Source organism: Spiribacter pallidus, assembly GCF_040838495.1.
Taxonomy (GTDB): Bacteria; Pseudomonadota; Gammaproteobacteria; order Nitrococcales; family Nitrococcaceae; genus Spiribacter; species Spiribacter pallidus.
This window is the reverse complement of record NZ_JBAKFM010000004.1, coordinates 109,805-166,121: the sequence shown is the minus strand read 5'-3', so window position 1 is coordinate 166,121 and position 56,317 is coordinate 109,805. Positions and strand designations below refer to the sequence as shown.

The window sequence follows — 56,317 nt, the reverse complement described above, 5'->3', positions numbered from 1 at the left end:
CATCACCGACAACCAAGCCCCAAGCGACCGGAGACCAAACCATGAATACCCGAGCTTTACTGACAACGGCCTTTTCGGCCGGTCTGCTGGCGCTGACCAGTGCCGCCCATGCCGGGCCCGCTGTCACGCCCCTGGTGGATACGGACTGGCTGGCGTCCAACCTGGATGATCCGGATCTGGCCGTGATTGATGTCCGCTCGGCCATCGATGGCAGCAATGCCGAGACCTTTGCCGCCGGCCATATTCCGGGTGCGGTGTATGCCTCTTATACCGGTGCCGGCTGGCGTCAGGCCCAGGACGGCGTCCCCGGCAAGCTGCCCCCGGTCGAGCGGGTCAGCAATCTGATCGGATCACTGGGTGTGGACAACGACGACTCGGTGGTGATCGTGCCGGCGGGTGTGAACTCGACCGATTTTGGCAGCGCGGCCCGGGTTTACTGGACGTTCAAGTACCTCGGCCATGAGGATGTGGCCATCCTCAATGGGGGTTATCAGGCCTGGGTGGACGCCGGTGGTGATGTGGCGACCGGCGCCAGTCAGCCACAGGCGGCCGACTTTGAGGTTGACCTGCAGCCGGAGCTGTTGGCGGACACCGCCGCGGTCGAGGCGGCCCTCGAGGGCGGCGACCAGCTGGTGGATGCGCGGCCGGCGGCGCAGTACAGCGGTGAGGCCAAGCATCCGGCCGCCCGCGCCGCGGGGACCATACCGGGCGCCGCCAGCCTGGAGCAGCAGCTGCTGGTCGAAGCCGGCAGTGCCCGCTTTCTGGACCGGGGCCGGGTCGAGTCCCTGATTGAGACCGCCGGCATCGACGGCGATGGCCCGGTGGTGTCGTTCTGCAACACGGGTCACTGGGCGGCGACGGCCTGGTTTGCGCTCTCCGAGGTGGCCGGGCTCGAGTCGGTCGCTCTTTATGATGGGTCGATGACCGAGTGGACCCAGGACCCGTCCCTGCCGCTGGCTCAGGGCCAACAGGCGCTCACTGAACTGCTCAACTAGTCGATGAGCAACCTCGCCGAGGCCATCGAGCCGACCCACGACGACACCCGCGAAGCGGGTGTCGACCGTTATGTCGTCGCGACAACCCTGGCCGCCACGGCGGTTCTGGGCGTCATGGTCTGGCAGGCGGCGACTCCGCGGATGCTCTTGCTCTACGCGGTGGGCATCGGCCTTGGGGTGTCGCTCTATCATGCCGCGTTCGGCTTCACCGCCGGGTGGCGCAACTTTATTGTCCGGCGCCGCAGTCGCGGTCTGCGGGGGCAGTTGATTCTGCTGGCCCTGGCCTCAGTGCTCTACATGCCGGTCACCGCCCTGGGGCTTGCCAATGGCGCCATCGCCCCGGTGGGCGGCTATATCGTGCTGGGCAGCTTTTTGTTTGGCCTGGGCATGCAGCTAGGTGGTGGTTGCGGGTCGGGGACGTTATTTACCGTCGGGGCAGGCAATCGCAAGATGCTGATCACCCTGGCGGCCTTCGTCGCGGGGTCGGTTCTCGGCACCCTTCACCTGCCCTGGTGGCTTGCCAGTCCCGGCCTGGGGCCGGTGGATCTGGGCCGGGCCCTGGGGCCGGGCGGTGGTATCCTGCTGCAGGTCGCGGTCCTGGTGGCATTGATCTGGACCGTCCGGGCCGTCGAGCAGGAGCGACACGGCAGCGCCGAGCCCCTCGCCTGGCGTCCGGAGGGGGGCTGGCTGTCGACGCTGTTCACCGGTGGCTGGCCACTGGCCTGGGGCGTGGTGGCGCTCGCCGGATTGGGGCTGGTGACATTGCTGGTCTCCGGCGCGCCGTGGGGGATCACCTTTGCCTTTGCGGCCTGGGGAGCCAAGGCCCTGCAGGCCCTGGGCGTCGACATGGCACAGTTCGAGTACTGGACCTGGGCCTATCCGGCGCGGGTGCTGTCTGAAAGTCTCCTGCTCAATGTCACCTCGGTGATGGCCCTGGGGCTTTTGTTCGGGGCGATGCTGGCCGCCGGGCTGGCCGGCCGGTTCAATGCCGGCAGCCAGAACCGCCTGGGCATGGGGAATGTCTCGGCGGCGGTGATCGGCGGTCTGTGCATGGGGTACGGCGCCCGCCTGGCCTTTGGCTGCAACATCGGCGCGTTTTTCAGTGGCATCGCCACCGGCAGCCTCCATGGCTGGGTCTGGTTTGTATTCGGCTTTCTGGGGTCGATCGTGGGTGTGGCGTTACGCCCGCGATTCGGCATGGCCAACTGATGAGCGCCGGTCGACCGCCCTACAGCCGGATCACCCTGGCGCTGACGCTGGTGACCATCCTGGCGCTTGTAGCGCTTGATTACTGGGCGACGTTGGCGTGACCGCCACGGCGGCCGCTGGAGATGGCCAGCCAGGCACCGACCAGGCTGCTCAGCGCCACGGCGGCAAAGGTGGTGGTGTAGTCGCCGATCACGCCATGGATGGCGGTGAACGCCGCCGGGCCAAACAGCACACCCCCAAAGGTGATCACCAGTGACCCGCCGGAGGCCCGGGCGATCTGATCGCGCGGGGCTAGGTGGGTGATTTCGGCCAGGTAGACGCCATTCCAGCCCAGGGCGACGGCGGCGAACCCGCAAAGCACCGTGGTGATCAGCCAGATGGGCCAGTCGCCGCGCATCAGGGTCACCGCGCCGGCGAATGCCGCGGCCAGTCCCCCCACCACGCCCAGCGTCGCGCGGCTGTTGCCGGTGCGATCGGCGATCCATCCCCAGCCGATGCGACCGGCGACACCGCTGATCTGCACCAGCGCCATGATGCCGCCCGCGGTGATCAGCCCGATGCTCAGATCCTCCACCAGCAGGGTCACGGTAAAGACGGTCAGACACAGCTGCGTGGTGGAAAAGCAGAACGAGGCCATCGCCGCCTTTCGCATCGGCGGGATCGACCAGACCAGTCGAATATCCTCGAGCGGTGCGGCCAACCAGCGGGCCCGCGGTTGCCGGTCTTCATCCCAACGCGCCCGGGGCCATTGCAGCAGCGCGATGGCGGCGATAGCGGGCACGCTGAGGGCCGCCATGGCGGCCTGCCAGCCATAGTTGACGGCAAGTAGCGGCGCCAGTGCCCCGGCGATCACGCCGCCCAGGGGGACCCCGGTCTGTTTGAGCCCGAACACCAGACCGCGTCGTCGCGGGTCGGTAAACCGCACGAGCAAATGCGAAGCCGCCGGGTTGGTGAGTCCGTACCCGAAGCCGATCAATAGCGAGGCGGCCAGGAATACCCACAGATTGGCGGCCGCCGCCAGTAACCCACCCATGCCGAAGATGGCCACCGCCCACTGCGTGGTCCGGCAGGCGCCCAGACGCCGGGCGATGCCGCCGCCCACCAGCGAGGTGATCATCGCGCCCAGATAGAGCAGGCTGATTTGTACGCCGATCAGCGACGGCGAGACGCCCATGGCGTCGGCGATGGCCGGGGCGATCGCTGCCGGGAAAAGCGCCGTGGTGGCCGAGAATGTCAGCGCCCCGGTGGTCGCCGTCAGAACCGTGGCCGCCTCACGGATGCCCGTCGGCGGCGGATTGTCACCGGCCGGTGGCTCAGTGGTTGCCACCGAGGCCCTGGATAAGTGCGGCCGTGTTCCGGCTGAGGCTCTCGTAGTGATAGCCCCCTTCCTGAATGACGACCGTCGGCAGTTGCAGGCTGGCAATCCGGGCGCCCAGCGTCTGGATGTCATTCGAGTCGACGGCGATCTTCGCCTGCGGATCCTCGCGGTAGATATCGAAACCGTTCGAGAACACCAGCGCATCGGGCGCGAACAACCGGATGGCCGCCAGGGCCTCTTCCAGCCGGCCGAAGAGGGCATCGGCGTCTGAGCCGTGGGGCAGTGGCAGGTTGATGTTATAGCCGTGTCCACGGCCTTCACCGCGCTCGTTCTCAAAGCCCGTGACGACGGGATAGAAGTTGGTGGGATCGCCATGGATCGAGATATAGAGCACATCATCGCGCTCGTAGAAGATCTCCTGGATGCCCTGGCCATGGTGGACATCGGTATCCAGCACAACAACCCGGCCATAGCGCTGCCGAAGGTGCTGTGCCGCGATGGCGGCATTGTTGAGATAGCAGAAACCACCGGCGGCATCGACGCGGGCATGATGGCCGGGCGGACGGCACAGCGCGAAGCTCATGGATGCACCGCCAATGACATCGGCGGCGGCACAGACCGCCCCCTGGGCGGACCAGTAGGCAGCCTCCCAGGTATGCTCGCCCACCGGGCAGCTGCCATCGGCAAGATAACGCGCCGCCTCGGCAAGGATGCCCTTGAGTGGGTTGGGCGAGCGCACGAAGATGTTCGACAGCACCTCATCGCCCCAGTCCTCGGGCATCGCCTTCCAGCGGCGGTGGCAGGATTCGAGAAAGCGCAGATAGCCCAAGTCATGGACGGCGTTGATGGGGGCCATGCCGTGGTCGGTGACCGGTGATATCGCGACCCCGTTGTCGGTCAGACCGCTTCGGATATGCCCGGTGCGCTCGGGGATTTCCTGCGGCGCGCGCATCTGCCCCCGGGTGAAATAGGTGCGCGGGCGATGGAGGTCCTGACGGTCATCGAAATAGGCTTTCACGGCGTCCTCGTGATAGGCATTACCGGAGGGAGACTGGCGCGCCCGGCAGGAGTCGAACCTGCGACCTTCGGCTTCGGAGGCCGACGCTCTATCCAGCTGAGCTACGGGCGCAACGGCGGTGGATTGTACAACCATCCCTCGCCGGCTGATAGCCCCCGTTTGCCGTGATGGGCAATATCGCTATACTTCGCGATCAGACGAATGAACTCGAGGGTTGTGCAGTGAGCACGGAACAGGACGGCGTTTTTCTTCGCAATTTTGCCCTGGTGATTGCCGCACTGGTGGGCGTGACCATCTTTTTGATCGTGGTGGCCAATTCGCTGTTCGGTGACGAGAATCCCGAGCGGGATGCGCTTGTCCAGGAACGGGCCGAGCAAAACCTGGCGCCGTCCTACGCCGTGCGGCTGAGCGGCGAGCCGGCCCCGGCCCTGGCGTCGGCCGATGAGGCGCCGGCGGATGACGCCGGGGGTGTTGTCGAGGTGCGTAGTGGCGAGCAGGTCACCCAGGCGGTGTGTATCGCCTGTCACCAGGGCAACTTTCTCAACGCACCCGGCATCGGTGATGTCGATGGCTGGAACGAGCGCATCGGCAAAGGCTGGGACACCCTGGTCAGTAACGTGGCCAACGGCTACGGCAACATGCCCGCCCAGGGCGGTGCTGCCAGCGAGGAAGAGATCCGCGCGGCCATCGAGTGGATGATCGAGACAGAAACCGGCCTGGCAATCCCCGAGGGCTGAACGCCCCCTGCCTTTTCGGACCCGCCGGCGCCGGCGTGGGCGCTGCTAACGTGCCCGTCCCAGCAGTATGTGCTCGGCATGCTCAAGCGCCTCGGGGGTGCCGTAGCACACCAGCACATCGCCATCGTGTAGCAGGGTCTCCGGCTCCGGCTGGGGGCCGCGGATACCGCCGCGGCGCACCGCGGTCACTGTAACGCCATGTCGTTCCAGATCCAGATCGGCCAGTCGGGCCCCAATGGCTCGGGCTTTGCCCGACAGCGTGATGGCATGGAGCTGCTCACGAAAGCGGTCCGCCTTTTCCATGTCGATGCGCTCGGCGCCGTGGAAATAGCCGCGTAGCAGCCGGTAGCGATCGCCACGGACCGATCGGACATGGCGGAAAACCCGGGCCATGGGGATACCCAGCAGGGCGAGCACGTGAGAGGAAAGCATCAGGCTGGCTTCGAGCACCTCGGGGACCACCGCCGTGGCACCGGCTGCCTCGAACCGTTCGATCCAGCGGTCATCCCGGGTGCGGGCCAGTACAGGGATCTCCGGGCGTTCGGCGCGGGTGTGTTCGAGCACCTTGAGGCTGGTGGCCGGGCTGTCGAAGGTCAGCACCACCATGCGCGCCCGGTCGAGCCCCGAGGCGGCGAGGATCTCGCGGCGCTCGCAGTCGCCGTAGCTGACCGGTTCGCCGGCGCTGCGCGCTTCCTGGACCCGCTGCGGGTCCAGGTCGAGCGCCAGGTAATCGATCCCTTCCTGATCCAGAAAACGGGCGATGTTCTGCCCGGTGCGCCCGTAACCGCAGAGGATGACATGGTCTGACAGCGGCCGAGCGATGCGGCTGACATCGGTCTCGCTGCGCTCGGCATCGATGGGGCTTGGCGGCTGGCCGGCAAAGCGTTCGGCCAGTGCCGCGTTATGCCGGATGAGCAGCGGGGCCGCGACCATGCTCAGCACCACCGCCGCGAGGACCAGCTGGCTGTTGTCGGGGGTCAGCAGCCCGGCGCTGATGGCCAGTGCAATCAAAGCAAACCCGAACTCGCCGCCGTTGGCCAGGGTGATCGCGGTCCTCGAGGCATCCTGCGGGGTATCGACACTGCGTGCGATGGCGTAGACCAGCACCAGTTTGGTGGCCATCATCGCCGCGCTGATCAGCACCACCCAGTGGAGGTTGGCAAGCAACACCGGCAGGTCGATCACCATACCCACGGTGATGAAGAAAAACCCCAGCAGGACATCGCGGAATGGCCGGATATCGGCATCGATCTGGTGCCGGTACTCGGTCTCACCCAGCATGATGCCGGCAAGAAAGGCCCCGAGGGCCAGCGACAGCCCGGCCAGGTGGGTCGACCAGGCCGCGGCAATGGCGATCAAAAGCACGGTCAGGGTGAAGAGCTCATTGGACCGTGCCTGGGCCACTTCATGGAATATCGGCCTCAGGGCCTTGCGCCCGATCCAGACCATTGCGGCAAAAACCACCACCCCTTTGACCAGGGCGATCCCCATCTCGACACCGAGCGAGCGCTCGCTGTTGCCGGCGAGGATGGGGATTGCGATCAGCAGCGGGACCACCGCCAGATCCTGGAAAAGCAGCACACCAATGGCGCGTCGGCCGTGTCGGGTGTGGATCTCGAGCTGCTCGGTGAGCTGCTTGGTGACAATGGCCGTGGACGACAGCGCCAGCGCGCCGCCCAGGACAACCGCCGCCTCGGCCGAGCCAGTCAACCACCAGGCGCCGGCGCCGAAGAGCATCAGACAGACCACCACCTGACTGGCCCCGAGCACACCGACGGCCCAGCGCATGGCATTGAGCTGCGGAAACGAGAACTCCAGGCCGATGGTAAAAAGCAAGAAAACCACGCCGAATTCGGCGATGAGGTGCATATCCTTGGTGTCGTCCACCAGCCCCAGTGCCGATGGGCCAATGGCCATGCCCACCACCAGATAACCGATGATGGGCGGCAGGGCCAGCCGCCGAAAAAGCGCCACCACCGCCACCGAGGCAGCGAGCAGCATGAGAATGGTATTCAGCCCATTCATGTCGGCGGGTCCATTGGCAGGTTCGATTGCTGCATGGCGCGATGATATCAGCAAGCCCCCGACGCCAGCGGCAATCCGGGCTGCACGCAGTTGGGGCATCGAATCGTCAAAAGCCCCAATCTGGTGCGCAGCTCGCCGCCCGACGCACCGACATTGTGCTGAGGATGCCGCGCCGATGCGGTTTTAAGCCCGATCTGCCCGACATGGCACGGGCCTTGCTCTCCATCCGGCATCAGCAATCCTTCCAGACTAACGGAGAGACAACCATGCAACGATTTCGCCTCTGGCCAGCCCTTTTCGTCATGCTCCCGGGCGGCGCTCTGGCTCATGCCGTCGGCGGGCATGATCATCCGCTGATGCTGGTCCACTGGCATCTTGCCGACGGGCAGACGGTACTCGGGGTACCCGCGCATGGCCTCGGCGCAGCGCTTGTGCTGGCGGCGGTGGCTGCCGGTGTGGGCGCCTTCATGCTGCGGCGATTGCGGTCTGCGCCTGGCCCGGGATTGGCGCTCGGCGCCACGGCGGGCGCACTGGCGGTGATGGGTTTCGGGCTGATCGCCGGTCTGTTTTAGTGGCGGCCCGGGCCGATCTAATTGCCCCGGCCGAGCGGTACCATCCGCGCTGGCGGGCCCATCTGGCGCTGCGTTACGCCCGTTGCGGTGCGGTCACCGGATTGACCGAGCGCCGTCACGAGGGGCCCTTGCGCATCCAGCGCCCATTCCACCCCGAGGGCGATCCCTGCCATACCTATGTCTTGCATCCGCCGGGCGGAGTGGTTGGCGGCGATCAGCTAAAGGTGGATCTGACGGTCGATCCTAACGCCTGGGCGGTGGTCACCAGCCCCGGTGCCACCAAGTTCTACCGCAGCCTCGGCGATGAGGCCGTCCTCGAGCAGCGCCTCGGTGTGGCACCCGGCGGCACGCTGGAGTGGTTCCCCCAGGAGCAGATTGCCTTTGCCGGGGCAATCGCCAGCTCGACAACGCGCATCGATTTGCAACCCGGCGCGCGCTGTCTGGCCTGGGAGCTCAACTGCCTGGGTCGGCCGGCTGGTGGATATCCGTTCGACCAGGGCTGTTTTCGGCAACGCATGGCAGTGTGGCGCGACGGTGTGCCGTTGCTGCTTGAGCACGCCCGTCTGCGCGGTGGCACGCCGACCCTGACCGGCCAATGGGGCCTGGGAGGCGCCCAGGCCATGGCCACGCTGATCGCCGCCCCGGCGGATAAGGCGCTTTTGACCATGCTCCGTGAAGCGCTTGCCCATCTGCCCGGCGAGTGGGCGGCAACCCTTGTCGATGACCTGCTGGTACTGCGTTGGCGGGGCGCCGGCGCACTTCAGGCCTATGCCCTCAGGCTCGAGGCCTGGCGGGCCCTGCGGCCGGTCCTGTTGGGCCGGCCCATCTGTGTGCCGCGCATCTGGAATACCTGAGGAGATCCCATGGAACTCACCCCCCGAGAGAAAGACAAGCTGATGCTCGCCACGGCCGCGATGGTCGCCGAACGGCGTCTCGCCCGTGGTGTTCGTCTCAACTACCCCGAAGCCATGGCCTACATCGCCAATGCCATTGTCGAGGGCGCCCGGGACGGCCGGACGGTCGCGCAGCTGATGAGCGAGGGCACCCGGTTGCTGGCGCGCGATCAGGTCATGGACGGCATCCCCGAGATGCTGCGGGAAGTCCAGGTCGAGGCGACATTCCCGGATGGCACCAAGCTGGTCACCATCCACGACCCGATCGCCCACCGTAGCCCGATGGCCGAGGAGGCGCAGTCATGATCCCCGGAGAAATCCTCACCGAGTCCGGTGAAATCGCCCTCAATGAGGGCCGCCGACGGGTCACCGTGGCCGTGGCGAACACCGGCGACCGGCCCATCCAGGTGGGTTCGCACTATCACTTCTGCGAGGCCAACCCGGCGCTGGCGTTCGATCGCAAGGCGGCAAAGGGTTTCCGCCTGGATATCCCGGCGGGGACGGCGGTGCGCTTCGAGCCGGGTCAGACCCGCGAGGTGACCTTGGTTGAATACGCCGGCGGGCGCTGCATCTACGGCTTTCGCGGCGAGATTATGGGAGCGCTTTCATGAGCACCATCGATCGTAGTGCCTATGCCGAGATGTACGGACCCACCACCGGTGATCGGGTGCGGCTGGGCGATACCGAGCTTTTCATCGAGGTCGAAAAGGACCACACCGTCTATGGTGACGAGGTCAAATTCGGGGGTGGCAAGGTCATCCGCGATGGCATGGGCCAGAGCCAGGCCGCCGGCGATGAGGCCGTTGACCTGGTGATCACCAATGCCCTGATCCTCGATTACACCGGCATTTTCAAGGCCGATATCGGCATACGCGCAGGGCGCATCGCCGCCATCGGCAAGGCCGGCAACCCGGATACCCAGCCCGGCGTGGATATCGTCATCGGCCCGGGCACCGAAGCCCTTGCCGCCGAGGGGAGCATCGTCACTGCCGGCGGCATCGACGCCCATATCCATTTCATTTGCCCGCAGCAGATCGAAGAGGCACTGATGTCCGGGGTGACCACCATGCTTGGGGGTGGGACCGGCCCCGCCACCGGCACCAACGCCACCACCTGTACCCCGGGGACCTGGAATATCGAGCGCATGCTCGAGGCGGCGGATGCCTTTTCGATGAACCTCGGGTTCATGGGCAAGGGCAATGCCAGCCGGCCCGAGGCGCTCAACGAGCAGATCGTCGCCGGCGCCATGGGGCTGAAGCTGCATGAGGACTGGGGCACCACCCCGGCGGCCATCGATAATGCGCTGTCGGTGGCCGAGGCCTATGACATTCAGATCGCCATCCACACCGACACCCTCAACGAATCCGGTTTCGTCGAAGACACGATTGCCGCGTTCAAAGGCCGGACCATCCACACCTACCACACCGAGGGCGCCGGCGGTGGGCATGCCCCGGACATCATCCGGGCCTGTAGCGAGAACAATGTCCTGCCCTCGTCCACCAATCCGACCCGGCCCTATACCCGCAATACCATCGATGAGCATCTCGACATGCTCATGGTCTGCCACCACCTGGATCCGGCCATCCCCGAGGATGTGGCCTTTGCCGAGTCGCGTATCCGCCGCGAGACCATTGCCGCGGAGGACATCTTCCACGACCGGGGGGCGTTTTCGATGATTGCCTCTGACTCCCAGGCCATGGGCCGTGTCGGTGAGGTGATCTCGCGCACCTGGCAGACCGCCCACAAGATGAAGGTGCAGTTCGGCCCGCTGCCCGAGGACTCGGACCGGCATGACAATCTGCGGGCCCGGCGCTTTGTGGCCAAATACACCATCAACCCGGCCATTGCCCATGGCATCGGCCATGAGGTGGGTTCGGTCGAGGTGGGCAAGCTGGCGGATCTGGTGCTGTGGAAGCCGGCTTTCTTCGGCGCCAAGCCCGGCGTGATCGTCAAGGGCGGTCTGATCGCCGCCGCGCCCATGGGTGATCCCAATGCCTCGATCCCCACGCCGCAGCCTGTCCACTATCGCGGCATGTTCGGCGCCCATGGCGGCGCTGTGGGCTCGACGGCGGTGACGTTTTGCTCGCAGGCGGCCATCGATGCCGGGGTCCCCGAGCGGTTGGGTCTTGCCAAACGCGCCGTGGCCGTCCGCGACTGTCGGTCGGTGGGCAAGCGCGATATGAAGCTCAATGACTGGATGCCCGAGGTCAGCGTCGATCCGCAGACCTACGAAGTTCGGGCCGACGGCGAGCTATTGGTCTGCGAGCCCGCCGAGGTGGTGCCGCTTTCGCAGCGCTACTACCTGTTCTAGGGGGTGGATGATGATTGCGCTCACGCAAAGGTTGGATGACCTCGACGACGAAACGACGATTGCCGGGGCGCTGGTGCTCACCATCGCGCAGCGAGAGCGTACGCGGTTTCGTGCAACGCTCGATAACGGCCAGACGGTGGTGGTCCAGCTGCCCCGGGGTGGGTCGGTGCTCCGGCCCGGCGACTATCTGGGCGACGGCGAGGGGTTCGTCGTCAGGGTGGAGGCGGCGTTGGAGTCGGTATCCACGGCTACCCACCCCGATCCGTGGAAACTGCTGCAAGCGGCCTACCATCTTGGCAATCGGCACACACCCCTCGAGATTGGCGCCGGTTACCTGCGCTATCACCATGACCACGTCCTCGATGGCATGGTCGAGGGGCTAGGCCTGGTTGTCGTCCACGAAAACGCCCCTTTTCAGCCCGAGTCCGGTGCCTATTCGCATGGCTCGCCGGACCATGGATCCAGCCATGGGCATGGTCACCATCACGCTTCGGGAGGGGTCCATGCCCCCGACTGATGCGGCGGCGATTACCGAGCTGCGGCTCTGGCAGCTGATCAGCCCGGCCCTGCCGGTGGGTGCCTATGCCTATTCGGCGGGTCTGGAGGCGGCCATCGAGCGAGGCTGGGTGCGGGATATCGCATCACTCGAGCATTGGCTGGCCGGGCAACTCGAGGACGGGCTGGCCGGCCTGGATTTGCCGGTGCTCGAGCGGCTGCATAATGCCTGGCTCGAGTCCGATGAGGCGGCGCTCGAGTCCTGGACCATGTTCTTGCTGGCATCCAGAGAGACCGCCGAGCTGCGCGCCGAAGACATCCACATTGGCCGGGCCCTGGCACGGTTGCTCAACGACCTGGGTGTAGCCGACGCCGCCGCGCTGGATCGGGCCCGTTCAGTGACCTTTGCCACGGCCCTCGGCCTGGCCGGCGCGCACTACGGGATTTCCGAACGCTCGCTGCTGCAGGCCTATGCCTGGGCCTGGTGCGAAAACCAGGTGGCTGCCGCCGTGAAGTTGATCCCACTCGGCCAAAGCGATGGGCAGCGGGTATTGATGCAGATCGCCGATCGGCTGCCGGCCACGGTGGGTGCCGCCACGACGCTCGATGATGCGGCCATCGGTGCGACAACCCCGGGGGTTGCCCTTGCCAGTAGCTGGCACGAGACCCAGTACACACGGCTTTTTCGAAGTTGACCTGACAGGAGCAAACAGACAATGAGCAATGAGTCCTCACCGCTGCGAGTGGGTATCGGCGGACCGGTGGGATCGGGCAAGACGGCGCTGACCCTTGCGCTTTGCCGGGCGCTACGGGATCGGTTGTCCATCGCCGTGGTGACCAACGACATCTACACCCGCGAGGATGCCGAGTTTCTGGCACGCCACGAAGCATTGCCGGCGGGACGCATCGTGGGGGTCGAGACCGGTGGGTGCCCGCATACCGCCATCCGCGAGGATGCCTCAATGAATCTGACCGCCGTGTCCGACCTGCAAGCCGCGTTTCCGGATCTGGATGTGGTCTTTATCGAAAGCGGGGGCGATAACCTCTCGGCGACGTTCTCGCCAGAGCTCTCGGATCTGACCGTTTATGTCATCGATGTCTCCGCCGGCGACAAGATCCCCCGAAAGGGCGGGCCCGGTATCACCCGGTCGGATCTGCTGGTGATCAACAAAACCGATCTCGCCCCGCAGGTGGGTGCATCGCTTGAGGTCATGGATCGGGACGCCCGGCGGATGCGCGGTGAGTCGCCCTTTGTCATGAGCAGCATCGCCCATGGAAAGGGCGTGGAGTCGGTGATCGAGTTCATCTGTCGCGAAGGCGTGCTGGCGGCCTGATCGGTGATGCCAGCCTTCAGGGTTTGATCGGCTGACGGTAGCCGATCGCCTCGAGCAGGTGGGACGCCTGTATTGCATCGCGGTCATCGAGATCAGCGATGGTTCGGGCGACGCGCAATGTGCGATGCCAGCCCCGGGCCGATAGCCCGAAGCGCCGGGTGGCATCCTCCATGACTCGCCGGCCATCCCCATCCAGCCGGCATTGGCGCCGCAGTCGCTGACCGGCAAGACGGGCGGCGGGGCAGCTATCTCGGCGCATCTGACGGTCGCGTGCCGCAGCCACCCGGCGGGCGACGGTCTTGCTGCACTCGCCGGGGGATTGATCGGTGAGCTCGTCCGGCGGCAGGCGCGGCACTTCGACTGCCATATCAATGCGATCGAGTAGCGGACCGCTGATGCGTTGCTGGTAGCGTTGAATCTGGGCCGGGGTGCAGCGGCACTCGTGGGTCTGGTCGCCCAGAAAACCGCATGGGCAGGGGTTCATCGCGGCAATCAGCTGGAACCGGGCCGGAAAGCGCATGCGCCGGTTGGCTCGGGCAATACGGATTTCGCCAGTTTCGAGCGGCTCGCGCAGGGTCTCCAGCGCCTGCCGCGGGAATTCCGGCAGCTCATCGAGAAACAACACCCCGTGATGAGCCAGTGATATCTCCCCCGGTCGCGGACGATTGCCGCCGCCGGTGAGCGCTGTCGGCGAGGCGCTGTGATGGGGGCTGCGGAAGGGTCGGCGCGTCAACCGCGTGGGGTCGTCATTGCCGTCGACCAGCGAGTGAATAGCCGCCGATTCCATGGCCTCGTCGTCAGCCATGGGTGGAAGCAGGCCGGGCAGCGTCTCGGCGAGCAGGCTTTTGCCGCTGCCGGGCGGGCCCTTGAGCAGCAGGCTGTGGCCGCCGGCGGCGGCGATCTCGAGTGTGCGTCTGGGACGCCGCTGGCCGATGACCTCGACCAGGTCTCGACCGATGGGCGTGGCCACCCGCGTGGATCGTTGCGCGGGCGACAGGCGGGCTTCGCCGGTCAGATGCCGGCAGACATCGAGCAGGTGAGCGGCGGGGTAGACGGCCCCGCCCGCCAGCGATGCCTCGGCCCCGTTAGACTCGGCGACGATCAGCGGATCCGCCGAGCGTGCGCACTGCAACGCCACCGGCAGGATGGCGTTGACCGGCCGTAGCTCGCCGGACAGGCCCAACTCGGCGGCAAAGGTGTGTCCGGTCAGTGCCTGTCGGGGGATCTGTCTCGATGCCGCGAGGATGCCCAGGGCGATGGCCAGATCGAATCGCGCGCCGTCCTTGGGCAGGTCGGCCGGCGCCAGACTGACGGTGATCCGGCGGCTGGGAAAGTCGAAACCGCTGTTGGCAAGCGCGCTGCGCACCCGGTCCCGGGCCTCGCGCACCGCGGTATTGGGCAGGCCGACAACCGATAGCGACGGCAGACCACCGCCCAGGTGGACTTCGACGGTGACCCGGGGGGCGTCGATACCCAAAACGGCCCGGGATTGGGCAACGGCGATCGCCATCGCTTGGCACCTCCCTGTGCTGAGCGATCACGGTCAACTGGCGTGATCAGTCCTTGGTATCGGTCTCTGCCACGGCGTTGTCACCACCCTCTAATGCGGCGAGCCGGACCTCCAGGGCCTCGAGGCGCTCCCGGGTGCGGGCCAGCACCTTGGCCTGGGCGTCGAACTCCTCGCGGGTGACCAGCTCCATGCGGCTGAAAGCGCTCTGCAGGGCCACCCGGGCGTTTTTCTCTACCTCTTGCTGCATATCCCGGAGACCGCTGGGCAGGCTCTCCGAGAAGCGCTTAGCCATTTCATCAAACTGTTTCGGGTCGAGCATGACCGCTCCTCCGTGTCGTTTTCTCTAGTGTAAGCGGGCCGGCGGCCGTGCCCAAGCCATCTTTTGATCTTTTGTGGTGCATCCGACCAGCGGCGCCTGATCCAATCTGGTGCAAACCCCATGGCCCGGCGGCCATCGCCGGCGGCTCGTCCCCTTCGATGGTGGTTTGATCGGCGGTTGGCACGCTCCCTGCATTACCCCTGTCGGGTTAAAGACCATCCACGGGCAAAAGGGGTACCCCGGCCCATTTGGGGAGAACAGCAATGAAGCTAATCACCGCCATTATCAAGCCTTTCAAGCTCGATGATGTCCGGGAATCGCTCTCGGAAATCGGCGTCCAGGGCGTCACCGTGACCGAGGTCAAAGGGTTCGGACGTCAGAAGGGGCACACCGAGCTCTACCGCGGCGCGGAATATGTCGTCGACTTTCTGCCCAAGATGAAAGTCGAGGTGGTGCTTGATGACGAGCTCGTCGAGCGTGCCACCGAGGCCGTCAGCAAGGCGGCCAACACCGGCAAGATCGGTGACGGCAAGATTTTCGTGTCTCCGGTGGAGCAGGCGATCCGCATTCGCACCGGCGAGACCGACAAGGACGCACTCTAATTCCCGTTTCAGGAGTATTGACCGATGAATGAAGTGACCGAACTGGCGTACGCGCTGGACACTTTCTACTTCCTGCTCAGTGGCGCGCTGGTCATGTTTATGGCGGCGGGCTTTTCCATGCTGGAAGCGGGTCTCGTACGGGCCAAGAATACCGCCGAGATCCTGACCAAGAATATCTCGTTGTATTCCATCGCCTGCATTATGTATCTGCTCTGCGGCTACCAGATCATGTACGGCGGCGGCGAGGGGTTCATCCCCAACTTCGGCGTGCTGATCGGCGCGGATAACGAAGTGGCGGATGTCCTCAACGGCGATGCCTACTACTCCAACCTCTCGGATTTCTTCTTCCAGGTGGTGTTCGTGGCAACGGCCATGTCCATCGTCTCGGGGGCGGTCGCCGAGCGGATGAAGCTCTGGTCGTTCCTCGGCTTTGCGGTGGTCATGACCGGCTTCATCTACCCGGTGCAGGGCTTCTGGAAGTGGGGCGGCGGTTTCCTTGATGCCGCAGGCTTTCAGGACTTTGCTGGCTCGGGTGTCGTACACATGACCGGTGCCGCGGCGGCGTTGGCCGGCGTGATTCTGCTCGGTGCCCGCAAGGGCAAGTACGGCCCCAATGGCGAGGTCAAGGCCATACCGGGTTCGAACATGCCGCTGGCCACCCTGGGGACGTTCATCCTCTGGCTGGGTTGGTTCGGCTTTAACGGCGGCTCGCAGCTCATCGTCTCGAACGTTCTCGATGCCAACGCCGTGGCGGCGATCTTCGTCAACACCAACACCGCCGCGTCGGGGGGGGCCGTGGCCGCGTTGCTGACCGCCCGTGCGCTGTTTGGCAAGGCCGATCTGACCATGGCGCTCAACGGTGGCATTGCCGGGCTGGTGGCCATCACCGCCGAGCCGCTGATGCCCTCGCCGCTGCTGGCGACGATCATCGGTGCCATTGGTGGCGTGCTGGTGGTGTTCTCCATCGTGGGTCTGGACAAGCTCAAGATCGACGATCCGGTCGGCGCCATCTCGGCCCACGGCACGGTGGGCATCTGGGGCCTGCTTGCGGTGGTGCTCAGCAACGATGCCGCCTCGATCGGTGGTCAGCTGCTTGGCATCATCTCGATCTTCCTCTGGGTGTTCATCTCGGCGTTCATCGTCTGGGGCATCCTCAAGGCCGTGGTCGGCATTCGCGTGAGCGAGGAAGAGGAGTACGAGGGCCTGGACGTCGGCGAATGTGGCCTCGAGGCCTATCCCGAGTTCACCAAGACCCAGTAAACCGGTGCCAACCGGACGGCAGACGGGCGCCCTCGGGCGCCCGTTTTTTTGCCCGGTCAACCCGCCCGACTGCGTTAGACTCGCGCCAGGCCGTGCAGCCAACCAACCACAAGGAGTCGATGCATGCGAGTAGGAATGGCAGGTCTGGGGGTGATGGGCTCGGCAATGGCCCGGAATCTGGCAGGCGCCGGCTATCTGGCCGGTGTCTGGAACCGCACCGGTCACCGGGCCGAGGCGCTGGCCGACGAGCTGGGCGTGACCCGGGCGGAGACACCGGCCGCCCTGGCACAGGCCTGTGATGAGGTGATCACCTGCGTGAGTGCCGATGACGATCTGCGCGAGGTGGTCGATGCGATGCGCCCGGGGCTGCGTGCCGGCCATTTGCTGGTGGACACCTCGACCGTCGGTGCGGCCACCGCCGAGGCCCTGGCCGATGCACTGGCCGCCCGGGAGGTGGCGTTTATTGATGCCCCGGTGACCGGCGGCGCCGAGGGTGCGGCGGCCGGCACCCTGCAGGTGATGGCCGGCGGCGACGCCGCGGCGTTGGCGCGGGTGCGTCCGGCGCTCGAGGCGATTGGCAGCCAGGTGACGCATTTTGGTCCATCGGGCTTTGGTCAGCGTGCCAAGGCGGTCAACCAGGTGCTGGCCGCCGGGATGGTCCAGGCCATCAGTGAAGCGCTGGCCTTTGCCGATGCCAGCGGACTGGATACCGAGCAGCTTCTGCCGGTGCTCGGTCAGGGCGCGGTGGGCAGCCGGTTACTGGAACGACGCGGGGCGCGGATGCTGGCCGAGGATTTCGAGCCGGGCTTTCGGATGGCACTGCACGAAAAGGATCTTCGCCTCAGTCAGGCGCTTTTGCAGTCGCTGGAGGTCAACCTGCCGATGGTGGAGATGACCCTCAAGCACTACGAACGGCTGATGGCGCAGGGCCATGGCGATGAGGACATGACCGCGCTCTACCGGTTAAAGCGCGAGCTTTTTCGAACCGGTAACCGCCGCAGTCTCTAGGCGGTCAGCCGCCGGCGCGCAGCAGGATGGAGTCGATCTGCTGGCCGGCCATGCGTTGTCGGACCTGGTTGACCTCGCCGAGGTTGTTGAACGGGCCGATCCGCACACGATGCCAGGTCTCACCGCCGGGCAGTTCGACCTCCTGAATGCGGGCTTCGATGCCCAGCAGGGCCAGGTTGGCCCGCAGCGCATCGGCATCATCCTGGCGCCGGAACGACCCGGCCTGCAGTAGATAACGAGCGCCGGCCGGCGCCTGCGATGCAGTGGTCGGCTCGGGTGGCGTCTGCGAATCGGATGCCGACGGACCGGGGGCATCGCCTGCATTTGCCGAGGGCAGGGCGTTATTCCCGCCCGAAGCCTCGGTGTCCGGTTGCCCGGCGACGTCGACCTCTTGTTCGCTGAGCAGCCGATAGAACTCAAAGCGCGGGGCGTCGTGGCTTTCATTGGCCGATGCGGCGGTCTCACCCTCGGCGTCGGCGGGTGCCGGATCGGGTCGGGTGTGTTCGAGATGCACCAGGCCGGCCACCACCAGGCCCATGACCAGCCCGGTCGCCCACCACAGCACCGGGCTTACGGTGCGTCCCCGAGCCGGCTGGGTGCGGCTTGCCTGACGCGGTTTGGCGGGGCTTCGTTTGCGGGGTTTCTCGGCCATGTCTACATGCTCTGCGGGGCCGAGACGCCAAGGATGGCGAGCCCGTTGCGAATGACCTGCCGGGTGGCGGTGATCAACGCCAGCCGGGCGTCGCGCAGCTCGGCGTCATCCACTAAGAAGGTGTGGGCGTTGTAGTAGGTATGAAACGCCGCCGCCAGCTCGCGCAGATATTGGGCGATCTGGTGGGGCTCCTGGCTGGTGGCGGCCGATTCGATGAGCTCGGGATACCGCCCCAGGGCATGGATCAGTGCCTGTTCATGCGCCTCGTTCAGCCGGCCCAGGCCGGCAAGGCCGGCGCTGTGATCATGCTCGATGCCCCGTTCTTCCATCTGCGCGAGGACGCTGCACACCCGGGCATGGGCATACTGGATGTAGTAAACGGGGTTGTCGTTGGAGCGGGATTTGGCCAGCTCCAGGTCAAAATCCAGGTGCTGCTCGGGCCGTCGCATGACATAGAAAAACCGCCCCGCGTCATTGCCCACCTCTTCGCGCAGCTCGCGCAGGGTGACGAACTCGCCCGAGCGGGTCGACATGGCGAGCCGCTCGTGGCCGCGGTAGAGGATGGCGAACTGCACCAGTCGAAAGGTCAGCCGGTCGGTATCGTGCCCGAAGGCCTCGAGACTGGCGCGTACCCGGGCCATATAGCCATGGTGGTCGGCGCCAAAGACATCGATGGCCCGGGCGAAACCGCGCTCGAACTTATCCAGATGATAGGCGATATCCGATGCAAAGTAGGTGATCTGGCCATCGGCCCGGCGGACCACCCGGTCTTTGTCGTCGCCATAGTCGGTGGCCCGGAACCATTGGGCGCCATTGTCTTCGTAGATGGCGCCGGCGGTAGTGAGCTTTTCAAGCGCCCGGTCCACGGCGCCGGAGGCGACCAGGCTGTGTTCGCTGTACCAGCGATCGTAACGCACGCCAAAGGCGGCCAGGTCATCCTCGATGTCGTGGGTGATGGCCGCTACCGCCTCCGAGAGAATCTCCTGGTAGCGAGTCTCGCCCAGTAACGCCCGGGCACGGGTGATGAGGGCGTCGATGTAGGCTTCCTTGTCACCGCCGGCATTGGCATCCGCGGGCAGCTCCGCGGTGAGCTCGGCGGCGGCGATGCGGTAGCGCTCGCCGGCATTGGCCTCCAGATCGCGGGCGATGTCGTGGATATAGTCGCCGCGATAGCCATTGGCCGGGAACGCCACCGCCTCGCCCCGGTGTTCGAGATAGCGCACCAGGACGCTGGCGGCGAGGATGTGCATCTGGCGGCCGGCGTCATTGACGTAATATTCGCGATGAACATCGTAGCCGGCGGCCTCGAGCAGATTGCCCAGGGCTGCGCCAAAGGCCGCCCCCCGGCCATGGCCGACATGCAGCGGACCGGTGGGGTTGGCCGAGACAAACTCGATGATGATGCGCTCGCCCCCGCCGCTGTTGCACCGGCCAAACTCCGCCCCCTCGCGATGGATGCGTGCCACCACGGCGCTGGCGGCATCCTGGGTGAGGAAGAAGTTGATGAACCCCGGCCCGGCAACCTCGACCCGCTCGACGTGGGGGTGGATGGGCAGATGCTCGATCAGCGCATCGGCCAGTTCGCGGGGCGGGCGCCGCAGGGGCTTGGCCAGGCGCATGGCCAGGTTGCTCGCGTAATCACCGTGGCCCTCGCCCCGGCCTCGTTCCAGATGGATCGCCAGGGGGTCGGGCAGTGGCTCGCCAAGGGATTGGCAAAGGCCATTGAGGGCCTGCCGCAGCAGGTCGGCGAGTTCGTCTTTCATGAATCAGCTGGCACCCGGATGGCAAACGAGCGCCCATTATCCGGCCTGGGCACGGCTGTTCAAGCCGCTAGAGTGTCTCGGCCGGATCGACATCCACCGACCAGCGGACCCGCCGGGCCGAGGGCAGTGTGGCGAGCCGTGGCAGCCAGCCGTCTAGAAAGCCCTGCAGGTTGCGGCGCTCGACTGCCTGGACCATGAGCTGAGCCCGATAGCGACCGGCCCGTCGTTCCATGGGCGCCGGATAGGGGCCGATGCATTCCACGCCCTGGATACCGGGGGCCTGGCCGGCGGCGGCGGCGAGAAAGTCCATGGGGGTGCTTCGATCCACCGCTTCGGCCCGCAGGAGCGCCATCGCCGTGGCCGGCGGTAGCCCGGCGGCCTGTCGTTCGGCGAGCGCGGCCCGGGCAAAAGCCGGATAGCCCCCGGCCAGCAGGGTCTGGAGCAACGGATGCTCGGGATGGTGGGTCTGGATGACAACCTCACCGGGGCGCTCGGCCCGACCGGCCCGGCCGGCGACCTGGATGACCAGTTGCGCGAGTCGCTCCGGGCCCCGAAAGTCGGCGCTGAAAAGCCCCTGGTCGGCGTCGATGATCGCAACCAGGGTGACCGCCGGCAGGTGATGCCCCTTGGCCAGCATCTGGGTGCCGAGCAGCAGCCGGGTCTCGCCCCGACGGGCATCGGCCATGGCCTGCTCGAAACTGCCCCGACGCCGGGTGCTGTCGCGATCGACACGGACCAGTGGGTGATCCGGAAAGCTCGCCCGCAGGGCGGATTCGATCCGCTCGGTGCCCAGGCCCAGTGGGCGGAGATCGGCGCTGCCGCACTGCGGGCAGTGCGCCGGCAGCCGCTGCTCGCGATCGCAGTGGTGGCATTGCAGCCGCTGGCGCTGTCGATGATAGGTGTAGCGGGCGTCACAGCGATCGCACTCCGCCAGCCAGCCGCATTCGTGGCAGATGAGCACCGGCGCAAACCCGCGCCGGTTGAGAAACAGCAAGACCTGGCCGTCGTCGGCGAGGTGTTGGCTCACCCGATCGAGCAGCGGCTGCGAGAGCCCGTCCCGGGTGGGTTGGCCGCGCATGTCCAACAACCGCAGTGCCGGCGGTCGTGCCCCGCCGGCGCGCTCGCTGATCTGCACATGGCCGTAACGGCCGTCGCGGGCGTTGGCGAGGCTCTCGAGCGAGGGCGTGGCGCTGCCCAGTATCACCGGGATATCCAGTCGAGAGCCTCGCAGCACGGCCAGATCCCGGGCCGAGTAGCGCAGTCCTTCGGCCTGCTTGAGGGACTGGTCATGCTCTTCGTCGACAATGATCAGCCCCGGGGCGGACAGGGGCACGAATACCGCCGAGCGGGTGCCGATGATGACATCGGCCTGTCCGTCACGGGCGGCCAGCCAGGCATTCAGTCGCTCGCCATCGGCAAGCCCTGAATGCAGCACCGCGATCCGGGCGTTGAGTCGTTGTTGAAACCGGCCGATGAGCTGCGGCGTCAGGCCGATCTCGGGGACGATGACCAGCGCCTGGCGGCCGGCGGCCAGGACCTGCTCGATGGCGCCCAGGTAGACCTCGGTTTTGCCACTGCCGGTCACGCCTTCGATGAGCAGGGTGTGGTGGCCGCCGTTCGGGGCGATGGCCTCGGCGGCGGCCTGTTGTGCCGGGCTGAGCCTCGGCGCGCAGGCCTCGCCACGGCCTTCGATCAGCCCGTAATCGTGGCTTTCGTGTGACTCGCAAAGCCCGCGGTCGAGCAGACGGTTCATTGCCCCGACCGGGTCGCCCTCGAGGGTCGCCAGGGATGCGGCGGTGATTCGCTGCCGGGATTGAAGCCAGGTGAGAATTTCTGCCTGCCGGGGGGCACGGCGATGGAGTCGGGCCGGGTCGGTCGCCTGGCCCTGGGGGGTGACCGTGTAGTGCCGGCTGCGCCCCCCGGTGGCGGGGTGGCCATGCCGCAGCCGCCCGGGCAGTGCCGTGGCAAAGGCCTCTCCCACCGGGTGGTGGTAATACCGGGCGGTCCAGAGGATGAGATCGAGCAACTCGCCATCGAGCAGGGGGTGTTCGTCCAGCCCCTCGATCATCGGCCGCAGCCGCGTGCCGTCGAGATGGCTGTCCTGCCGATGGGCCAGCACCACGCCGGTTACCCGGCGGTTGCCCAGGGGGACCCGGACCCGGGTGCCGGCGGGTGGCAAGGGCGCATTCCCGGCCGGCAGATAGTCCAGCGGGGTGGCAAACGGGCCGGGCACGGCGACCTGGATGATGGCGGTCATGACCACGGATTGTTGGCCGGGTGGTCGTCCCGCGCAAGGGGCGGCTTTGTCGGGTGGTTTGCTAGACTTCGCCGATGAGCCGGTCTTTGCCCCAAACCGACGCGATTGCCCGGGCGATCTGGGATTTTACCCTTGCGCTCTACGACGCCGACGGCGTTCAGGGGGGCTGTCTGGATCTTCAAAACCGGCATGGCCTGGGGGTGAGCGCTTTGCTGGCATTGACGGGGCTGGGGGCCATGGGCTGGACGGCGTCCACGCCGGCGGCACTGGATGATGCCCTGCGCGGGGCGGAGTCGTGGCAGCACGAGGTCATCGAGGTCATCCGGGATGCCCGGCAGGCGATCAAGGCGCAGGGCGCGGCCCAGGCGCTGCCGGATGCATCGGCACTGCGTGGTCAGGTCATGCACTGCGAAATCGAGGCCGAGCGGCTGCAGCAGCGGTTGCTGATCGCCGAATGGGTAAGGCATGCGACGCCGCCGGCGACGCCGCCCGATAAGGCCGAGGCCGCGGAGCTTGCCGGCGACCATGCCTTTCGGTATCTGGCCCGTTATACGCAGTCGCTGGATGCGGCCGATCAGGCGGCCGTCGACGCGCTGCTTGCCCCGCTGCGCGAGGGGCGGGTGGCCCCGCCCCGGCCCTAGCGCAGCTGGATACCGCCGCCCGGTGCCCCGCCGGCGCCGCCCGGGCCACCGCCCGGCATGCCGCCACCCATCTGATCCGGCGTCATGATCTTCGAGGCCTGCTCGCGCTGCATCTCCTTGAGCTGCTCCATGGTCTGCTCGAGCGCGGCCTGGGCGGCGGCCGGAAAAGCCTCCACGGCCTGTTCGAGGCTGTCGGCCTCGAGCTCGAAGTTCAGCGGCAGGGCACCCACTGGCGTCATCACCTGGGTATTGCCCAGATAGAGCACCGGTCGGCTGTCATCCGGGCGACCCTCCCGGGTCACCGGTGTGAGGCGCTGGATGCTGCCGACCCGCCGGTCGGTGAAGTTGTGCTCTTCGTAGAGCCCGTCGGCGTCGACCTTGAGCTGCTCCAGGGTCTCTTCTATCTGCGGATCACTCATTGCTGCTCCTTGTCGCCTGTTACAGGCCCTTCACGGCCTGGACCATGCCGCCGGCCACCTTCTGGCCGTCGCCGAAGACCATGCGGGTGTTCTCGCCAAAGAACAGCGCATTCTCCACGCCGGAGAACCCGGCGCCGCGGCCGCGCTTGATCACCAGCACATTCTCGGCCTCATCCACGTTGAGGATCGGCATGCCGTAGATCGGGCTCGACTCATCGTCGCGGGCCGCCGGGTTGACCACGTCGTTGGCGCCGATCACCACGGCGATGTCGGTCATGGCGAACTCTTCGTTGATGTCTTCCATATCGAAGATCATGTCGTAGGGTACGCCGGCTTCGGCGAGCAGGACGTTCATGTGCCCGGGCATGCGGCCGGCCACCGGGTGGATGGCGAATTTCACCTCCACGCCGCGGTCCTGCAGCAGTTCGACCAGCTCCCAGATCTTGTGCTGGGCCTGGGCTACTGCCATGCCATAACCGGGGACGATGATCACCCGCTCGGCATAGGCCATCATGATGCCGGCGTCCTCGGCAGAGACATCCTTCATCTCGCCCTCCGGCCCCTCGCTGGTGGCCCCTTCGGTGCTGCCCCAGCCGGCAAAGAGCACGTTGGTCAGCGGCCGGTTCATGGCCTTGGCCATGAGCTGGGTGAGCAGCGTGCCGGCGGCGCCCACCACCGTACCGGCGATGATCATCGCCGGGTTGCCAATGGCGTAGCCCTCAAAGCCCACCGCCAGACCGGTCAGCGCGTTGAAAAGCGAGATGATCACCGGCATGTCGGCCCCGCCGATGGGCACCGCCACGAAAACGCCAAACAGCAGGCCCAGGGCAAAGAAGATGGCCACCACGGCGATGCTGTCGGTGAAAAACGTCATCACGCCAAAAAGGACCGTCAGCCCAAAGACGACGATGTTCACCACCTGCTGGGCCGGCACCAGGCTGTTGCGCTTCATCCGCCCGTCGAGTTTGGCCCAGGCGACCAGCGACCCGGAAAACGCCACCGTGCCGATCAGCGCCCCAAGGATGGCGAGGATGGCCACATCCGCCCCCAGGGCGCCGGCGACACTGGCGGTGGCGGCCCCTTCGGCCCGCAGGGCGGCCTCGGCCGCGGCCAGGCTGATGCCCGCCTCGTTGGACAGCGCCTGAGCCTGGGACTGAAGGTCACCGGGCAGCGTGCGCAGCGCGCGCAACATCTCGACCCCGGCAATGGCCGCCGCGGCACCGCCGCCCATGCCGTTGTACAGGGCCACCATCTGGGGCATTTCGGTCATGCCCACGCGCCGCCCTGACCACCAGGCCAGGACACCGGCAACGGCGATGCCAATGATGATGAGCAGGTAGTTGGTCAGGCCGTGGACAGCCGGATGGACAAAGGTCACCAGGGTGGCGAGCACCATGCCCACACCGGCCCAGATGATGCCCTTGCGGGCCGTTTTGGGCGAACTCATGCCCTTGAGGCCGAGGATGAACAGCACCGCGGCCAGGAGATAGGTCAGCTGAACGATAAAGTTCATTCCTTGGCCTCCTTCTTCTGCTCATCCTTGCTCTTGAACATCTCGAGCATCCGTTCGGTCACGACATAACCGCCCACGGCATTACCCGCGGCAAGGACCACGGCGATGAAGCCGACGACCTGCTCGGCGGTGGTCTCGGCGTGGCCGAGCACCACCATGGCACCCACCACGACGATGCCGTGGACGAAGTTCGACCCCGACATCAGCGGCGTGTGCAGGATCACGGGGACCCGCGAGATCACCTCAAAGCCGGCAAACGCGGCCAGCATGAAGATGTAGATTGCGACAAAACCTTCGATCGCCATTAGTTGCCTCCTTCCACGCGCTCGCGTGTGGGCGCATGCCGGATTTCCCCGTCATGGGTCAGGCAGCTGTCAGCGACTACCTGATCGTCCCAGTCGAGGTGGATTTCCCCGTCCTTGATCAGCAAGGCCAGCAGGTTGCAGAGGTTGCGGGCGTACATTTCGCTCGCGTGCGTGGCAGCCATGCTGGGGATGTTCTTTGGCCCGGCAATGGTAACCCCATGGGCAACCACTTCCTTGCCGGCCTCGGTGAGCTCGCAGTTGCCGCCGGTCTCCGCCGCCATGTCGACGATGACCGAGCCGGCTTTCATGCGCTGGACGGTCTCGGCATCGATGATGGTCGGCGCCGGCCGCCCGGGGATGGCCGCGGTGGTGACCACCGCATCCGACTGGGCGATGTGCTGGGCCAGGACTTCGGCCTGCTGGGCCTTTTCCTCGTCGGTGAGCTCGCGGGCGTAACCCCCTTCGCCCTCGGCGCTTACCCCGGTGTCGATGAACTTGCCGCCCAGCGACTCCACCTGCTCCTTGGTCGCGGCCCGGACATCATAGGCCTCGACGATGGCGCCCAGGCGCTTGGCGGTGGCAATGGCCTGCAGACCGGCCACCCCGGCGCCAACCACCACGACCCGGGCCGGGCGAACGGTGCCGGCTGCGGTGGTGAGCATCGGGAAGAGCTTAGGGCTGAGGTGGGCGGCCATGAGCGCGCATTTGTACCCGGCGATATTGCCCTGCGACGACAGCGCGTCGATGCCCTGGGCCCGGGTGATGCGAGGCACCAGTTCGAGGGCGAAACTCGAGACGCGGCGCTTTTGCAGGTTCTTGATGCGGCTGTCGCCTTCGTGAGGGGTGAGAAACCCCAGAAGCAGGCTGCCTTCCGGCAATTTTCCGGCTTCTTCGACCGACGGGGGCTGGACGCGGAGGACGATATCCGCCCCGTCATACAGCGCGCTGGTGTCGTCCACCAGCGTGGCGCCTTCGTAGAGGTCGTCCGTAAAGCCGCCCGCCTCGCCGGCGCCGCGTTGCATACGCAGCGTCACACCGAGTTTGTCGAGCTGTTTGATCACGCTGGGTACGATCGCGACCCGACGCTCCCCGCTGGCCGTCTCTCTGGGAACAGCGATGGTGATGCTCATGGGGTTGTCTCCCTTTAGCGATGTCCGCATTTCATACCGCGGATGGGCGATTCTACAGCATCCCGAGGCGGAATCACCCCGGGCCGGGTCCGATCTTTCGGCCACCGGTGCGTGGTCATCGCCCGGTCATGGTTGCATGGCAGGATGCAACCATGGATGATCCGAATAGGTCGAATGTCGGGTATACCGACAAACGATGAAAAGGAGCAGGGCGTGACCACCCTTGATCACCCGATCCTGCGAACCGACATTTCGGGCATGCCGCTTGAGTGGATTACCTGCCAGGATGCGGTTCGGCTCTATCACCTCGACCAGGTGGCCTATACCTGCGGTCGCGGTCTCTACCGCCTGCGCGGCGGTATCAACGCCCGCACGGGCCGGCGCAGCGTCGTCGAGGTCAATTCGATCATCGCCACCGCCGGCGCCATGCAGGCGAGCCTCAAGGGCAACCCGGACTACGTGCCGCCGCTCAATAACGCCACATTGTTCCGGCGCGATGATCACCTATGCCTTTACTGCGGCGAGCAGCGACGCAGCAAAGATCTCTCGCGCGACCACGTCAAGCCGATCAGCCGCGGCGGCGCCGATGTGTGGACCAATGTGGTCACCGCGTGCAAGCGCTGCAACAACCAGAAGGGCAATCGCACACCGGAGCAGGCCGGCCTGCAGCTCCTGGCCGTGCCCTTCGCACCTACCCACGCCGAGTATGTCTATCTCCAGGGGCGCCGGATTCTTGCCGATCAGATGGACTTTCTGCGGGCCCACTTTCCAAGGCGCTCGCCGCTGCGTCAGCGACTCGAGCGCCTCGCTGCCGAGGCCGAGACCGCGGCCTGAGTCCGCGCCTAGGGTTGGGTGGAGGCGTCCTCGTCGTCGCCTTCCATGCCCTCGAAGAAATCGCCGTAGGGATCCGCCTCGAGGGGGACATCACCGTCGTGGACCTGGCTTTGTCGATATTGCCGGTAGGCCGACCGGGTAAAGACATAGGGGTCGACCGCCGCATCGTCGCGGAACCGCGCCGTATCGCCGGCCAGTGCCCGGCTGTTCACCACGTTGACTGCGGTCAGCGCGCCGAAGGTCAGGCTATCCAGGGTGATGTAGGTCAGCGCGTTGGTATACCAGCCGACCGGGTACTGGGTGACATCCCGTGCCCCCGACGGCCCGAACAGCGGTAGCACCAGATAGGGGCCGGCCTCAGCGCCCCACACGCCAAGGGTCTGGCCAAAATCTTCGCGCCGTCCGGCCAGCCCGAACCAGGCCTGCGCCGGGTCGAACAACCCGACAATGCCCACCGTGGAGTTGATGGCGAAACGCAGTGTCTCGCGTCCGGCATCAACCGGTTTGCCCTGCAGGAGGTTGTTGACGACAAAACCGGGGGTTTCGAGGTTGGTGAAAAAATTATCCACACGATCGCGGACCCCGGCACTGGTCACCGCGGTCCAGCCCCGGCTGGCCGGTGCCAGGGCATAGGTATCGAAGGTGTCGTTGAAGGTGTAGACACCCCGGTTGACCGGTTCGGCCGGGTCGTTGGCGGTGTCCATCGGACCGTTGCCGCCGGCGCAGCCGGCCAGAAGCAATGCCGCTGCCAGGATTGCCAGCCAGCGTGGTTGGGTCATTCGCCGCACCTCCGTTTTGTGCACCCCGGCCGCGCTACTCGGCCGCGGCCTCGAAGGAGTCATAATACAGACGATCCGCCGGCAGTCCTGCCTCGGTGAAGGCCTCGCGCGCGGCGTTGATCATCGGCGGGGGGCCGCTCATGTAGACATCGAACCCACTGAGATCGGGATGCTCGCGCACGACCTGCTCGTGGACGAATCCCACCGCCCCCTGCCAGTCATCGTCGGGCTGCGGCTCGGAGAGGACCGGGGTGTATTGAATGCCCTCATGCGTCTCCGCCCAGCGCCGCGGCAGCGCATCGAGATACAGATCCGGCACCGCCCGCGCGCCCCAGTAGATGTGCATGGGACGCGCCACCCCCAGGTGCAGGGCATGCTCGACGATGCCCTTGATCGGGCCGAACCCGGTGCCGCCGCCCATCAGGATCATGGGCCGGTCGCTGTCCTCGCGCAAAAAGAAGTTGCCCAGCGGTCCTTCAAAGCGAAGCAGGGCGCCTTCCTGCATTTCTTCGAAGACATACCCCGAAAAAACGCCGCCTGGCAGATGGCGGATATGCAGCTCGAGTCGCTCATCATCATGGGGGGCGTTGGCTAGCGAAAAGCTGCGACGTTGCCCGCCGCGCAGCAGAAAATCGATGTACTGACCGGCCAGGAAGGGCAGACGCTTGTCGCGGGGCAGCTTGAGAAAAACCCGCCGGACATCCGGGGCAAGTGTCTCGATGCCATCCACCCGGGCGGGTAGGCGCTGTGGCCGGATGTCTCCGGCCTCGCGCACCTCGCGGACCCGGATTTCCAGATCACTCGCCGCGCGGGCCTGGCAGAAAAGCGCCTGGCCGGCGGCGTCCTGGTCGGCGCTGATCGCCGGCGGCAGCCCATCCGGATAGGTGATCTCGCCGCTGACCACTTCGCCCATGCAGGTGCCACAGGTGCCGCTGCGGCAGCTGTAGGGCAGCATCAGCCCGGCCCGCAGGGCCGCATCGATAATCGACTCGCCCTCCTCGACGCTGAACGCGTGATCGCTGCCCTGGATGTGTACCTGATGGCTCATTGCGCTACCTCATCGATGCCGAGTTCCTGCCAGATGCTGTCCACACGGGCTTTTACCGCCGGGTCCATGGTGATGGCCTCGCCCCACTCCCGGTCGGTCTCGCCGGGCCACTTGTTGGTGGCGTCCAACCCCATTTTCGAGCCCAGCCCACTGACCGGTGAGGCAAAGTCGAGATAATCGATCGGGGTGTTGTCGACCATCACCGTGTCCCGGGACGGATCCATGCGCGTGGTCATCGCCCAGATGACATCCTCCCACTGCCGTGCGTTCACATCGTCGTCGGCGACGATGATGAACTTGGTGTACATGAACTGCCGCAGAAACGACCAGACCCCCATCATCACGCGTTTGGCGTGGCCCGGGTACTGCTTGCGCATGGTCACCACCGCCATGCGGTAGCTGCAGCCCTCGGGTGGCAGATAGAAGTCGACGATCTCGGGGAACTGCCGCTGGAGGATGGGCACGAACACCTCGTTGAGCGCCACCCCCAGGATGGCCGGTTCGTCCGGCGGCCGCCCGGTGTAGGTGCTGTGGTAGATCGGATCATCCCGATGCGTGACCCGGTCGATGGTGAACACCGGAAAGTCGTCCACCTCGTTGTAGTAGCCGGTGTGATCACCAAAGGGGCCTTCCGGCGCCGTGTCGTCCGGGTGGATGTGACCCTCGAGCACGATCTCGGCCGAGGCCGGCACCTGCAGATCCGAGCCGATGCAGTTGACGAGCTCGGTCCGGCTGCCGCGCAGAAGCCCGGCAAAGGCGTACTCCGAGAGGCTGTCGGGCACCGGTGTGACCGCCCCCAGCAAAGTGGCCGGATCGGCGCCCAGCGCCACCGTGACCGGAAAAGGCTCACCGGGATGGGTGTTCTGCCAGTCGCGGAAGTCGAGGGCGCCGCCGCGATGTGAGAGCCAGCGCATGATCACCCGGTTGCGGCCGATGACCTGTTGTCGGTAGATCCCCAGGTTCTGCCGCTTCTGGCCGGGCCCGCGGGTGATGACCAGCGCCCAGGTGATCAGTGGCCCGACATCCCCGGGCCAGCAGGTCTGAATGGGCAGCCGGCCCAGGTCGACATCGTCGCCCTCGATGATGTTTTTCTGGCACGGGGCGCTGCGGCGGACCTTGGGTGCCATGTCGAGCACCTTGCGAAACACCGGCAGGTTCTGCCACGCCTCGCGCATGCCGCCGGGCGGTTCCGGTGATTTGAGAAACGCCAGCAGCTCGCCGATCTCGCGGAGTGCGGCGACATTATCCGCCCCCATGCCCAGTGCCACCCGTTCGGGGGTGCCGAAGAGGTTGCCCAGCACTGGCACGTCATAGCCGGTGGGGTTTTCGAAAAGCAGCGCCGGTCCCCCGCGGCGCAGGGTCCGGTCGCAGATCTCGGTCATCTCGAGATGGGGATCCACGCCGGTGGCAATGCGCTTGAGCTGGCCGTTGGCCTCGAGCTGGTCGATGAAATCACGCAGATCGCGGTACTGCATGGGGGCTCCTGATCGGGCGCTGGCGTTAGGGGGTGGCGAACTCGGCGACCACCGGAGCGTGATCCGAGGGGCGCTCCCAGGCCCTTGGCTCGGCATCGACGACACTGGTTTCGAGGGCGTGGGTCAGCGCCGGGCTGGTGAGGATCAAATCGATCCGCAGGCCGCGGTTGCGTTTGAAATTGTTCATCCGATAGTCCCACCACGAGAAGGTTTTCTCGGGCTGATCGAATTCACGAAAGCTGTCGGTAAAGCCGAGCGCCAGCAAACCGGCCAGGGCCTGGCGCTCGGGGGTCGAGCAGAGGATTTGCTCGTGCCACTCGGCCGGGTCGTGCACATCGTCATCGCCCGGGGCGATATTAAAGTCACCCACCACGGCCACCCGCTCGTGGCGCCCGAGCTCATCCCGCAGCCAACCCCGCAGGTGTTCGAGCCAGGCCAGCTTGTAGTCGTATTTATCGCTGCCCACCGCTTTGCCGTTGGGGACATAGAGGTTGATCAAGCGCAGCCCGCCGATGGTCGCCGCCACCACCCGCCGCTGCGGATCCTCGAAGCCGGGGATATCAAAGGCGCAATCGGTGATCGGCGCTTTTGCCAGTACCGCGACGCCGTTGTAGGTCTTCTGCCCGGCATGGACCACCTCGTAGCCGGCCTCGCGGATGGCGTCGGTCGGGAATTTCTCGTCGGTGAGCTTGGTTTCCTGCAGCCCCAGCACGTCCGGCTGCGCCTGGGCCAGCCAGTCAAGGACCTGGGGCAGGCGCACGTTGAGCGAATTGACATTCCAGGAGGCGATTTTCACAAGAACGCTCCAGCCGCGTTGGATGAGCCAGCGGGCATTCTACCCGCTGGCGGGTGGCCGCGCAGCGGCCGGGCCTACGCCGCCAGTCCGCTGGCGCGAAGCAGCGGTTCGATGCTGGGTTCGCGGCCGCGAAAATCGCGAAAGAGCTTGGCTGCATCCTCCGAGCCGCCTTTCTCGAGGATATGTTCGAGAAAGGCGCGGCCGGTGACCGGGTTGAAGATGCCCTCTTCGGTAAACCGTGCAAAGGCGTCCGCCGAGAGCACTTCGGCCCACTTGTAGCTGTAATACCCGGCCGCGTATCCGCCGGCAAAGATATGGGCAAAACTGTTGGGAAAGCGATTGAACGCCGGTGGCCGAACCACCGCGACCTGATCGCGGACCTCGTCGAGCAGGGCAAAGATGCGCTCGCCGCCGGCGCGGTCATGCTCGACATGCAGCCGAAGGTCGAAGAGCGAGAACTCCAGCTGCCGGACCATCTGCATGGCCGCCTGAAAGTTGCGCGACGCCACCATGCGCTTGTAGAGATCGTCGGGGATGGGTTCACCGGTTTCGTGGTGGCGGGCGAAAAGATCCAGGGCCTCGCGCTCCCAGCACCAGTTCTCGAGAAACTGGCTGGGCAGCTCCACCGCGTCCCAGGCCACACCGTTGATCCCCGCCACACTCGCGGCGTCGACCCGGGTGAGCATGTGGTGCAGGCCGTGGCCGAACTCGTGAAAGAGGGTTTCCACCTCGCCGTGGGTGATCAGCGCGGGCTTGCCGGCCACCGGTGGCGTGAAGTTGCAGGTCAGAAACGCGACCGGCGTTTGCAGCGCATCGCCCTGACGCATCCGGCCCCGGGCGGTGGCCATCCAGGCGCCGCCGCGTTTTTGCGAGCGCGCGTAAAGGTCGGTGTAGAACTGCCCGCGCAGTGTGCCATCGCCGTCGCGGATCTCGTAGAAGCGCACATCCGCATGCCAGGTATCGACGTCATCCCGCTCATGGATGCGAATGCCAAAGAGCCGTTCCACGACCGCGAAAAGCCCGGCCATGACCTGATCGGCCGGAAACCACGGGCGCAGGTCCTCGGGCGAGAGGTTGTAGCGGGACTCGCGCAGCCGCTCGCTGTAGTAGCCCACATCCCAGGCCTGTAGCGTCTCGAGGCCGTCCAGCTCATTGGCAAAGGCCACCAGTTCGGCATGCTCTTGTTCGGCCACCGGCTTGGCGCGTCCGGCCAGATCGTCGAGGAAGGCGATGACCTCTTCGGCCGAATCCGCCATCTTGGGCGCCAGCGAGAGCGCTGCATAGTGGCTGTAGCCCAGCAGTTCGGCCTGCTCCTGGCGCAGATCGAGGATTTCGGCCATGACCGGGTGGTTGTCCCACTGGCCGGCCTGCGGCCCGGTATCCGAGGCCCGGGTCGTGAACGCCTCGTAAACCGCGCGGCGCAGTTCGCGATTGCGCGCATGGGCCAGTACCGCCTGGACCACCGGCATATCGAGGCTGATTCGCCATCCTTCGACACCGGCCTGCTCGGCGTTCTGTCGCATCACTCCCAGTGCGGTCTCGGGGATGCCGGCGAGCTCGTCGGCGTCGGTGGTGTCGTAATGCCAGGCATTGGTGGCATCGAGGAGGTTTTCCTGAAACCGTGACGACAGCTCAGCCAGCCTGGCGGCGATATCGGCATAGCGCTGCTTGGCCTCGGATGGCAGCGCCACACCAGCCAGCTCGAAGTCGCGCAGGGCGTTGTCGACGGTCTGACGCTGATCTTGCCTGAGCTGGTCGTAGGCGGCGCTCTCGCGGAGTTGTCGGAAGGCGTCGTAGAGCGCGGTGTTCTGGCCCATCTCGGTGTGGTAGGCCGAGAGCAACGGGATGCAGGCGTTGTAGGCCTCACGCAGGGCGTCGCTGTTCATCACCGCATTAAGATGCGAGACCGGCGACCAGACCTTCTCGAGGCGGTCCTCGAGCCGCTCCAGCGGCGCGACCAGACGCTCCCAGGTGTGCGGTGCCGGATGCGCGGTGATCGCCTCGATGGCGGCGCGGTTGTCGGCGAGGACCTGTTCCACCGCGGGCTGGACATGCTCGGGGCGGATGTCAGAAAAGCGGGGCAGATCGGTGTCGGTGAGCAGTGGATTGGTCATGACAGGATGTGTTGCTCCATGGGCGGATGGGCCGATGCCCGTTGGCGGCTGATCCCCAAGCCTATCGATCGCGACTCGAGAATTCGAGCCAGAAAACCGGCGACAAGTTCAGTGGGTCCGATGCGACTGGGGAGCGTCGACAGGGGCGGTGCATATGCCTGGCACCGTTCGCTCTGCCAGAATGGAGAAAATTGACCGAAAGCAGGAGCCCGGCATGAGCGGCGAGCAGCAGGCATATGATCTCATTTGCATCGGCGGCGGCAGCGGCGGGATCGCCACCGCCCGACGCGCAGCGGCCCACGGCGCGCGGTGCGCGGTGGTCGAGTCCGAGCGCCTTGGCGGGACCTGCGTGAATGTCGGCTGTGTGCCCAAAAAAATCATGTGGCAGGCGGCGGAGACCGCCGAAACCCTCCGGCGGGCGCAGGACTATGCCTTCCAGCCAATCGACCCGACGCTGGACTGGCCCGCGCTGACCCAGGCGCGGGATGCCTACATCGAGCGTCTCAACGGCATCTACGATCGCAACCTCGACCGATCGGGTGTCGATGTCATTCGCGGTCATGCCCGCTTCACCGACCCCCATACAATCGAAGTGGACGGGCAGCGCTATCAGGCCGAGCGCTTTGTGATCGCCACCGGGGGTGTGCCGGGCCGGCCGGGCATCCCCGGCGGCGATCTGGGGATCGACTCGGACGGGTTCTTTGCCATGCAGGAGCGTCCACAGCGGGTCGCCGTGGTCGGCGCCGGTTACATCGCCGTCGAGCTGGCCGGTGTGCTCCATGCCCTGGGCAGCGAGGTCAGCCTGGTGGTCCGTCGCGAAAAACCCCTGCGGGATTTTGACGAGGCCATCCAGAACGCCTATGTCGAGGCCATCGGTGCCCACGGCCCGACGCTGGTCAGCCATTTTACCCCGGCGGGGCTCGAGGCCGGATGGGGCGGCTACAACCTCTACGCCGAGGATGGTCGCAGCCTCGAGGGGCTCGATCAGGTGATCTGGGCGGTGGGGCGGCTGCCCAACACCGACGAACTGGGCCTGGTGGCGGCCGGTGTCAGCGCGGACGAGCGGGGTACCATCCCCGTGGACGACTGGCAGGCCACCAATCAGCCGCATATCTTCGCCCTGGGAGATGTCACCGACAATCCCTATCCGCTGACCCCGGTGGCGATCGCCGCAGGCCGACGCCTCGCCGATCGGCTGTGGGGCGGGCAGGGCGATCGTCGGCTGGACTACCGCGACGTGCCCACGGTGGTGTTTACCCACCCGCCCATAGGCACGGTGGGGCTCACCGAGGCCCAGGCGCGGGCGCAGTACGGTGAGGCGGTGCGCATCCACGAAACCGCCTTTGTGCCGATGGACTACGCCCTGGCCCCGGCCGAGGACAAGCAGCGCAGCACCATGAAGCTTGTCTGCGTCGGTGAATCGGAGCGCCTGGTGGGTATCCACCTTTTTGGGGTGGGCAGCGATGAGATGCTCCAGGGCTTTGCCGTGGCCCTGCGCATGGGCGCGACCAAGTCGGATCTGGACGACACGGTTGCCATTCATCCGACCAGCGCCGAAGAGCTGGTGACAATGAGCTGATACAGGCCGCTGCGGAGTGGATCGATGATTGAGCAATACAAAGGCGTCATGCCGTCGATCGCGGCGACGGCCTGGGTTCACGACACCGCGGTGGTGATCGGGGATGTCACCCTGGCCGATACGGTCTCGGTCTGGCCGACAGCGGTGTTGCGGGGGGATGTCCATCGCATCGAGGTGGGGCGGCGCAGCAACATCCAGGACGGGGTGATCGTCCATGTCGCCCACCAGGGGCCCTATCAATCCGGCCACCCGGCGCTGATCGGCGAAGCGGTCACCGTCGGCCATCGTGCGGTGGTCCATGCCTGCACCATTGGCGACCGGGTGCTGGTCGGCATGGGGGCTACGGTGCTCGATGGCGCGGTGGTGGACGACGAGGTCATCATTGGGGCCCACACCCTGGTGCCGCCGGGCAAGCGTCTGGAGCGGGGTTATCTGTATCTGGGCAGTCCGGCCCGGGCCGTTCGGGCGCTTACCGACACTGAAATCGAACAGCTCGCCTACTCCGCCGAGCACTACAGCCGCTTGATGGCCGACTGCCGCGACGCCGGTCCGGGTTAATCCAGCGCCCCGCGGCGGGCCAGCAGACGCTGGATGAGCGCCGGAGTGATCGCGCAGGTGGCAAGCACCACCAGCACCATCGCCCCGTAGAGGGTGGCGGGTACCACATCATCGCCGTAGCGCCCTGCCTGGTCGACAATCACCATGGCGATCTCGGCCCGCGGCACCATGCTGAGGCCCAGCGGCAGGGCAGCCCCGGGGGGTGCGGCCCACTGGGCGGGGAGCATGACGCCGCCAAGCTTGCCGACGACCGCGGCGACCAACAGCACCGCGCCGGCGCCCAGGGCGCCGACCAGCGCGTCCGGTGAGAGCTTCAGGCCAATGCCGATGAAAAAAAACGGCGAAAGAAAATCGTAGAGCACGATATAGGCCCGGTCCTGCCGCACCCGGCGTGGCGCCTTGCTGAAGATCAGCCCCGCAAACAGTGCCCCCACCGCCAGCGAGAACCCCAGCATCCCCGCCAGCGCGGCGATCAGGCTGCCCAGGGCGACAACCACCAGCATACGGGCCGGTGGCCGCTCGCGTGAGGCGAGAAAGCGGGCCAGCGGCGGCTCGAGGTAATGGGCAAACAACCAGCAGGCAACGGCAAAGGCCGCCAGGCTGGCCAGCAGCCCGGCACCGATGAGCCCCAGTACCGTCCACTCCAGCGCGCCACCGGCGCTGATGGCCGGGATGAGACTGAGCAGCAGCGCCATCAGCACCACACCGGAGATGTCATCCAGCTCGGCCACATCCAGCACCAGCGCGCCGCTGTCGCTGTTCAGCGCGTTCGCCTCTTGCCAGGGCGGCAATGCCACGCCGATGCTGGTGGCGGTCAGCGCTACACCGGCGACCAGCGACGGCAGGGTGTCAAAGCCCACCCACCGGGCGGCGGCAAAGCCGGCCAGCCCCGAGGTGAATACGCTAACCGCCCAGATCAGACTGGCGCTGGGGAGCTTTTGCAGCAGTCGACGCGGGTCGCTGTTGAGCCCGACCCGAAACAGCAGCGCCACCAGCCCCAGGGCGGCGAGCAGTTCGAAGGCGGCCAGCACCGGCTCGCGGAGGATGGGGATGAGGCGATCCGTGCCGCGCAGCGCCAGTCCGATGGCGATGTACCCCACCAGCGCCGGCAGCGCGAGCCGCTGGCAGAGATGACGAATGACCACCGCGGCCAGGGTGGCGCCGCCGACCAGCAATACCAGCAGCCCATCCGGTGCGGCGCTGGCTTCGATGGGCATGGATCAGGGGCGGGTGTCGTGACGCAGCGCCTCGATCACCGGCTCGGTGCTCGGTCGAATGCGGCGCCACAACTCGAATGAGGCGGCCGCCTGTTCGACCAGCATGCCCAGGCCGTCGCGGGTACGGAATGCGCCATTGGCCTCGGCCCAGCGCAGAAAGGGCGTGGGCTCGGCGCTGTAGAACATGTCGTAGGCGGTGGCACCTTCGGCGACGATGCTCGCCGGCAACGTCGGGACATCGCCGTCGAGTCCGCTGGAGGTGGCGTTGATGACGACCTCGAAGCGCTCGCCCTCGAGCGCATCCAGCCCGCAGCCATCGACGCTGCCGATGTCATCAAAGGCCTTGGCGAGGACACGCGCCTTGTCGGCGGTGCGATTGGCGATGATCAGGCTCGCCGGCTGCTCGACCAGCAGCGGTCCGAGCACGCCGCGGGCGGCCCCCCCGGCGCCGATGACCAGAAGCCGTTTGCCGGCCAGGCCGACGCCCAGGTTGTTGCGTAGATCGTTGATCAGCCCTTCACCATCGGTGTTATCGCCATAGAGGATGTCCCCGCAGACCAGGGTGTTGACCGCACCCGCCCGCTCGGCGCGTTCGCTGCGCTGCTCGGCCAGTGACCAGGCCTGCTCTTTGAACGGGACGGTGACATTGGCGCCGTGCCCGCCTTCCTCGCGAAAGGCCTGGATGGCATCGGCGAAGCCCTCGAGCGGTGGCTCGCGGCGTTCGTATTCGATCTGCTGGGCGGTTTCCTCGGCAAACAGCCGATGGATCCGGGGAGAGAGTGAGTGGCCAACGGGATGGCCAAAAACGGCATACAAATCCATGAAGCCTCCTGTGGCTGCGCCGGCTCAGGTCTCGGCGAGCCAGCCCGCGACCTCGCGGGCAAAGTAGGTGAGAATGGCGTCGGCGCCGGCGCGTTTGAACCCCAGCAGGGCCTCCATGACGCAGGCCCGACGATCCAGCCAGCCGTTGTCGAAAGCGGCATTGAGCATGGCGTATTCGCCACTGACCTGGTAGGCAAAGGTGGGCACCTCGAACGCGTCGCGGACCCGCCGGATGATATCCAGATAGGGCATACCGGGCTTGATCATCACCATATCGGCGCCTTCGGCCAGGTCCATGGCCACCTCGCGCAGCGCCTCGGCGCTGTTGCCCGGATCCATCTGGTAGGTGCGCTTGTCGCCGCTGCCAAGATTGCCGGCCGATCCCACCGCGTCGCGGAATGGGCCGTAGAAGGCCGAGGCGTACTTCGCCGCATAGGCGAGGATCCGGGTCTCGGGGTGGCTGTCGGCCTCGAGCGCGGCCCGGATGGCGCCCACCCGGCCATCCATCATGTCCGAAGGCGCGACGATGTCGGCCCCGGCCTCGGCATGGGAGCGGGCCTGGCGGACCAGTGCCTCGAGCGTGATGTCGTTGGCCACATAGCCGCTTTCGTCCAGCAGCCCGTCCTGGCCGTGGCGGGTAAAGGGGTCGAGGGCGACATCGGTGATCACGGCGATGTCCGGCGTGCTGGCCTTGATGGCGCGCACGGCCCGCTGGGCAAGCCCCTGGGGGTTCCAGGCCTCTGCGGCGTCATCGCTTTTGGCCTCGGCCGGGGTGACCGGGAAGATCGCCATGGCCGGTACCCCGAGCTCAGCCAGATGGGCAGCCTCGTGCTGCAGCCGATCGATGGTCAGGCGCTCGACGCCCGGCATCGAAGGCACAGCCTCGCTGCGGTCCTCGCCGTCGATGACAAACACCGGCTGGATGAGGTCATCGACGCTGATCGCGCTTTCACGCACCAGCCGTCGGGTGGCCGCGTCGCGCCGCAGCCGGCGCGGTCGCTGGGCCGGAAAGCCGGCTTGTTCGGTGGGGTATTGCTTCAATGGCCTCTCCTGCCAGAACGCCGTCGCGCATCCAGTATGCCCTGCCGGTCAACGCATGCCCAAGCCACTCGCCTAGTCCTCGGGCCGGGCGGGAAGGCGTTCGACGGCCCAGTCCAGGACATGCCGTACCCGCGGTGCGGTGATGGCGTAGGCGGTTGCAAAGTCGACCCAGCGCCATTCGTGATGCTCGGGGGTGCCAAGCTCCGGGGCAATCCCGAGAACGACGGTTTTCTGCTGCGTCTCACCCAGGTAGTAGCGGGCGATCTTGCCCCGGGCGTAGGGGCCGGTCTCGACATAGTCATCGCCCCAGGGAAATGTCAGATCGTTGATCCCGGTCTCCTCGGCGACCTCGCGCAACGCGGCCTGTTTGGGGGTTTCGTCCGGCTCGGTCCGGCCCTTGGGAAAGTCCCAGTACTGATAGGCGCGGAGCAACAGAAACTGCCAGGTCGCGTTCTCGGGCCGGACCACCACCACGCCGGCGGAGAGGATCCGGGCGCGCCCCTCAGGCATGCCGGTCCGGGCTGAGTTCGTGGACGGCCTCGACCATGGCGGCGACATGCTCCGGCGGGATCTGCGGGTGGATGCCATGCCCGAGGTTGAACACATGTCCGCTGCCCGGGCCATATTCGGCGAGGACGCGCTGGACTTCGCCGCGGATGACATCGGGTTGGGCGTAGAGGGTGCAGGGGTCGAGGTTGCCCTGCAGCGCCACCCGATCGCCGACCCGGCGTCGTGCCTCGGTCAGCGAGATCGTCCAGTCCACCCCCAGGGCATCGGCGCCGCAATCGGCGATGGATTCAAGCCACACAGCGCCGCCTTTGGTAAAGAAAACCACCGGGATGCGGCGGCCATCGCGCTCGCGGACCAGTCCATCGATCACCTGACGGGCGAAGGCCAGCGAAAACCGCTGATAGGCGTCGTGGGCGAGGGCGCCGCCCCAGGTGTCGAAAATCATCAGGGCCTGGGCACCGGCCTCGACCTGGGCGTTGAGGTAATCGGTGACGGATCGGGCGGTTTTATCGAGCAGGGTCTCGAGCAGCGTCGGCTGATCGTAGGCGAGGGCCTTGATATGACGGAAATCCTTGCTGCTGCCGCCCTCGACCATGTAGGTCGCTAGTGTCCAGGGGCTGCCGGCAAAACCGATCAACGGGACCGAGCCGGCCAGCGCCTGGCGGATGCCGGTGACCGCGTCGGTGACATAGCGAAGCTCGTCGGCGACATCCGGGATCGGCAGGGCGTTGATCGCCGCAGCGTCGCGCAGGGGGTGCGCGAAACGCGGTCCCTCGCCGGCTTCGAAGTAAAGGCCCAGGCCCATGGCGTCGGGCACGGTGAGGATGTCCGAGAACAGAATCGCGGCATCCAGATCGAAGCGCCGCAGGGGCTGCATGGTGACCTCGCAGGCCAGATCCGGGTTGCGGCACAGATCCATGAAGCTGCCGGCCCGGGCGCGGATTTCGCGGTACTCGGGCAGATAGCGGCCGGCCTGGCGCATGATCCAGACCGGAGTCCGGTCCACCGGTTCGCGCAGCAGCGCCCGCAGCAAGCGGTCATTCTGCAATCCGGCCATGGCCGACTAGACCCCGATATGGGCCAGGATGCCCTTGGCGGCCTCACGACCCTCCCACACCGCGGTGACGACCAGATCCGAGCCGCGGACCATGTCGCCGCCGGCGAAGACCTTGGGGTTATCGGTCTGGAACGGGAACTTGCCCTGTTTCTTGACCCGGACCCGTTCGCGCTCATCGACGCCGATGCCGTGGTCCTCGAACCACTCCGGCGGGTTGGGCCGAAAACCGAAGGCGATGATCACCCGGTCGGCGGGGAGGACCTGCTCGCTGCCCGGGACCACCTCGGGCTGCCGGCGTCCGCGCTCGTCCGGCGCACCCAGCCGGGTTTCCACCACTTTGACGCCCTCCACCCGGTCATCGCCAACGATCTCGACCGGCTGGCGGTTGAAGAGAAACTCCACGCCTTCTTCCTTGGCGTTGTAGACCTCGCGGCGCGACCCGGGCATGTTCTGCTCGTCACGCCGGTAGGCACAGGTCACACTGCTGGCACCCTGGCGCAGCGCCGTGCGGTTGCAGTCCATGGCCGTGTCACCGCCGCCAAGGACCACCACCCGCTGGCCGGCCATGTCGATGAACTCGGACGGATCGTTCTCGAAGTCCATCAGCCGATTGATGTTGGAGACCAGATAGGGGAGGGCCTCGTAGACACCGCGCTTGTCCTCGCCCGGAAAGCCGCCGCGCATGTAGGTGTAGGTGCCCATCCCCAGAAAGACCGCGTCATAGTCGCGCTCCAGCTCTTCGTAGGTGATGTCGGTGCCGACATCCACACCCAGGCGGAACTCCACGCCCATGTATTCCATGATTTCGCGGCGCTTGGCGATGACCTCTTTTTCGAGCTTGAACGGCGGGATGCCGAAGGTCAGCAGACCGCCGATTTCGGGGTAGCGGTCAAAGACCACCGCCTCGACCCCGTTGCGCACCAGGATATCGGCGGCGCCAAGGCCCGCCGGGCCGGCGCCGACCACGGCGACTTTCTTGCCGGTGGCCACCACCCCGGACATGTCCGGGCGCCAACCCTGTTTGAAGGCCTCGTCGGTGATGTATTTCTCGACCGAGCCGATGGTGACTGCGCCGTAGCCGTCATTGAGCGTACAGGCGCCTTCGCAGAGGCGGTCCTGGGGGCAGACTCGACCACAGACCTCGGGCAGGCTGTTGGTTTTGTGCGAGAGCTCGGCGGCTTCGAAGAGATTGCCTTCGGCGACCAGCTTGAGCCAGTTGGGAATGTAGTTGTGAACCGGGCATTTCCACTCGCAATACGGGTTGCCGCATTCCACGCACCGGTCCGCCTGGGCGGCGGCATGCTCGCTGCTGAAGTCGCCGTAGATCTCGGAGAACTTCTGCACCCGCGCCCGGGCCGGCTCTTTGTCGGTGTCCTGTCGCGGGACGTCGATGAACTGAAAGTAATTGCCCATAGCTGATCAGGCTGCCTGCCGCAGCGTGTTGAGAACGTCATTGATATCGGCGGCCCGCGGCTTGACCAGCCAGAAGCAGCCGACGTAATCGCGGAAATTGTCCAGGATCTCCTGACCCCAGGCCGAACCGGTCTCGTCGACAAACTCGGTGATGGTGTCGCGCAGGAACTCCCGATGGGCGGTCATGGGCTCGGTCTGGATGCGACGGATATCGATGAGCTCGTGGTTGTAGCGATCGACGAATCGATTCTCCAGATCCAGCACGAAGCCGATGCCGCCGGTCATGCCGGCGCCGAAATTAAGCCCGGTGGGGCCGAGCACGCAGACCACGCCGTCGGTCATGTATTCGCAACCATGGTCCCCGACGCCCTCGACCACCGCATGGGCGCCGGAGTTGCGCACTGCAAAGCGCTCACCGGCCAGGCCGGCGGCGAAGAGCTTGCCACCGGTGGCGCCATAGAGGCAGGTGTTGCCGATGATGGTGGTGTCCTGGCTATTGAAGCGGCTGCCCCGCGGCGGACGGACAATGAGTTTGCCGCCGGCCATGCCCTTGCCGACATAGTCGTTGGCATCCCCGTCCAGGCACATTTCCAGGCCGCCGGCGTTCCAGACACCGAAACTCTGACCGGCGCTACCGGTGAGGTTGAGCCGGATCGGGTTGCCGCTCATGCCCAGGTTGCCGTGGCGTGCAGCGATTTCGCCGGAAAGCCGGGCGCCGATGGATCGGTCATCGTTGCGCACGGTGTAGTGGAACTCGCCGCCGCGGGCGGATTCGATGGCGCTGCGGGCGTCATTGACCATGCGCTCGGCGAGCTCGCCGCGGTCAAACGGCACATTGCTCGGTGTCATGCAGTGACGGGGCAGCGACGCGTCGAGCCCGCCATCGGAGAGGATCGGCGAGAGATCCAGCTTGGCCTGGCGGGGCGTCTCGGGCTCACGCTGCTCGAGCAGGTCCAGCCGGCCGATGAGCTCCTCGAGCGAACGTACGCCCAGTCGCGCCAGCCACTCGCGGGTTTCCATCGCCACAAAGGTAAAGTAGTTAGCGACCCGCTCGGGGGTGCCGACAAAATGCTTGGTGCGCAGGACCTTTTCCTGCGTCGCCACCCCGGTGGGGCAGTTGTTGAGATGGCAGACCCGCAGGTACTTGCAGCCCATCGCCACCATCGGCGCGGTGCCAAAACCAAAGCTTTCCGCCCCCAGAATGGCCGCCTTGATGACATCGAGGCCGGTCTTCAGCCCGCCATCGGTCTGCAGGCGGATCTTGTCGCGCAGGTCATTGGCCCGCAGCGTCTGATGGGTTTCGGTCAGCCCCAGCTCCCAGGGGGTGCCGGCGTATTTGACCGAGGTCAGCGGACTGGCACCGGTGCCGCCGTCGTAACCGGCGATGGTGATCAGATCGGCATAGGCCTTGGCCACACCGGCAGCCACGGTGCCGACGCCGGGCTCGGCCACCAGCTTGACCGAGACCAGCGCATCGGGGTTGACCTGCTTGAGGTCGTAGATGAGCTGGGCGAGGTCCTCGATGGAGTAGATATCGTGATGGGGCGGCGGCGAGATCAACGCCACACCGGGCTTGGAATAGCGCAGCCGGGCGATCATCTCGTTGACCTTGTGGCCGGGCAGCTGGCCGCCCTCGCCGGGCTTGGCGCCCTGCGCCACCTTGATCTGCAGCACCTCGGCGTTGCGCAGGTAATGCGGTGTGACGCCAAAGCGGCCCGAGGCCACCTGCTTAATCTTGGACATGCGCTCGTTGCCAAAGCGATGGGCGTCCTCGCCCCCTTCGCCTGAATTGGACCGCCCGCCCAGACGGTTCATGGCAATCGCCAGGGCCTCATGGGCCTCGGGTGAGAGCGCGCCCAGGCTCATGCCCGCCGAGTCAAAGCGCTGGAGGATGGCGGTGAGCGGCTCGACCTCGTCGAGCGGGATGGCCTCGGTCTCGCGGACCTGCAGCAGGTCCCGGAGGGCGGCCACCGGTCGGGTGTTCACCGTCTCGGCATAGGCTTTGTAACGCTCGTAGTCGCCGGTGTAGGCGGCTTCCTGCAGCGAGGCGACGACATCCGGGTTGTAGGCATGGTACTCGCCGCCATGGACGTACTTGAGCAGGCCACCCTGGGTGATCGGCTGGCTGCGCCGCCAGGCGGCTTCGTGCAGATCACGCTGGTCGGATTCGAGATCCTCGAACCCCGCCCCCTGGATACGCGAGGTGGTGCCGCTGAAGCAAAGGTCGACCACCTCATCGGCAAAGCCGACGATTTCGTAGAGCTGGGCGCCGCGATAACTGGTGATGGTAGAAATCCCCATCTTCGAGAGGATCTTGTACAGCCCCTTATTCAGCCCCTTGCGGTAGTTGCGCAGCAGATCACCGATCTCTGCGCCCTTGATCTCGCCGGTGCGCAGCTGATCCTGGACGATGTCATAGGCGAGATAGGGGTAGATGGCCGTCGCGCCGTAGCCGATCAGCACGGCACACTCGTGGCTGTTGCGCGCGGTCGCGGTCTCGACCACCAGGTTGGCATCGCAGCGCAGCCCGGTGCGGACCAGGTGATGGTGGACCGCGCCGGTGGCAAGCAGGGCATGCACGGGGATGCGATCCCGGGCCAGATGGCGATCGCTGAGCACCAGCAGTGTCGCCCCGGCGCGCACCGCCTTTTCGGCCTCATCGCGGATGCCCTCGATCGCGGCTCTCAGATCGCCATCACTGGCATAGCTCAAGTCGATGCGATGGACCGCGTTGTCCGGTTCATGCTCGCCGAGTAGTCCCTGGAACTTGCCATCCGAGAGGATCGGCGAGTCCAGCACCAGTCGCCGGGCATGGTCCTCGACCTCTTCGAAGAGGTTTTTCTCGGGGCCGAAGACGGTCTCCAGCGACATGACGATCTGCTCGCGCAGCGGATCGATGGCCGGGTTGGTCACCTGCGCGAACTGCTGTCGAAAATAATCGAATACCGAGCGCACCTGGCGCGAGAGCACCGGCATGGGGGTGTCATCGCCCATCGAGCCGACCGCTTCCTGGCCGCCCTGGGCCAGGGTGCGGGTGACGATGTCCCGTTCTTCGAAGGTCACGCCAAACTGTTTCTGGTAGACGTCGAGCTGGTCCGGATCCACCGGCTCGCGCTGACTGCCGGCCTCGAGCGCCGAGGGCACATCCCGCGAGTGCTGGGCCAGCCAGCGCTTGTAGGGGGCGCGGTTCTTGAGCCGCTCGTCGATGGCCTCGGGCAGTAGCAGCTCGCCGGTTTCGGTATCGGCGGCGAGCATCTCGCCCGGGCGCAGGCGGCCCTTCTCGACCACGTCCTCGGGCTGGTAATCCCAGACCCCCACCTCGGAGGCCAGGGTGATATGCCGGTCCTGGGTGATCACCCAGCGCGCCGGGCGCAGGCCGTTGCGGTCGAGTGCGCAGGCGGCGTGCCGGCCGTCGGTGAGCACGATGCCCGCCGGCCCGTCCCAGGGCTCGATGTGCTGCGAGTGGAACTCGTAGAAAGCACGCAGATCCGGGTCCATGGTCTCGACGTTCTGCCAGGCCGGCGGAATCAGCAGCCGCAGGGCGCGGAAGATGTCCATACCGCCGGTGATCAGCACATCGAGCATGTTATCCAGGCTGGAGGAGTCAGAGCCGGTGAGGTTGACCAGCGGCTGGATCGCATCGATGTCGGGCAGTAGCGGTGTCTCGAAGCGACAGGCCCGGGCCAGCGCCCAGTTGCGGTTGCCCTGGATGGTGTTGATCTCGCCGTTGTGGGCGAGATAGCGGAACGGCTGGGCGAGCCGCCACTGCGGCAGGGTGTTGGTGGAGAAACGCTGGTGGAATACCGCCAGCGAGGTCTCCAGGGCCGGGTCCTGCAAATCCAGATAGAAGGCCGCCAGATTCTCCGGCATGACCAGCCCCTTGTACGAGAGCACCCGCGCCGAGAGGCTTGGCACATAGAATGCCTCGTCGCTGCCGTCGAGGGCCTTCTCGGCCCGCCGCCGGGCCATGAAAAGCCGACGCTCGAACTCCGGCTCTTCCATTGTGTCGGGTCGGTTGACGAAGACCTGGTTGATCGCCGGCAGCGTTGCCAGTGCCTGCTCGCCGCAGGCGGAGCGATCCACGGGGATATCGCGCCACCCGGCGGCCGGGACCTGGTAGTGCGCCAGCGCCTCTTCGAGGGTTGCCCGCGCCGTCGCAGCGGTGGCCGGGTCGTGGGAGAGGAAGACACAGCCGGCGGCAAAATCGCTGGCAAGCGTCAGACCCTGGGCTTCGGCTACTTTGCGCAAAAACGCCAGCGGCGGTTTGATCAAAAGCCCGCAGCCGTCACCGCTTTTGCCATCGGCGGCCACGGCGCCGCGATGGGTGAGCCTGGCCAGCGCCGAGATGGCCGTATCGAGCAGCCAGTGGCTGGGTTGGCCATCCATGTGCGCAATCAGGCCAAAGCCGCAGTTGTCGTGCTCGAATTCCGGGCGGTAGAGCGTCGGGCGGGTGAACGGTAGCTGGCTCACGCGAACTGCCTCTCTTTTGCTGCGGGGAGCGGGCCGCGGCGTCGGGCCGCCATCCCCTGGGGGGACAGGCGGTTCGATCGGCTGCGGGGATCCCGGGGTCGATCCGTGGATCGCTCCCGTTTCATGGGCAAATGGTCGTCCAATATAGCTTGAGCGACCGGATCCGGCAACTTCGTCGGACCGGGTGGCGCCTTTCAGGTGAGCCGTTTGGGACTGGTCAGCCGCTCGTGCTCGTCAAGGGCATAGCGGTCGGTCATCCCCGCAATATAATCGGCCACCGCCCGGGCCTGGCCCCGTTCGCCGCGGCGCTCGGCGCGGGCGAGGGCCATCTGGCGGTTCTCGGGCGGCAACAGCCTTGTGTCGGCCATGAACAGCTCAAAAAGCGTATGGATGACCCGCGTGGCCTTGGTGGTCATGCGGTGGACGCGGTAGTGGCGGTAGAGGTTGTCGTAGAGGAAGCTCTTGAGCGCCCGGTGTTGGGCGTGCATCTCGGCGCCAAAGCCAATGAGCGGCTTCTCGAGCCGGCGAACCGCAGCCGGGCCGTCAATATCGGCGGTCGCGATGCGTCGGCGGCTTTCGGCGAGCAGATCCTCGACCTGCTGGGCGATCAACTCGCGGACGATGCGATAGATCAGCCGCCGACCGCCAAGCCCCGGATGGGCGGCATTGACGCTTTGACGGATCGCCGCCACCCACTCGACCTGGCAGAGCTGGTCGAGATCCAGCAGACCGGCACGCAGCCCGTCATCCACATCGTGGCTGTTGTAGGCGATCTCATCGGCGATATTGGTCAGCTGCGCCTCCAGCGAGGGCTGGGTGCCATCGATAAAACGCCGGCCGATGGCGCCCAGGGATTCGGCCTGATCCAGGGGGCAGCGTTTGACCAGCCCCTCGCGGGCCTCGAAGGTCAGGTTGAGGCCATCGAAGTCCGGATAGCGGGTCTCGAGCAAATCCACCACCCGCAGCGACTGCAGGTTGTGTTCGAAGCCACCGTACGGGGCCATGCAGGCATCCAGCGCCTCCTGCCCGGCATGCCCGAAGGGCGTATGCCCCAGGTCGTGGGCCAGGGCGATGGCCTCGGTGAGGTCTTCATTGAGCCCCATGGCCCGGGCGATGGTGCGCGCGATCTGGGCCACCTCGAGGCTGTGGGTCAGCCGAGTGCGAAACAGATCCCCCTCGTGATTGACGAATACCTGGGTTTTGTACTCGAGCCGTCGAAAGGCGGTGCTGTGGATGACCCGGTCGCGGTCGCGCTGGAAGGCGTTGCGCAGATCCGGTCTTTGTTCGGGATGACATCGACCCTCGCTGGCCGACGGCCGTGAGGCATAGATCGCCAGCCCCTGGGGGTCCGGGCCCATCTCAGTCATGGGCCGACTCCGTGAGGGTCGCCTCGAGGGCCTGGTCGTCATAGTCGGTGGTGACAACCGCCTCGCCCAGCGCCTTTAACAGCACCAGGGTCAGTTGCCCGTGGCGGTTTTTCTTATCCCTTGCCATGAACTCGCGGAACCGGGCTGTCGATAGATCTGCTGGCGGCGTGGTGGGCAGGCCGGCGCGCTCGATTAGCGCGGTGGCGCGCGCCTCGTCGGCGGGGCTGATCCAGCCCAGCCGACGGGACATGCCCGTGGCCATGCACATGCCGGCGGCGATGGCCTCGCCATGCAGCCAGTCGCCATAGCCGCGGGCCGCCTCGATGGCATGACCGAAGGTGTGCCCCAGGTTGAGCAGGGCGCGCTGGCCGGATTCGCGTTCGTCGGCGCTGACAATGGCCGCTTTGTTGCGACAGCAGCGGGCGACAAGCTCCGCGAGCACGCCCGGCTCGCGGGCCAGGGCCTCGTCCAGGTGGGTCTCGAGCCAGTCAAGAAACGCGGCATCCCCCAGCAGGGCATATTTGATGACCTCGGCCATGCCCGCGCGCATCTCGCGATCGGGGAGGGTGTCGAGCACCGACAGATCGGCCACCACCGCCCGGGGCTGATGGAAGGCGCCGATCATGTTCTTGCCCCGCGGATGATTGACCCCGGTTTTGCCGCCTACCGACGAGTCGACCATGGCCAGCAGGGTGGTCGGGATTTGCACGAACGCCACGCCGCGTTGGTAGGTGGCGGCCACAAAGCCGGCCAGATCGCCGATGACGCCGCCACCCAGGGCGATGACGGCGCTGTCCCGGCCCAGCCCGTTGACCAGCATCTCGTCAAAGACCGGCAGCATGGACTCGAGCCGTTTTTCCTGTTCGCCATCGGGCAGAACCGTGGCGATCACCTGGCGACCTGCCAGTCCGGCTTTGAGCGTATCCAGGTAGAGCGGGGCGACCGCCTCGTTGCTGACCACCATGACCGATTCGGCCGCGGTGGCGTTTTGCAAAAGCGCGCGGTCGGCGAGCAGCCCGCGGCCGATGTGGATGGGGTAGCTGCGTTCGCCCAGCTCGACGGTGAGTGTTTGTCGTGGCTCAGGCATGCACCGGCCCCGGCTGCTGCAGTCGATCGGCGAGTCGCTCGGCGACCCGCTCGGGGTTGCCATCTTCCGTGCCGACGATGACATCGGCAAGGGATTCATAGATGGGCCCGCGGGTGGCCATGAGCTCTGTCAGCCGGGTCTCGGGGTCCTCGCCCTGGATGAGCGGGCGGCTGCTGCCCCGGGTGCGTCGAAGCTGGGCGGCGACGCTGGTTTGCAGATAGACCACCACCCCGCGGGCGGCCAGGCGTTCGCGGTTGGCTGGATCGAGGACCGCGCCGCCGCCGGTGGCGAGCACCGTCGCCGGACAGCGAGTGAGCTCGTCGAGCAGCATGGCCTCGCGCCGGCGGAATCCGGCCTCGCCCTCGATGTCAAAAATCCGCGGGATATCGACACCGGTACGCGCTTCCAGCGCCTCGTCCAGATCCATGAAACCCAGCCCCAGGCGCCGCGCCAGCCGGCGGCCGATGGTGGTCTTGCCTGCCCCCATGGGCCCGATGATGAAAACGCGATCGATTGGTGTCATGACTCCGATTCTAACGCGTTCGGCCCCCCGGCCGTGCCCTCGAGTATGCGCGGGGTCACAAAGACCAGCAGCTCGCTGCGGTCGTTGACCCGGGTGCGGCGCTCGAAAAGCCCACCGACCACCGGCAGGTCGGCGAGCAGTGGCACGCGTTCGCGGCCCTCGCGCTGGGTTTTCTCGAATACACCGCCCAGCACGACCGTCTCGCCATCGGCGACCAGCACATTGGTCCGGACCGATTGGGTATTGATCGCCGGCCCCTCGGGGGTGTCCTCGCCGCGGCTGTCCTGGTTGACCGCCAGTTCGAGCTGGATCTGGTCATCCGGGGTAATCCGGGGGGTGACCACCAGCCCCAGCACCGCCTCACGAAAGGCGATGCTGGTGGCGCCGCTGGCGGTGGCCTGCTCGAAGGGGATCTGAACCCCTTGTTTGATCTCGGCCTGTTGATGACTGGCGGTGACCACCCGCGGGCTTGAGATGATCTCGCCGCGGTTTTCGCTCTCCATGGCGGAGAGCTCGAGTTGCAGCAGATAGCTGCCCACCTTGCCGATGGCCAACCCCGCCGACCCGGCGGCGTCGCCCGCCGGTAGATCCACCATCAGTCCCTCGTCGTCCAGCCGCCCGCCGCCGGAGATCACCGTTTCGCCGGCCCGGGTCTCGCGGCGCCAGCCAAACTCGACGCCGATCTCGTCGCTGAACCCCTCTGAGGCGATCACGATCCGCGCCTCGATCAGGACCTGGCGGACCGGCACGTCGAGTCGCTCGACAAGCGAACGGGCCGCGGCGATCTGCGCCGGGGTGGCGTGGAGGATCAACGTGTTGGTGCGGGTGTCGACGCGCACCGATTCGGCCTCGATGAGCTCGGCGAGTGCTTCGGCGCGGGCATATTTGACGGCCAGAAAGCGAGTCCGGGCATCGGCGGGCGCATCGCCGGCCGGCTGGGTCGGTGGCTGGCCAGCGCCGCTTTCGATGGCTTCGATTTGCTCGACCAGGGTGTCCACCGGCATGTCGCGGACATCCACACGCAGCGATTCATCGGCCGTGGCCCGCATCGATACGGCATAAATCACGATGGCCATTACCAGCAGACAGCGCCTTGAGGCGGTGAACACGCGCATGGTCAGCCTCCTTTTGCATGGCGATCGAGGATGGGCAAGCGGACGCGGCGGGTTTTGCCGGCGTTGTCACGTTGGCGAACGACAGCGGCATCCGGGCGTATGGCCTCCAGCACCCCACCCTCCCCGGGCAGCCGATGACCGGGCTGGAGCCGGTGGATGCGGCCGCTGCGGTCGCGGAAAAACGCCCACTGTTGCCGGCTGCCGCGGATCGAGCCCAGAAAGATCGGCATTGACCGGTCGGTGGCCGGGCGATGGGCCAGGGCGAAGGGGTCGGCAAGCGGCTCCAGGTCAGGCAACGGGCCCTCGCCAATGGCCGCGCCCCCCGGCGCAGTCACCGGATGGGCGAGCGAATGGGCGAGAAGCCGCAGTTCAAGGGCGATCGGCGGCTGGCCCGGCGGGGCGTCCGCGCCGGTCTGGTCGGCCCGGATCATCAGCCGCCCCGGCGAGGTGGCAAGCGGTGAATGCAGCCATTGCTCGAGGCTTTTGACAAGCGTTGGCCAGTCGCCGGAGATGGCGATGTGCACGGCCCGGTCGACGGGTTGGTCGGCACCGGTGGGGGTGGGGTGCAGGGCATTGATCTCGACCCCGGTGGGCGCGAGCTGGGCGGATACCCGTTCGATGAGCGGGGTGACCGCCGGGCTGTCCGGCAGCTCGAAGCCAAAGCCGTCGATGCGCCGGGCCAGCGCCTGGCGTTGCCGGCGAAGCGCTGCAAGGCGCTTGACCTCATCCTGTCTTGCCTCGAGCCTGGCCGCCAGCCGGGTTCGGGTCTCGCGGGCGTCGACAACCGCGTCCTTGAGCGGGGCGACACCGATCCACCACCCCGGCAGCGCGCCTAGCAATGTGCCCAGTACTACCGCCACGGCGATGGACCGGGACAACCGCCGCTCGACGACCGGCCACCTCACAGCTCGCTCCCCGCGCCGCTCGATGCGGCGTTTGCAGGCGCTCGGGTGAGGATCTTGGCGCGAAGCCGGAAGCCGAGTTCTCCGCCGCCGGCGTCAGGGTTGGGCGTGATCTGCACGACATCGGCCTGCTGCAGCGGATGCTGACGTTCAAGGCGCCGGGCCATCTTTGCCGCATCGGTGGGCTGTCGGGTGAGGCCCTCGACGCTGAGCTCCCCGGGCGTGATGACAATACGGCGTAGCCGGGCCTTTTGAGGGCGACTCTGCACGGCCGCCGCCAGGCCCGTCTGGATGGCCCGGCGATCCCGCCGGATGGCGGTTTTGTGGTCGAGCCGTCGACGCAGCGTCTCGATAGCCTGCTCGAGCGCTTCGACCCTGGCGAGCTTGCCAGCAAGCCCGTCGATTGATTGCTCCAGCTCGGCCACGGCGCGGCGATGGCCATCCAGGGTCTGGCCCACCTGGCCTGCGATGATGCCGGTCACGGCGACGGCCAATGCGGCGGCGCCCAGCAGACAGCTGCCGGCGATCCGTCGCCGCCGGCGTCGTTGCCGGTCGCGCCAGTCCAGCAGGTTAACGCCAATGGGCATGGCAAGACCCCAGATGCAGTGCCAGTCCAAGGGCAACCGGATAGCGATGCGGCTGCGCGATCCGCGCCGGGTCGCTGTCTTCGGTCGATAGTGCCGAAAACGGCTCGGCGATGCGGGTTGGCAGCCGTGTCCGTTGGGCCAGCGACTCGGCCAGCGGCGGGCAGGCCCGGCCACCGACCAGAAGGATCCGGTCCACCGCCCGGGCATGATCGAGCCCCTGGTAGACGGACAACGCCAGGCCCATTCGTTGGGCAACCGCATCGGGTGTGTCCGGTTGGGGTGGGCCGTGATCCTGGTCGTGGATCAGGCTATCCCCGTCACAAACGCTGAAACGCAGCCGGTAGCCGGCGTCCACCACCCCGGTGATGCCCTCGTGCCCGTCCGGTGCGGATAGGCGCAGTGCCCGGGCAATGGCGTGGGATTCCACATCGACCAGGGGACAACGCCAACCCAGCGCTTTCATGGCCTCGACCCGCCAGGCCACGTGACTGCGCCGCCCGGCAACCACCTGCCAGGGCCGGTTGTCATGCGCATCAAGTGCGCTGTCATCCGCTCGATAGTCCACGCAAAAATCGGACACCGACTCGGGCAGCAGCTCGGCCATGGCGAGGCCGATCCGTGTATCTACCGCGCGATGGGAAATCCCCGGGGGCAACGACACAGACCGGGTGGCGATCCCCTCGACCGGAACGGCGACCGCGGCGACGGGGTCGTGGATATCGATCTCGGCGGCGGCCTGGTCGAGCGCGGTCAATAGCCACTCGCGATCCGGCTTTGCCTGCCCATCGCCTGGTTGCTCGGGCCCGGGCTGGCTGCTCCAGCCCACCAGCCTTGGCGTGGGGCCGGGCGCGAGGGCCACCAGGCGAACCCCGCTGCGGCCGATATCCACACCCAGGTGGATCGGCGTGCGCCGTCGAATCAGCGGAAGTGACCAGCGCATCAGTCACCCGCCGGACAGCGGCCGTCATCGTGGCGGTGATATACTGACCACCGGCAGCATCCATTGCGCATCAAGGCTTCCATGTCACGCATCATCCGGCTCTCCCTGCAGGCAATCGCTGGCCTCGCGGCACTGGCCCTTCTCGCCGGGGCGGGACTGGTGATGGCCTACATCCTGCTGGCGCCGAGCCTGCCCAGTGTCGAGGAGGTGCGCAGCGTCGAGCTTCAGGTGCCGTTGCGCGTCTACACCCGCGATGGCGAGCTCATCGACGAGTTCGGGCAGATGCGACGGACGCCGGTGTCGCTTGCCAACGTCCCGACAACCCTGCAACAGGCATTCATCGCGGCCGAAGACCAGCGCTTCTATGTGCATCCGGGGGTAGATTATCAAGGCATCATCCGGGCGGTCTGGTACCTGGTTCGCACCGGCGAGAAAGGCCCCGGGGGCAGCACCATTACCATGCAGCTCGCCCGCAACCTGTTTCTCACCGCCGAGCGGACCTATCTGCGCAAGCTGCGCGAAATCCTGCTGGCACTGCGCATCGAGCAGGAGCTCGAAAAGGCCACCATCCTCGAGCTCTATCTCAACAAGATCTACCTGGGACAGCGCGCCTACGGCGTAGCCGCCGCCGCCGAGGTCTACTACGGCAAGCCCCTGGCCGAGCTCACCCTTGCGCAGCAGGCAATGATTGCCGGCCTGCCCAAGGCGCCTTCGGCCTGGAATCCGTTGGCCAACCCCGAACGAGCGCTGCAACGCCGGGCCTATGTGCTCGGGCGGATGCGCGAGAGCGGCTTTATCCAGACCGAGCGCTACGAGCAGGCCATGGCGGCACCGATCACCGCCGCCTACCACGGCCGACGTCGGACGGTGGATGCGCCGTTTGTCGCTGAGATGGCCCGGGCCTGGATGGTCGATCGGTACGGCCAGCAGGCCGCCTACACCGGTGGCTACGAGCTCTACACCACCGTGACCCGCGAGCGTCAGCGTGCTGCCCGACAGGCGCTGCGTGACGGGTTGCATGCCTACGACGAGCGCCACGGGTATCGGGGTATGCTGGATGAACTCTCCCCCGAGCTGCTCGAGGCCGACCGCGAGCAGCTGCTGGCGCGTCTGGATGACTACAACCGACCCGGGGATCTGGCGGTGGGCCTGGTCGAGGCGGTGGACGGGCAACAGGCCAGTCTGCTTTTGCATGATGGGCAGCGCATCACCCTGGGCTGGGCGGGGTTGTCCTGGGCTCGCGCGCAGCTGGGCCGGAATGCCATGGGGCCAAATCCCGAGGCGGCCGACGACGTTCTGGTGCCGGGGGATGTGGTGTATCTGCGCCAGGCCGAGGGGCAGTGGCGTCTGGCACAGGTCCCCGAGCCGCAGGCGGCGTTGGTGTCGCTGGACCCGGAGACCGGCCGGATGGAGGCGCTGGTGGGGGGGTATGACTTTGCCCGCAGCAAGTTCAACCGCGCCACCCAGGCAGCGCGCCAGCCCGGCTCGTCGTTCAAGCCGCTGATCTATTCCGCCGCCCTGGCCAATGGCCTGACCCCGGCCACGCTGGTCAACGATGCCCCGGTGGTCTTCCCGGATGCCTCGCTCGAGGATGTCTGGCGGCCCGAGAACTACAGTGGCCGGGTGTTCGGGCCCACCCGGCTGCGCGAGGCGCTGACCTTCTCTCGCAATCTGGTCTCGATTCGGGTGCTGCGCCGCATCGGTGTCGATGCGGCGATCGAGCATATCCGCCGCTTTGGCGTGCCGGGCGACCAGCTGCCACGCAACCTCTCGCTGGCGCTCGGCTCGGCGGAGATCACGCCGATGGCGCTGGCCCGGGCCTATGCGGTGTTCGCCAATGGCGGCTATCGGGTCAAACCCTATCTGGTCGAGCGGGTGGTGGATAATAACGGGGTCGATCAGTTCCGGGCCTGGCCGCGCCGGGCCGCCGAGCCGGAGGCCATCCGCCCGGCCGAGCCCGGTCGCACCGGGCCACAGCGGCCGGCGTTCCGGCCCGCCGAACGGGCCATTAGTGCCGAGAATGCCTGGCTGATGCGCTCGATGCTGCGGGATGTGGTCGAACGGGGCACCGCCCGATCGGCCCGGGCGCTGGGCCGAGGGGATATTGCGGGCAAGACCGGGACCACCAATGAGCAACGGGACGCCTGGTTTTCGGGGTTCAATGGTGATCTGGTGAGCACCGTATGGGTGGGGTTCGACGAGCTGCAAACCCTGGGGCGTTACGAGACCGGCGGCCGGGCGGCGTTGCCCATCTGGATGGACTATATGGACGCGGCCCTGCAGGGTATTGATGAGACCGAATGGCCCCGGCCGGAAGGGCTGGTGACGGTGCGAATCGATCCGGAGACCGGCGAGCGTGTCGGTGGCGGGTCCGAGGGAGCGGTTTTCGAGACCTTCCGCCGCGAGAATGTCCCGTCCCGGTCGGCCCGGGCGCAGGCCGAGTCCCGCGACGGCGATGACGCCGGGTCCGAGGCACCCATTTTCTGACAAAGGGGGGCAGCCAGGCATGGCAAGGGGAAAGGCAAGCCGCGACGCCCGCATGCGCGAGCGCTTGACCCAGGAGGCGGCCCGCATCATGGCCGTGGAGGGGATCCGCGATTTCTCACAGGCCAAACGCAAGGCAGCCCTGCATCTGGGCGCGCCCGCCACGACCAACCTGCCGCAGAATCGCGAGATCCAGGCGGCGTTGCAGGAGTATCAGCGCCTTTTCGGTGGCGCGCGCCAGGTCACGGCGCTGCAGACCCTGCGCGAGGCGGCGCTGGAGGCGATGGACTTTTTTGCCGCGTTCAAGCCACGGCTAGTGGGCTCGGTGCTCGATGGCACCGCCGGCCCGGACAGTGCCGTGGATCTGCACTGTTTTGCCGACACCCCCGAGGATGTCGTGCTGTTTTTAATGGATCAGGGCGTGCCCTTTGACACCGAAGAGCAGCGGCTTCGCTTTGATGATCACTACGATTTCGTGCCGGTCCACCGCTTCGTGGCCGGCGATGTCCCGGTGAACGTCGCAGTCTTTACCGGTCGGGGGCGGGCCCATCCGCCGCGCAGCCCGGTGGATGGCCGACCCATGCAGCGCGCCGGCCGCGGCGAGCTGGAGTCACTCATCGCGGCCGAGGCCTGAGCCCGGTTCAGTTGCGGCGGTGCAGGGGCGTGTAATCGCGGCGCGCGGCCCCGGTGTAGAGCTGCCGGGGCCGGCTGATGCGCTGCTCCGGGTCTTCGAGCATCTCGATCCACTGCGCGATCCAGCCCGGCGTCCGGCCAATGGCAAACAGCACGGTGAAGAACTCGGTGGGGATTCCCAGCGCCCGGTAGATGATGCCCGAGTAGAAATCAACGTTGGGATAGAGCTTGCGCTCGACAAAATAGTCGTCCGCCAGGGCGATCTCTTCGAGCTTCATGGCGAGCTCGAGCTGCGGGTCGTTGGCCACCCCTAGCTCGTCGAGGACCTCGTGGCAGGTCTTGCGGATGATCGTCGCCCGCGGGTCGTAGTTTTTGTAGACCCGATGGCCGAAGCCCATCAAGCGGAACGGATCGTTTTTGTCCTTGGCCTTTTCAATGAACCGCGGCACCTGATCGACGGTGCCGATCTCGCTGAGCATGTTCAGCACGGCCTCGTTGGCGCCCCCGTGGGCCGGGCCCCAGAGTGCGGCACACCCCGATGCGATGGCCGCGAAGGGGTTGGTGCCGGTGCTGCCGGCCATGCGCACCGTTGATGTGCTGGCGTTCTGCTCGTGGTCGGCATGCAGGATGAGCAGCTGATCGAGGGCTTTTTCGGCCACCGGGTTGATCTCGTATTCCTC

General features: G+C 66.6%; 52 protein-coding genes, 1 tRNA gene and 1 pseudogene (1 of these 54 only partly in view). 21 read left to right on the top strand and 33 right to left on the bottom strand.

Annotated elements, in window-relative coordinates:
• The first annotated feature begins 41 nt into the window (after window positions 1-41).
• Entirely contained in the window at window positions 42-995 is a 954-nt protein-coding gene (locus V6X73_RS08770; protein ID WP_367959534.1) for a sulfurtransferase, read from the top strand.
• A gap of 3 nt (window positions 996-998) precedes the next feature.
• Complete coding sequence (locus V6X73_RS08765) at window positions 999-2,204, top strand: YeeE/YedE family protein (RefSeq protein ID WP_367959532.1); 1,206 nt, start codon at window positions 999-1,001, stop codon at window positions 2,202-2,204.
• Window positions 2,205-2,283: 79 nt separating this feature from the next.
• Here V6X73_RS08765 and V6X73_RS08760 read toward each other — a convergent pair whose 3' ends face one another.
• The 3 genes from V6X73_RS08760 to V6X73_RS08750 all read right to left on the bottom strand — a co-directional run bounded on the left by V6X73_RS08760 (window position 2,284) and on the right by V6X73_RS08750 (window position 4,651).
• On the bottom strand, window positions 2,284-3,531 hold the full coding sequence (locus tag V6X73_RS08760; protein ID WP_367959530.1) for an MFS transporter: 1,248 nt from the start codon (window positions 3,529-3,531) through the stop codon (window positions 2,284-2,286).
• Window positions 3,518-4,540: a histone deacetylase family protein gene (locus V6X73_RS08755; RefSeq protein WP_367959528.1), complete on the bottom strand. Its 1,023-nt coding sequence runs from the start codon at window positions 4,538-4,540 to the stop codon at window positions 3,518-3,520. The genes V6X73_RS08760 and V6X73_RS08755 overlap by 14 nt, the downstream gene beginning before the upstream one ends.
• A gap of 34 nt (window positions 4,541-4,574) precedes the next feature.
• Window positions 4,575-4,651 (bottom strand) — tRNA-Arg (locus tag V6X73_RS08750).
• A gap of 110 nt (window positions 4,652-4,761) precedes the next feature.
• Here V6X73_RS08750 and V6X73_RS08745 point away from each other — a divergent pair.
• Window positions 4,762-5,277, top strand: coding sequence for a c-type cytochrome (locus tag V6X73_RS08745; protein ID WP_367959526.1), 516 nt, complete (start codon window positions 4,762-4,764; stop codon window positions 5,275-5,277).
• A gap of 45 nt (window positions 5,278-5,322) precedes the next feature.
• Here the strand turns inward: V6X73_RS08745 and V6X73_RS08740 are convergent, their stop codons facing one another.
• Window positions 5,323-7,302, bottom strand: coding sequence for a monovalent cation:proton antiporter-2 (CPA2) family protein (locus tag V6X73_RS08740; protein WP_367959524.1), 1,980 nt, complete (start codon window positions 7,300-7,302; stop codon window positions 5,323-5,325).
• Between the two features lie 266 nt (window positions 7,303-7,568).
• Between V6X73_RS08740 and V6X73_RS08735 the strand changes: the two genes are divergently transcribed.
• From V6X73_RS08735 to ureG, 8 genes are read left to right on the top strand one after another with little or no spacing between them, the layout of a single operon-like run.
• Window positions 7,569-7,874, top strand: a complete 306-nt coding sequence (locus tag V6X73_RS08735; RefSeq protein ID WP_367959522.1) for a hypothetical protein — start codon at window positions 7,569-7,571, stop codon at window positions 7,872-7,874.
• Window positions 7,874-8,728, top strand: a complete 855-nt coding sequence (locus V6X73_RS08730; protein WP_367959521.1) for an urease accessory protein UreD — start codon at window positions 7,874-7,876, stop codon at window positions 8,726-8,728. Before V6X73_RS08735 ends, V6X73_RS08730 begins: the two co-directional genes overlap by 1 nt.
• Before the next feature lie 9 nt (window positions 8,729-8,737).
• Window positions 8,738-9,073 (top strand): urease subunit gamma, encoded by a 336-nt coding sequence (locus tag V6X73_RS08725; RefSeq protein WP_367959520.1) that lies wholly within the window; start codon window positions 8,738-8,740, stop codon window positions 9,071-9,073.
• Window positions 9,070-9,378: an urease subunit beta gene (locus V6X73_RS08720; protein WP_367959519.1), complete on the top strand. Its 309-nt coding sequence runs from the start codon at window positions 9,070-9,072 to the stop codon at window positions 9,376-9,378. Before V6X73_RS08725 ends, V6X73_RS08720 begins: the two co-directional genes overlap by 4 nt.
• Window positions 9,375-11,078 carry an urease subunit alpha gene (gene ureC / locus V6X73_RS08715; RefSeq protein ID WP_367959517.1) on the top strand — a complete coding sequence of 568 codons (1,704 nt, stop codon included), beginning with the start codon at window positions 9,375-9,377 and terminating at the stop codon, window positions 11,076-11,078. The genes V6X73_RS08720 and ureC overlap by 4 nt, the downstream gene beginning before the upstream one ends.
• A 10-nt stretch (window positions 11,079-11,088) precedes the next feature.
• Complete coding sequence (ureE, locus tag V6X73_RS08710; RefSeq protein ID WP_367959516.1) at window positions 11,089-11,595, top strand: urease accessory protein UreE; 507 nt, start codon at window positions 11,089-11,091, stop codon at window positions 11,593-11,595.
• The gene (locus V6X73_RS08705) at window positions 11,582-12,268 is read left to right on the top strand and encodes an urease accessory protein UreF (protein WP_367959515.1); all 687 of its coding nucleotides are present in this window, start codon (window positions 11,582-11,584) and stop codon (window positions 12,266-12,268) included. The genes ureE and V6X73_RS08705 overlap by 14 nt, the downstream gene beginning before the upstream one ends.
• Before the next feature lie 21 nt (window positions 12,269-12,289).
• A complete protein-coding gene (gene ureG, locus V6X73_RS08700) occupies window positions 12,290-12,907 on the top strand; it encodes an urease accessory protein UreG (protein ID WP_367959514.1) in 618 nt (205 codons plus the stop codon).
• A 16-nt stretch (window positions 12,908-12,923) separates the two neighbouring features.
• Here the strand turns inward: ureG and V6X73_RS08695 are convergent, their stop codons facing one another.
• Both V6X73_RS08695 and ubiK read right to left on the bottom strand, forming a co-directional pair.
• Window positions 12,924-14,417: a YifB family Mg chelatase-like AAA ATPase gene (locus tag V6X73_RS08695; RefSeq protein ID WP_367959513.1), complete on the bottom strand. Its 1,494-nt coding sequence runs from the start codon at window positions 14,415-14,417 to the stop codon at window positions 12,924-12,926.
• 46 nt (window positions 14,418-14,463) lie between these two features.
• A complete protein-coding gene (ubiK, locus tag V6X73_RS08690) occupies window positions 14,464-14,736 on the bottom strand; it encodes a ubiquinone biosynthesis accessory factor UbiK (protein WP_367959511.1) in 273 nt (90 codons plus the stop codon).
• Window positions 14,737-14,999: 263 nt separating this feature from the next.
• On the opposite strand from ubiK, the gene V6X73_RS08685 reads away from it, so the two are divergent.
• The 4 genes and pseudogenes from V6X73_RS08685 to V6X73_RS08670 all read left to right on the top strand — a co-directional run bounded on the left by V6X73_RS08685 (window position 15,000) and on the right by V6X73_RS08670 (window position 17,606).
• Window positions 15,000-15,338, top strand: coding sequence for a P-II family nitrogen regulator (locus tag V6X73_RS08685; protein WP_367959510.1), 339 nt, complete (start codon window positions 15,000-15,002; stop codon window positions 15,336-15,338).
• Between the two features lie 24 nt (window positions 15,339-15,362).
• The gene (locus tag V6X73_RS08680) at window positions 15,363-16,598 is read left to right on the top strand and encodes an ammonium transporter (protein WP_367959509.1); all 1,236 of its coding nucleotides are present in this window, start codon (window positions 15,363-15,365) and stop codon (window positions 16,596-16,598) included.
• 117 nt (window positions 16,599-16,715) lie between these two features.
• Window positions 16,716-17,186, top strand: a pseudogene (locus tag V6X73_RS08675) (NAD(P)-dependent oxidoreductase); the annotation flags it as partial.
• Window positions 17,184-17,606 (top strand): NAD(P)-dependent oxidoreductase, encoded by a 423-nt coding sequence (locus tag V6X73_RS08670; protein ID WP_367959656.1) that lies wholly within the window; start codon window positions 17,184-17,186, stop codon window positions 17,604-17,606. The pseudogene V6X73_RS08675 and the gene V6X73_RS08670, both read left to right, overlap by 3 nt.
• Before the next feature lie 4 nt (window positions 17,607-17,610).
• Here the strand turns inward: V6X73_RS08670 and V6X73_RS08665 are convergent, their stop codons facing one another.
• The 3 genes from V6X73_RS08665 to V6X73_RS08655 form a co-directional block, all read right to left on the bottom strand.
• Entirely contained in the window at window positions 17,611-18,258 is a 648-nt protein-coding gene (locus V6X73_RS08665) for an SPOR domain-containing protein (RefSeq protein WP_367959507.1), read from the bottom strand.
• 2 nt (window positions 18,259-18,260) lie between these two features.
• Complete coding sequence (gene argS, locus V6X73_RS08660) at window positions 18,261-20,021, bottom strand: arginine--tRNA ligase (RefSeq protein ID WP_367959506.1); 1,761 nt, start codon at window positions 20,019-20,021, stop codon at window positions 18,261-18,263.
• A 67-nt stretch (window positions 20,022-20,088) separates the two neighbouring features.
• Complete coding sequence (locus tag V6X73_RS08655; RefSeq protein ID WP_367959505.1) at window positions 20,089-22,278, bottom strand: primosomal protein N'; 2,190 nt, start codon at window positions 22,276-22,278, stop codon at window positions 20,089-20,091.
• Window positions 22,279-22,364: 86 nt separating this feature from the next.
• Here V6X73_RS08655 and V6X73_RS08650 point away from each other — a divergent pair, with 86 nt between their 5' ends.
• The gene (locus V6X73_RS08650; RefSeq protein WP_367981366.1) at window positions 22,365-22,919 is read left to right on the top strand and encodes a TIGR02444 family protein; all 555 of its coding nucleotides are present in this window, start codon (window positions 22,365-22,367) and stop codon (window positions 22,917-22,919) included.
• Here the strand turns inward: V6X73_RS08650 and V6X73_RS08645 are convergent.
• The 4 genes from V6X73_RS08645 to V6X73_RS08630 are packed head-to-tail and all read right to left on the bottom strand — an operon-like array spanning window position 22,916 to window position 26,286.
• Window positions 22,916-23,338 carry a hypothetical protein gene (locus tag V6X73_RS08645; RefSeq protein WP_367959503.1) on the bottom strand — a complete coding sequence of 141 codons (423 nt, stop codon included), beginning with the start codon at window positions 23,336-23,338 and terminating at the stop codon, window positions 22,916-22,918. The genes V6X73_RS08650 and V6X73_RS08645 overlap by 4 nt on opposite strands.
• A gap of 19 nt (window positions 23,339-23,357) precedes the next feature.
• The gene (locus tag V6X73_RS08640; protein WP_367959502.1) at window positions 23,358-24,851 is read right to left on the bottom strand and encodes an NAD(P)(+) transhydrogenase (Re/Si-specific) subunit beta; all 1,494 of its coding nucleotides are present in this window, start codon (window positions 24,849-24,851) and stop codon (window positions 23,358-23,360) included.
• Window positions 24,848-25,156 (bottom strand): NAD(P) transhydrogenase subunit alpha, encoded by a 309-nt coding sequence (locus V6X73_RS08635; RefSeq protein ID WP_367959501.1) that lies wholly within the window; start codon window positions 25,154-25,156, stop codon window positions 24,848-24,850. The genes V6X73_RS08640 and V6X73_RS08635 overlap by 4 nt, the downstream gene beginning before the upstream one ends.
• Window positions 25,156-26,286 carry a Re/Si-specific NAD(P)(+) transhydrogenase subunit alpha gene (locus tag V6X73_RS08630; RefSeq protein ID WP_367959500.1) on the bottom strand — a complete coding sequence of 377 codons (1,131 nt, stop codon included), beginning with the start codon at window positions 26,284-26,286 and terminating at the stop codon, window positions 25,156-25,158. Before V6X73_RS08630 ends, V6X73_RS08635 begins: the two co-directional genes overlap by 1 nt.
• A gap of 258 nt (window positions 26,287-26,544) precedes the next feature.
• Here V6X73_RS08630 and V6X73_RS08625 point away from each other — a divergent pair, with 258 nt between their 5' ends.
• A complete protein-coding gene (locus V6X73_RS08625; protein ID WP_367959655.1) occupies window positions 26,545-27,120 on the top strand; it encodes an HNH endonuclease in 576 nt (191 codons plus the stop codon).
• An 8-nt stretch (window positions 27,121-27,128) separates the two neighbouring features.
• On the opposite strand, the gene V6X73_RS08620 is transcribed toward V6X73_RS08625, so the two are convergent.
• The 5 genes from V6X73_RS08620 to prlC form a co-directional block, all read right to left on the bottom strand.
• A complete protein-coding gene (locus tag V6X73_RS08620; RefSeq protein WP_367959499.1) occupies window positions 27,129-27,899 on the bottom strand; it encodes an MlaA family lipoprotein in 771 nt (256 codons plus the stop codon).
• A 34-nt stretch (window positions 27,900-27,933) separates the two neighbouring features.
• Window positions 27,934-28,947, bottom strand: coding sequence for a CDP-6-deoxy-delta-3,4-glucoseen reductase (locus V6X73_RS08615; protein WP_367959497.1), 1,014 nt, complete (start codon window positions 28,945-28,947; stop codon window positions 27,934-27,936).
• Window positions 28,944-30,422 carry a 4-hydroxy-3-polyprenylbenzoate decarboxylase gene (gene ubiD / locus V6X73_RS08610; RefSeq protein ID WP_367959496.1) on the bottom strand — a complete coding sequence of 493 codons (1,479 nt, stop codon included), beginning with the start codon at window positions 30,420-30,422 and terminating at the stop codon, window positions 28,944-28,946. The genes V6X73_RS08615 and ubiD overlap by 4 nt, the downstream gene beginning before the upstream one ends.
• Window positions 30,423-30,447: 25 nt before the next feature.
• Window positions 30,448-31,218: an exodeoxyribonuclease III gene (gene xth, locus V6X73_RS08605; protein ID WP_367959494.1), complete on the bottom strand. Its 771-nt coding sequence runs from the start codon at window positions 31,216-31,218 to the stop codon at window positions 30,448-30,450.
• A 74-nt stretch (window positions 31,219-31,292) separates the two neighbouring features.
• On the bottom strand, window positions 31,293-33,332 hold the full coding sequence (prlC, locus tag V6X73_RS08600; RefSeq protein WP_367959493.1) for an oligopeptidase A: 2,040 nt from the start codon (window positions 33,330-33,332) through the stop codon (window positions 31,293-31,295).
• A 214-nt stretch (window positions 33,333-33,546) separates the two neighbouring features.
• Between prlC and gor the strand changes: the two genes are divergently transcribed.
• Entirely contained in the window at window positions 33,547-34,911 is a 1,365-nt protein-coding gene (gene gor, locus V6X73_RS08595) for a glutathione-disulfide reductase (protein ID WP_367959492.1), read from the top strand.
• A 24-nt stretch (window positions 34,912-34,935) separates the two neighbouring features.
• Entirely contained in the window at window positions 34,936-35,469 is a 534-nt protein-coding gene (locus V6X73_RS08590; protein WP_367959491.1) for a gamma carbonic anhydrase family protein, read from the top strand.
• On the opposite strand, the gene V6X73_RS08585 is transcribed toward V6X73_RS08590, so the two are convergent.
• The 14 genes from V6X73_RS08585 to pilM all read right to left on the bottom strand — a co-directional run bounded on the left by V6X73_RS08585 (window position 35,466) and on the right by pilM (window position 52,520).
• The gene (locus V6X73_RS08585) at window positions 35,466-36,686 is read right to left on the bottom strand and encodes a cation:proton antiporter (protein ID WP_367959490.1); all 1,221 of its coding nucleotides are present in this window, start codon (window positions 36,684-36,686) and stop codon (window positions 35,466-35,468) included. The two genes, V6X73_RS08590 and V6X73_RS08585, sit on opposite strands and share 4 nt — an antisense overlap.
• A gap of 3 nt (window positions 36,687-36,689) precedes the next feature.
• On the bottom strand, window positions 36,690-37,508 hold the full coding sequence (gene aroE / locus V6X73_RS08580; protein ID WP_367959489.1) for a shikimate dehydrogenase: 819 nt from the start codon (window positions 37,506-37,508) through the stop codon (window positions 36,690-36,692).
• Window positions 37,509-37,532: 24 nt separating this feature from the next.
• On the bottom strand, window positions 37,533-38,549 hold the full coding sequence (hemB, locus tag V6X73_RS08575) for a porphobilinogen synthase (protein WP_367959487.1): 1,017 nt from the start codon (window positions 38,547-38,549) through the stop codon (window positions 37,533-37,535).
• A 72-nt stretch (window positions 38,550-38,621) separates the two neighbouring features.
• Window positions 38,622-39,059 (bottom strand): bis(5'-nucleosyl)-tetraphosphatase, encoded by a 438-nt coding sequence (locus V6X73_RS08570; RefSeq protein WP_367959486.1) that lies wholly within the window; start codon window positions 39,057-39,059, stop codon window positions 38,622-38,624.
• Complete coding sequence (gene hemE, locus V6X73_RS08565) at window positions 39,052-40,116, bottom strand: uroporphyrinogen decarboxylase (protein ID WP_367959484.1); 1,065 nt, start codon at window positions 40,114-40,116, stop codon at window positions 39,052-39,054. The genes V6X73_RS08570 and hemE overlap by 8 nt, the downstream gene beginning before the upstream one ends.
• 6 nt (window positions 40,117-40,122) lie before the next feature.
• On the bottom strand, window positions 40,123-41,529 hold the full coding sequence (locus tag V6X73_RS08560; RefSeq protein WP_367959483.1) for an FAD-dependent oxidoreductase: 1,407 nt from the start codon (window positions 41,527-41,529) through the stop codon (window positions 40,123-40,125).
• 6 nt (window positions 41,530-41,535) lie between these two features.
• A complete protein-coding gene (gltB, locus tag V6X73_RS08555; protein ID WP_367959482.1) occupies window positions 41,536-45,999 on the bottom strand; it encodes a glutamate synthase large subunit in 4,464 nt (1,487 codons plus the stop codon).
• A gap of 194 nt (window positions 46,000-46,193) precedes the next feature.
• Entirely contained in the window at window positions 46,194-47,366 is a 1,173-nt protein-coding gene (locus tag V6X73_RS08550) for a deoxyguanosinetriphosphate triphosphohydrolase (protein ID WP_367959481.1), read from the bottom strand.
• On the bottom strand, window positions 47,359-48,453 hold the full coding sequence (gene aroB, locus V6X73_RS08545) for a 3-dehydroquinate synthase (protein WP_367959480.1): 1,095 nt from the start codon (window positions 48,451-48,453) through the stop codon (window positions 47,359-47,361). Before aroB ends, V6X73_RS08550 begins: the two co-directional genes overlap by 8 nt.
• A complete protein-coding gene (locus V6X73_RS08540; protein WP_367959479.1) occupies window positions 48,446-48,976 on the bottom strand; it encodes a shikimate kinase in 531 nt (176 codons plus the stop codon). Before V6X73_RS08540 ends, aroB begins: the two co-directional genes overlap by 8 nt.
• Entirely contained in the window at window positions 48,973-50,091 is a 1,119-nt protein-coding gene (pilQ, locus tag V6X73_RS08535; protein WP_367959478.1) for a type IV pilus secretin PilQ, read from the bottom strand. The genes V6X73_RS08540 and pilQ overlap by 4 nt, the downstream gene beginning before the upstream one ends.
• 2 nt (window positions 50,092-50,093) lie before the next feature.
• Window positions 50,094-50,996, bottom strand: coding sequence for a hypothetical protein (locus tag V6X73_RS08530; RefSeq protein WP_367959477.1), 903 nt, complete (start codon window positions 50,994-50,996; stop codon window positions 50,094-50,096).
• Window positions 50,993-51,580, bottom strand: a complete 588-nt coding sequence (locus tag V6X73_RS08525; RefSeq protein ID WP_367959476.1) for a PilN domain-containing protein — start codon at window positions 51,578-51,580, stop codon at window positions 50,993-50,995. Before V6X73_RS08525 ends, V6X73_RS08530 begins: the two co-directional genes overlap by 4 nt.
• Window positions 51,564-52,520: a type IV pilus biogenesis protein PilM gene (gene pilM, locus V6X73_RS08520; protein WP_367959475.1), complete on the bottom strand. Its 957-nt coding sequence runs from the start codon at window positions 52,518-52,520 to the stop codon at window positions 51,564-51,566. The genes V6X73_RS08525 and pilM overlap by 17 nt, the downstream gene beginning before the upstream one ends.
• 81 nt (window positions 52,521-52,601) lie before the next feature.
• Between pilM and V6X73_RS08515 the strand changes: the two genes are divergently transcribed.
• Together V6X73_RS08515 and V6X73_RS08510 are read left to right on the top strand one after the other, a co-directional pair.
• Window positions 52,602-55,007 (top strand): penicillin-binding protein 1A, encoded by a 2,406-nt coding sequence (locus tag V6X73_RS08515; protein WP_367959474.1) that lies wholly within the window; start codon window positions 52,602-52,604, stop codon window positions 55,005-55,007.
• 19 nt (window positions 55,008-55,026) lie between these two features.
• Window positions 55,027-55,638 (top strand): hypothetical protein, encoded by a 612-nt coding sequence (locus V6X73_RS08510; protein WP_367959473.1) that lies wholly within the window; start codon window positions 55,027-55,029, stop codon window positions 55,636-55,638.
• Window positions 55,639-55,645: 7 nt separating this feature from the next.
• Here the strand turns inward: V6X73_RS08510 and V6X73_RS08505 are convergent, their stop codons facing one another.
• Window positions 55,646-56,317 carry the 3' portion of a citrate synthase gene (locus V6X73_RS08505; RefSeq protein WP_367959472.1) on the bottom strand. It continues 627 nt past the right edge of the window, so 672 of the gene's 1,299 nt are visible here — the last part of the coding sequence; its start codon lies beyond the right edge, outside the window — the gene reads right to left on this strand; its stop codon occupies window positions 55,646-55,648.

Bases quoted from the DNA above. Each gene is read 5' to 3' on its own strand.
- V6X73_RS08625 (WP_367959655.1), top strand. From the start codon at position 26,545: ATGCCGCTTGAGTGGATTACCTGCCAGGATGCGGTTCGGCTCTATCAC.
- V6X73_RS08685 (WP_367959510.1), top strand. From the start codon at position 15,000: ATGAAGCTAATCACCGCCATTATCAAGCCTTTCAAGCTCGATGATGTC.
- V6X73_RS08655 (WP_367959505.1), bottom strand. From the start codon at position 22,278: ATGACCGCCATCATCCAGGTCGCCGTGCCCGGCCCGTTTGCCACCCCG.
- argS (WP_367959506.1), bottom strand. From the start codon at position 20,021: ATGAAAGACGAACTCGCCGACCTGCTGCGGCAGGCCCTCAATGGCCTT.
- V6X73_RS08615 (WP_367959497.1), bottom strand. From the start codon at position 28,947: ATGAGCCATCAGGTACACATCCAGGGCAGCGATCACGCGTTCAGCGTC.
- V6X73_RS08620 (WP_367959499.1), bottom strand. From the start codon at position 27,899: ATGACCCAACCACGCTGGCTGGCAATCCTGGCAGCGGCATTGCTTCTG.
- V6X73_RS08560 (WP_367959483.1), bottom strand. From the start codon at position 41,529: ATGGGCAATTACTTTCAGTTCATCGACGTCCCGCGACAGGACACCGAC.
- V6X73_RS08630 (WP_367959500.1), bottom strand. From the start codon at position 26,286: ATGAGCATCACCATCGCTGTTCCCAGAGAGACGGCCAGCGGGGAGCGT.
- V6X73_RS08695 (WP_367959513.1), bottom strand. From the start codon at position 14,417: ATGGCGATCGCCGTTGCCCAATCCCGGGCCGTTTTGGGTATCGACGCC.
- V6X73_RS08515 (WP_367959474.1), top strand. From the start codon at position 52,602: ATGTCACGCATCATCCGGCTCTCCCTGCAGGCAATCGCTGGCCTCGCG.
- V6X73_RS08705 (WP_367959515.1), top strand. From the start codon at position 11,582: ATGCCCCCGACTGATGCGGCGGCGATTACCGAGCTGCGGCTCTGGCAG.
- hemE (WP_367959484.1), bottom strand. From the start codon at position 40,116: ATGGCCGGATTGCAGAATGACCGCTTGCTGCGGGCGCTGCTGCGCGAA.
- V6X73_RS08735 (WP_367959522.1), top strand. From the start codon at position 7,569: ATGCAACGATTTCGCCTCTGGCCAGCCCTTTTCGTCATGCTCCCGGGC.
- V6X73_RS08740 (WP_367959524.1), bottom strand. From the start codon at position 7,302: ATGAATGGGCTGAATACCATTCTCATGCTGCTCGCTGCCTCGGTGGCG.
- ureC (WP_367959517.1), top strand. From the start codon at position 9,375: ATGAGCACCATCGATCGTAGTGCCTATGCCGAGATGTACGGACCCACC.
- pilM (WP_367959475.1), bottom strand. From the start codon at position 52,520: ATGCGCTGGTCACTTCCGCTGATTCGACGGCGCACGCCGATCCACCTG.
- V6X73_RS08635 (WP_367959501.1), bottom strand. From the start codon at position 25,156: ATGGCGATCGAAGGTTTTGTCGCAATCTACATCTTCATGCTGGCCGCG.
- V6X73_RS08770 (WP_367959534.1), top strand. From the start codon at position 42: ATGAATACCCGAGCTTTACTGACAACGGCCTTTTCGGCCGGTCTGCTG.
- prlC (WP_367959493.1), bottom strand. From the start codon at position 33,332: ATGACCAATCCACTGCTCACCGACACCGATCTGCCCCGCTTTTCTGAC.
- V6X73_RS08585 (WP_367959490.1), bottom strand. From the start codon at position 36,686: ATGCCCATCGAAGCCAGCGCCGCACCGGATGGGCTGCTGGTATTGCTG.
- aroE (WP_367959489.1), bottom strand. From the start codon at position 37,508: ATGGATTTGTATGCCGTTTTTGGCCATCCCGTTGGCCACTCACTCTCT.
- V6X73_RS08550 (WP_367959481.1), bottom strand. From the start codon at position 47,366: ATGACTGAGATGGGCCCGGACCCCCAGGGGCTGGCGATCTATGCCTCA.
- ureG (WP_367959514.1), top strand. From the start codon at position 12,290: ATGAGCAATGAGTCCTCACCGCTGCGAGTGGGTATCGGCGGACCGGTG.
- gor (WP_367959492.1), top strand. From the start codon at position 33,547: ATGAGCGGCGAGCAGCAGGCATATGATCTCATTTGCATCGGCGGCGGC.
- V6X73_RS08570 (WP_367959486.1), bottom strand. From the start codon at position 39,059: ATGCCTGAGGGGCGCGCCCGGATCCTCTCCGCCGGCGTGGTGGTGGTC.
- V6X73_RS08680 (WP_367959509.1), top strand. From the start codon at position 15,363: ATGAATGAAGTGACCGAACTGGCGTACGCGCTGGACACTTTCTACTTC.
- ureE (WP_367959516.1), top strand. From the start codon at position 11,089: ATGATTGCGCTCACGCAAAGGTTGGATGACCTCGACGACGAAACGACG.
- V6X73_RS08725 (WP_367959520.1), top strand. From the start codon at position 8,738: ATGGAACTCACCCCCCGAGAGAAAGACAAGCTGATGCTCGCCACGGCC.
- V6X73_RS08640 (WP_367959502.1), bottom strand. From the start codon at position 24,851: ATGAACTTTATCGTTCAGCTGACCTATCTCCTGGCCGCGGTGCTGTTC.
- V6X73_RS08525 (WP_367959476.1), bottom strand. From the start codon at position 51,580: ATGCCCATTGGCGTTAACCTGCTGGACTGGCGCGACCGGCAACGACGC.
- ubiK (WP_367959511.1), bottom strand. From the start codon at position 14,736: ATGCTCGACCCGAAACAGTTTGATGAAATGGCTAAGCGCTTCTCGGAG.
- V6X73_RS08590 (WP_367959491.1), top strand. From the start codon at position 34,936: ATGATTGAGCAATACAAAGGCGTCATGCCGTCGATCGCGGCGACGGCC.
- V6X73_RS08510 (WP_367959473.1), top strand. From the start codon at position 55,027: ATGGCAAGGGGAAAGGCAAGCCGCGACGCCCGCATGCGCGAGCGCTTG.
- V6X73_RS08540 (WP_367959479.1), bottom strand. From the start codon at position 48,976: ATGACACCAATCGATCGCGTTTTCATCATCGGGCCCATGGGGGCAGGC.
- V6X73_RS08665 (WP_367959507.1), bottom strand. From the start codon at position 18,258: ATGGCCGAGAAACCCCGCAAACGAAGCCCCGCCAAACCGCGTCAGGCA.
- V6X73_RS08765 (WP_367959532.1), top strand. From the start codon at position 999: ATGAGCAACCTCGCCGAGGCCATCGAGCCGACCCACGACGACACCCGC.
- ubiD (WP_367959496.1), bottom strand. From the start codon at position 30,422: ATGCAGTACCGCGATCTGCGTGATTTCATCGACCAGCTCGAGGCCAAC.
- V6X73_RS08720 (WP_367959519.1), top strand. From the start codon at position 9,070: ATGATCCCCGGAGAAATCCTCACCGAGTCCGGTGAAATCGCCCTCAAT.
- aroB (WP_367959480.1), bottom strand. From the start codon at position 48,453: ATGCCTGAGCCACGACAAACACTCACCGTCGAGCTGGGCGAACGCAGC.
- pilQ (WP_367959478.1), bottom strand. From the start codon at position 50,091: ATGCGCGTGTTCACCGCCTCAAGGCGCTGTCTGCTGGTAATGGCCATC.
- V6X73_RS08645 (WP_367959503.1), bottom strand. From the start codon at position 23,338: ATGAGTGATCCGCAGATAGAAGAGACCCTGGAGCAGCTCAAGGTCGAC.